The following is a 57,671-nucleotide window of genomic DNA, read 5'->3' as shown; positions in this document are numbered from 1 at the left end:
TCGGAGCCGAACCGCGCCAGGGCCGGGGTGCACATGTCGGTCTGCACGCCGATGGACATCGGAATGCCGCCGCAATGAATGGTGCCGAACTCTTCGGCGGCGACGATCGAATAGCTGTAGTCCAGGCCCATGCCGCCGAATTTTTCCGGCTTGGAAATGCCCAGCAGGCCAAGGTCGCCGGCCTTGCGGAAGATCTCGTGGATCGGAAAGCGCCCGGCCTTTTCCCATTCTTCGACATGAGGATTGATCTCGTGATCGACGAATTGGCGCACGGTGCGGCGCAGTGCTTCGTGTTCCTGGGTGAAGATCATTTTTATTGTTCTCCTCGTGAGCCGGCCTAGAACCGGGCGACACCAAAACTGTTGGCTTGCAGCGGCCGCACCTGGGCCTCGTGACAGATATCCAGCAAATAGCCCAGCAGCGTCCGGGTGTCCCGCGGATCGATCAAACCGTCGTCCCACAGATTGGCACTGCCGTAGAGCGCCGTGGACTGGCTGTCGAGTTTCTGCGCGGTGACCTGTTCCAGCATGTCGAGCATTTTCGGGTCGGGCACCAGGCCGTCCTTGGCCTGTTTGGCCTCGGTGACGATGCGCAGCACCTTGCCGGCCTGGGCGCCGCCCATCACGGCGGTGCGGCTGTTGGGCCAGGCGAAGATGAAGCGCGGGTCCAGGCCACGGCCGCACATCGCATAATTGCCGGCGCCATAGGAGCCGCCGACCACCACAGTGAGTTTCGGCACCCGGGCATTGGCCACCGCCTGGATCATCTTGGCGCCGTGCTTGATCACGCCTTGTTGCTCCGATTCGGTGCCGACCATGAACCCGGTGGTGTTGTGGAAAAACAGCAGCGGCGTCTGGCTCTGATCGCACAGCTGAATGAACTGTGCCGCCTTGCTCGCCCCCTTGGGTGTGATCGGGCCGTTATTGCCGATGAAGCCGCACGGGCGACCGTGGATTTTCAGATGGCCGCAAACGGTCTGCTGGTCGAACTCGGCCTTGAATTCGAGGAAATTCGAGCCGTCGGCGATGCGGGCGATGATTTCGCGCACGTCGTAAGGTTTTTTCGGATCGTCGGGGATCAGCCCTAACAGCTCGTCGATGGGGTAGAGCGGTTCTTCCCATTGCGGTTGCGGGCGCCACGGCAGCTGATCGTTCCATGACAGCAGGCTGACGATCTCGCGCACCTGGCGCACCCCATCGGCATCGTCTTGCGCCAGGTATTCGGCGGTGCCGGCGACTTGCGCGTGCATCTCGGCGCCGCCCAGTTCTTCGTCGGTCGCCACTTCACCCGTGGCCGCTTTCAACAACGGGGGACCTGCGAGAAACAGCTTGGCCTTGCCGCGCACCACCACCACGTAGTCCGACAACCCTGGCTGATAAGCGCCGCCCGCCGTGGCCGAGCCGTGCACCACGGTAATCTGCGGCAGGCCCATGGCCGACATCCGCGCCTGATTGGCAAAGCTGCGCGCACCTTCGACGAAAATTTCCGCCGCATAGTTGAGGTTGGCGCCGCCGCTTTCGGCGAGGGTGATCACCGGCAGTTTGTTCTCCATGGCGATCTGTTGCAGGCGCAGGGACTTTTTCAGGCCGCTGGGGGAAATGGTCCCGCCCTTGATCGCGCTGTTGTTCGCCACGACCAGCGCCCGTACGCCGGACACGTAGCCGATGCCGGCGATCAAGCCGCCACCGGCGGAGCTGCCGTCCTTGTCGTCATGCAGCTTGTAGCCGGCCAGGCTCGCCAGTTCAAGGAACGGCGCACCGGGGTCGAGCAACAGGTTGAGGCGATCACGGGGCAGCAATTGCCCGCGTTTGTCGAACTTGGCCCTGGCTTGAGCCGCCTTGTCCAGCAGGTTCTGTTCGAGCGTTCGGACGTGCTCGATGCCCACCAGCATGGCCGCGCGATGGCGGGTGAATGCTTCGCTCAAGGGATCGATTTGCGACTGAATGACCGGCATGGCTTATTCCTTGTCCTTGAGCACGTCAGGCAAGTACGCACGATGGAAACCGTTGTACGACTCACTGTTCGTTGCCTTGTGAATCGGCCACGCCCGCCCGCCGAGGCTGGCGGCGCCGTCGATGCGCAAGGTGCTGCCGCTGACGAAGGCCGCCGCCGGGCTCAACAGGAAAACGATCGCCGCGCTGACTTCCGATTCGGTGCCGATGCGCTTGAGCGGCACGTGCTCACGCAAGGTCGGGATCACCGCCTTGAAGGCGCCTTCGTAAGTGTCCATGCCACTGGAGGCAATCCAGCCCGGTGCCACGGCGTTGACCCGCACCCCGGCGTAACCCCATTCGAAAGCGGCCGTCTTGGTCAGGTTGTCCATGCCCGAGCGCGCCGCGCCGGAATGCCCCATGCCGGGCATGCCGCCCCACATGTCGGCGAGCATGTTGACGATGGCCCCGCCATGTTTGCTCATGGACTGGTTGAACACTTCCCGGGCCATCAGGAAGCCGCCCACCAGATTGGTGCGCATCACGGTTTCGAACCCCTTCTGGTTGATCGAGGCCAGGGGCGAGGGGTACTGGCCGCCGGCGTTGTTGACCAGGCCGTGGATGGGCCCGTACTTGCGGATCAGTTCGCTGACCAGGTGCGAGACGGCTTCTTCCTCGCGGATATCGCAGGTGCTCCAGTCGGCCTTGCCGCCGTCTTCGGCGATCTCGGCGGCGACCGCTTTCAGTTTGTCGGCCTTGCGCCCGACCAGCAGTACATGGGCGCCGAGGGCCGCCAGTTCGTGGGCGGTGCAGCGGCCGATGCCACTGCCGCCGCCGGTGACGATGATGGTGTGTCCCGCAAACAAGCCGGCTTTGAAAATCGAATCGTAGGCCATGGCGGCAGTCCTCTAGTTGACCTGGTCGGCGATGTGCCGTGGCACCGGAATCTGGATCTCCAGCAGTTGCTGGGCGAAGGCCTTGCCCTGCGGGTCGATGCGCAGGCTGGCGACGCCACCGCCACCGAGGGCGTTCTCCAGGAGAAAGTTCAGGCTGTGGGTGGCGGGCAAATACCAGCGCTCGACGCGTCCGTGGACCGGGTCGAGGACATGGCTCATCCAGTCGACGATCACTTCCGGGGTCAACGCCTCGGCGATCCACGGCAGGTATTCGGGCTTGCGGGCCATGACCCCGATGTTGCTGTGGTTGCCCTTGTCGCCCGAACGGGCCACGGCCAGCTTGACCAGGGCGACGCTGGCATCGACCGGGCCCTGGGGTTTGGGTGGTTCGAACGGCGCGGGCAAGTCGTGGCTGTCGAGCGTGTCCAGGGCGGGCAGGGCACATGGATGGCGCTGGCCCATGAAATCAATGTCCAGCGTGCAGGCGGTCTTGTCGATGAGGAACGAGAACAGCCGGATCAGCGGATAGACCGTCGGCCGGCCGCCGACGATTCCGGTCAGCCCCGGTGCCATGCCGGTGGCGGCCTGGGCGATTTCCCGGGAGAACACGATCAATGCTTGCTTGTCCGGATGGCGTACGGCGAGCTTGATCACCACTTCGCGGCTGTCCTGGCGCTGGCCGTGGGGGCCGTAGGTGGCTTCGCTGCCGAGCAGTTCGATGTTTACCTCGCTGTAGGGCGCCCAGCCGCGCCGGGTGAAGATTTCCGAGGTCTTGTTGATGATCGCCGCGCTGACGCGTCGGGCCTTGTCGACCGCATCGATGCCGGCGATCAGGCAACTGGCGGTGCAGCGGAAACCGTCCGGGTAGGTGGCGCTGACCTTGTACTGAGCGGTCGGCGGCAAGCCTTTGGCGCCGTGCACCTGAACCGCGTTTTTACCCTGCGGCACCAGCTTGACCTGGGTGAAATCGCAGACCACGTCGGGCAGCAGATAGGCGCGCGGATCGCCGATTTCATAGAGCATCTGCTCGCCCACCGTCAGCGGCGTGACCAGGCCACCGGAGCCCTCGGGCTTGCTGACGATGAACTGGCTGTCGGCGCTGACCTCGACGATGGGAAAGCCGATGTGCTCGTAGTCGGGCACGTCGCGCCAATCGGTGAAATTGCCCCCGGTGCACTGGGCGCCACATTCGATGATGTGCCCGGCCAGCGCCGCCTGGGCCAGTTTGTCGTAGTCATGCCACGACCAGCCGAACTCATGCACCAGCGCGGCGCTGACCACGGCGCTGTCGACCACGCGGCCGGTGATCACAATGTCCGCCCCCAGGCGCAGGGCTTCGACGATGCCCGGTGCGCCAAGGTAGGCGTTGGTCGAAACGCACATCGGCGGCAGCGGGGCGCCGCTGAACATTTCATGCAGGCCAAGGGTGCGCAGTTGCTTGAACTGCGGTTGCAGGTCGTCACCCAGCAGCACGGCGATCTTCAAGGCGATCCCGGCCTTGTCGCAGGCTGCTTGCAAGGCGGCGGCGCAGGCCTGTGGGTTGACCCCGCCGGCATTGCTGATGACACGGATCTTTTGTTCGGCGAGCTGCGCGAGCAGGGGGCTCAAGACTTCGACGAAGTCGCTGGCATAACCGGCCTGGGGATCTTTCATGCGCGCGCCGGCCATGATCGACAGGGTGATTTCGGCCAGGTAATCGAACACCAGGTAGTCCAGGCGTCCCCCTTCCACCAGCTGCGCAGCGGCGGTCGAGGTGTCGCCCCAGAAGGCGCTGGCGCAACCGATGCGAATTGTTTTGGGCGCAGTCAATTCCATAACCACCTCCGACAGACGTGTTTCGAGACTACCAAGCAAGCGCTTGGTTTGTAAACGACTGAAATAACTTCTGCCCGAGCGCTTGCTTGGTTGCCATTGCCAGCTTAAATTGCCCGCGCGACCCCGCTGTTTTAGCGGTGATTACGACTGTAGGAGAGAACGGGTGGACGAGCAAAAAGCCCTGAGCGTCATGCGCGAATTGGTCGACAACGGTCAGTTGACCGATCCGGACAGCGCCCGTGGCAAGCTGCTGCAAGTGGCGGCCCACCTGTTTCGCAACAAAGGCTACGAACGCACCACCGTGCGCGATCTGGCCGGTGCCGTGGGCATTCAGTCGGGGAGCATTTTCCATCACTTCAAAAGCAAGGACGAAATCCTGCGCGCCGTGATGGAAGAAACCATCCGCTACAACACCGCGTTGATGCGTGCGGCGATCGCCGAGGCCGACAGCGTGCGCGAGCGGGTGCTGGCGCTGATCCGCTGTGAATTGCAGTCGATCATGGGCGGCAGCGGCGAGGCCATGGCGGTGCTGGTCTACGAATGGCGCTCCCTGTCCGAGGACGGCCAGGAAAAAGTCCTGGCGCTGCGCGACATCTATGAAGACATCTGGCTGCAGGTGCTGGGAGAAGCCAAGCGCGCCGGTTTCATCCGTGGCGATGTGTTCATCACCCGGCGCTTCCTCACCGGGGCGCTGTCCTGGACCACCACCTGGTTTCGCGCCGGTGGCAGCATGAGCCTCGATCAGTTGGCCGATGAGGCGCTGATACTGGTGCTGGAGGAAAAACAATAAGGTTGTGTGGGTCGGCAGGAAACTGGCTAACTGGGCGAAACCGCCTAGCTTGAATGCATTGATGCAGTATTTTGGGGAGTGGGTCGTTTTGATGTCTTTGCCAATTCGGACGGCTTCGCGACTTTCGCTGGCAGCCCTTGCGCTGTTGTGGATGATGCCGTCCCAGGCTGCGCAACTGGTGCGCATCGGCGCTGCTCATTTTCCGCCGTATACGGTGCGTCCGGAAACCGGTGCCGACACGGGCCTGCTGCCGCAACTGGTCGAGGCGCTCAACGCGCTGCAAAAAGACTATCAATTCGTGCTGGTGCCCACCTCCATTCCCCGGCGCTTTGGCGATTTCAAGCAGGGCCGGATCGACATGGCGATCTTCGAAAACCCCGCCTGGGGCTGGAAAGACATCCCCCGCACCGATGTCGACATGGGCCTGGAAGACGCCGAGATCTTCGTCGCGCAACGCCAGCCCGAAGGCCGGCCGGTGCGCGAGCAGGACTATTTTGCCGATCTGACGGGCAAGCGCCTGGCGCTGTTCAGCGGGTACCACTACGAGTTCGCCAACTTCAATGCCGAACCCAAATACCTCGCCACCCACTACAACGCCACGTTGACCTATTCCCATGACAGCAACCTGCTGATGGTCCTGCGGGGTCGCGCCGACATCGCCCTGGTCACGCGGTCGTACTTGAGCGACTACTTTTTGCGCAATCTGAAAGTCGCCGATCAGTTGCTGGTGTCCGAGCGTATCGATCAGATTTATCACCATTACGCGATCCTGCGCCCGGCCTCGCCGATCTCGGGCGAGGCTTTCAGCCAGTTGCTGCAAGGGTTACGGGATAACGGCCAGATGCTGAAGATTTTCGAACCCTACAAGATTGCGGTCGTGCCGGTACCTCGTTAAGCGATTCAATGACTGTGGCAGCGGGCTTGCTCGCGAAGGCGGTGTGTCAGGCAGCAATGATGTCGTGACACACCCTCTTCGCGAGCAAGCCCGCTCCCACAGGGTCATCGGTTTCTCTTAAATTTCACGCACCGGCCCACGTCACATCGTTGAACTGTCGACGATTATCGTGAGCCCGACCCATGTCCAATCTGAATGACCTGACGGCCCTGGCCTTACCCACAGGCCGCCGTCTTGTAGCCGATGAAACCGAACGCCGGCTGAGCCTCAGCCTTGAAGGCCAGCCCCTGATCCAGCTGCGCCTGACCCGCGACCCCGAGCTTTACCTTGAACCGCAACAGGACACGGGTCGCCCTGACAGCCAGGCCATCTGGGCGGCCTGTTATTGGTTGTTCGCCCGCAACCCGGCCTGCCAGCATCTGACCTGGCGACTCGATGAACCCCCGACCGAAGCCCTGCTCGGCGGCCTGCTGATCCCCACGCTAATCACCGGTCACTACCGCTGCGAGCGCACCTTGTTCTGGCAGTTGCCGCAGCCCTGGCTGGGGCAATCGCTGACCCGCGGTTATCCACAGCAAATGGTCATCAGCGGCGGCAAGCGTCACCCGCTGCGGCCGGTCAAGCCGGGTGGCGAAGTCTACCGGCGTTTCGATGCACGTCTCGGGGCGTGGGTGTCCCTGCGCACGCTGGACATCGAAGCCGATCTTGCGCGCTTCAATCGTTGGCAGAACAACCCGCGTGTCGCGAGTTTCTGGCAGGAGGAGGGCAGCCTCGAACAGCATCGCGAGTACCTGGGCAAACTCCAGGCCGATCCCCACACCCTGACCTTGATCGGTTGTTTCGACGATCAGCCGTTCGCCTACTTCGAGGCCTATTGGGCCAAGGAAGATCGCATCGCACCTTTCTATGAGGCGGGTGATTACGACCGTGGCATTCATATGTTGGTGGGGGAAGAACACCATCGGGGCCCGCACAAGGTGGCGAGCTGGTTAGCGGCGTTGACGCACTACCTGTTTCTCGACGATCCGCGCACCCAGCGGGTGGTCGCCGAACCTCGCGCCGACAACGGCAAGATGATCGGCTACATGCAGGGTCAGCGGTTTTACTGCGAAAAGGAATTCGACTTTCCGCACAAGCGTGCGGCGTTGATGGTGTTGGGGCGCGAGCGGTTTTTTGAGCGGTGTGAGTTGGTTTGATGTGAGGCTCAAGACCCATTGCGGTCTTGAGTCAGCTTTCGCGAGCAAGCCCGCTCCCACATCAGTCCTGCGTTCACAGGTCAAGTGTGGGAGCGGGCTTGCTCGCGAAAGGGGCGCCGCAAATGTCAATTCTCAGCGACGGGCAAAGGCATCCGCGCGGCTGCCCGACACCTTGCGGCAGTGCACCAGCGCATCGCGGATCATGAAGTTCACCAGGGTCGGCGAAACGCCGAGTTCCTTGGCGATGTCCTTTTGCGGTACGCCATGCAGGCGGTACATCTCGAAGGCGTAGCGGGTGCGGCTCGGCAGCTCGGTGAGCGCGTCGGCGATGTTTTCCAGGGTCGAGAAATTGATGTGCGAGGTTTCCGGTGAAGCCCCCTGGATCACCACGTTCAGACCTTCCTCCTCAGGCCCGGAATACTTCAGTTCCAAAGCCTGCTTGCGGTAGTGATCGATCGCCAGGTTACGCACGATCTGGAACAGATAGCTGAGCTGAGCCTTGAACGAGGACGTGATTGCCGGCGCCGATTGCAGCCGGAAGAACGCATCCTGCACCACGTCTTCAGCACGCGAGCGGCAGCCGGTGATGCGGGCTGCAATCTTGACCAGAATCAGTCGATTGTCGACGAATGCCTGAAGTAGCGGCGAATCGCACCTGCTTGTGGACACTTGTTCCGTCATGGAAATCACCCTGCTGCCAAATGGTTGGTGGGACGCCAAGAAGACCGGGCCGTCCTACACATCGAGCGACAAATTAGGTTGAATGATAATGATTGTCAATTGAGAAAGAGAACTAATGCTCCTCAAAGGTGCAGAATGAGAACGGCGACACCCTGACTCATCCCGTCCTAATTATTTCAAGACGCTATCCGTTCTCTTTGGTGAATGGCACAGCGCAACCCGCCGCATGACCCTGTAGGAGCGAGCCTGCCCGCGATGGTCGTCAACGATGACGATGGGTGCTTGACACCCCTCGGCGTTCTCCGGTTTTTCGCGAGCACGCTCGCTCCTACAGGGTTCTCGTGACCTACGAAAACCGATTCCATTTGCAAGCCGAATTCAGGCAGGAAACCTCATGACCGACGCGTTCGAACTCCCCAGCACACTGGTCCAAGCCCTTCAGCGCCGCGCGGCCCTGACGCCGGATCGGGTGGCCCTGCGTTTTCTCGCCGAAACTCCGGATCAGGCTGTGGTGCTCAGTTATCGCGAACTGGATCAGCGAGCGCGGACGATTGCCGGGGCGTTGCAGGCCGAGGCCGGTGCTGGCGACCGCGCGGTGCTGTTGTTTCCCAGCGGCCCGGATTACGTCGCGGCATTCTTTGGCTGCCTTTACGCCGGCGTGATCGCGGTGCCGGCTTATCCGCCGGAGTCGACGCGCCGTCATCACCAGGAGCGTCTGTTGTCGATCATCCGTGATGCCGAACCGCGCCTGCTGTTGACCAGCGCCGGTCTGCGCGACGCGCTGCTGCACATCGAAGGGGCGCCGCCGTTGCTGTGTGTCGATACCCTCGACAGCGCGCAGGCCGAGCGTTGGGTCGCGCCGGACTTGCACGGCGATGATATTGCCTTCCTGCAATACACCTCCGGTTCCACCGCGTTACCCAAGGGCGTGCAAGTCAGCCACGGCAATCTGGTGGCCAACGAATTGCTGATCCGTCACGGTTTCGGCATCGACCTGAACCCTGACGACGTGATCGTCAGCTGGTTGCCGCTGTACCACGACATGGGCCTGATCGGTGGCCTGTTGCAACCGGTTTTCAGCGGTGTGCCCTGCGTGTTGATGTCGCCGGCGTACTTCCTCGGGCGTCCGTTGCGCTGGCTGGAAGCGATCAGCGAATACGGTGGCACCATCAGCGGCGGGCCGGATTTTGCCTACCGCCTGTGCAGCGAACGGGTCAGCGAGTCGGCGCTGGCGCGGCTCGACCTGAGCGGCTGGCGCGTGGCGTATTCCGGGTCCGAGCCGATTCGCCTCGATACCCTCGAACGTTTCGCCGGGAAGTTCGCCGCCTGCGGTTTTACCGAAGACAGTTTCATGGCCTCTTATGGCCTGGCCGAAGCCACGCTGTTCGTCACCGGTACACCGCGTGGTCAAGGCATCGGCAACCTGCGCGTCGACGATCAGGCCCTGGCGCAGAACCGGGCGCAAGCGGGCGAGGGCGGCGCGATCATGAGTGGCGGCATCAGCCAGCCCGGTCATGCGGTGCTGATCGTCGACCCGACATCGCTTGGCGAACTGGCAGACAATGCGGTGGGCGAAATCTGGGCCAGCGGCCCGAGCATCGCCCACGGCTACTGGCGCAACCCCGAGGCGAGCGCCAGGACTTTTGTCCGGCACGCCGGCCAGACCTGGCTGCGCACCGGTGACCTGGGCTTCATGCGCGACGGTGAACTGTTCATCACCGGTCGCCTGAAAGACATGCTGATCGTGCGCGGGCACAACCTTTATCCACAGGACATCGAGCAGACGGTCGAGCGCGAAGTGGAGGTGGTGCGCAAAGGCCGTGTCGCCGCTTTCGCGGTGAGCATCGAGGGCGAGGAAGGCATCGGTATCGCCGCGGAAATCAGCCGCAGCGTGCAAAAAATCCTGCCGCCCGAAGCGCTGATCAAAGCCATTCGCCAGGCCGTGGCCGAGGCGTACCAGCAAGCACCGGGCGTGGTGGTGCTGCTCAATCCGGGGGCGTTGCCCAAGACTTCCAGCGGCAAGTTGCAACGCTCGGCGTGCCGCCATCGCCTGGCCGATGGCAGCCTCGACCACTACGCGGTGTTCCCCTCGGCCACCGCTGAAGAAGAAAGCCAAAGCGGATCGGACTCGGACCTGCAAGGCCTGATCGGCCGGATCTGGTGCGAGCAGTTGCAGGTCAAACAGGTCGGCGCCGATGATCACTTCTTCCTGCTCGGCGGCAACTCCATTGCCGCCACTCAGGTGATTGCCCGAGTGCGCGAGGAACTGGGGCTGGAGCTGAACCTGCGCCTGCTGTTCGAAGCGCCGACCCTGGCCGCGTTCGCCACCGCCGTTGCACAGCAGCAACAAGACGGTGGCAGCGCCCAAGGCGCAATCGCGGTCTTGTCGCGCGTCGAGCCGATACCGCAATCCCTGGCGCAAAACCGCCTGTGGATAACCTGGCAACTCGATCCCCAGAGCAGCGCCTACAACATTCCCGGTGCCTTGCGCTTGCGCGGCGAGCTGGACGAAGAGGCCCTGCGCGCCAGTTTCCAGCAATTGATCGAGCGCCACGAATCCCTGCGCACGCGGTTCTTCGAGCGCGACGGCGTGGCGCTGCAACAGGTCGACGGCGCCGGCGAATTCAACCTGCAATTGATCGACCTCAGTGATTTGCCGCTTGCCGAACGCGAGGCCCGCGCACAGCAAATCCGCGAAGACGAAGCGCGCACCCAGTTCGATCTGGAGCACGGTCCGCTGCTGTGGGTGACGTTGGTGCGCCTCGATGACGAGGATCATCAACTGCTGGTGACGATGCACCACATCATCGCCGACGGCTGGTCGCTGAATGTGCTGATCGATGAGTTTTCCCGGCTGTACGCGGCAGCCTCGCAAGGGCAATCCGCCTCGCTCGCGCCCTTGCCCACGCAGTACGCCGACTACGGCAGCTGGCAACGCCAGTGGCTGGCGCAAGGCGAGGGCGAGCGGCAACTGGCGTACTGGAAAGCGCAGTTGGGAGACGAGCATCCGACACTCGAACTGGCGACCGATCACCCGCGTTGCGCCCGGCAAACCCACAGCGCTGCTCGCCACACCGTGCGTCTGGACGCATCCCTGAGCAAAGCCATCCGCCAGGCCGCCCAGGCCCATGAATCGACAAACTTCATGCTGCTGCTCGCGGCATTCCAGACCCTGTTGCATCGCTACAGCGGCCAGCGCGACATCCGTATCGGCGTGCCCAATGCCAACCGCCCGCGCCTGGAGACCCAGGGGCTGATCGGCTTCTTCATCAATACGCAGGTGTTGCGAGCCGAGCTGGATTCGCGCCTGCCTTTCATCGAGTTGCTGGCGCAAACCCGTCAGGCCACGCTGGGGGCGCAAGCGCATCAGGACCTGCCGTTCGAACAACTGCTCGAAGCCTTCCCCCAGGCGCGGGAGCAGGGCCTGTTCCAGGTCATGTTCAACCACCAGCAGCGTGACCCCGGCGCCTTGAAGCGCCTGCCGGGATTGCTGGCCGAAGAGCTGCCCTGGCACAGCCGCGAAGCCAAGTTCGATTTGCAATTGCACAGCGAAGAAGACCGTAACGGTCGACTGACACTGTCCTTCGACTACGCCGATGAGCTGTTCGACGCCGCGACCATCGAGCGCCTGGCCGCGCATTTCAACCACCTGCTCCAGGCCATTTGTGCACAACCGGCCACGGCGCTCGGCGACCTGCCAATGCTGGCCTCGACCGAACACGCGCAGTTGAACGCCTGGAGCGTTGCCCCCTGCGATCCGGCGCAACAGTGGCTGCCGGAGCGGCTCAACGAACAAGCGCGGCGGACCCCGGAGCGCACTGCGCTGCTGTGGGAGGGGGGCAGCCTCGACTTCGCCGAACTGCACACCCGGGCCAACCGCCTGGCGCATTACCTGCGCGACAAAGGCGTCGGCCCGGATGTCTGCGTCGCCATCGCGGCCGAGCGTTCGCCGCAACTGCTGATCGGCCTGCTGGCGATCATCAAGGCCGGTGGCGCCTACGTGCCACTGGACCCGGATTACCCCGCCGAGCGCCTGGCCTACATGCTAAACGACAGTGGCGTCGAGTTGTTGCTGACGCAGACCCCATTGCTCGAGCGCTTGCCAGCCAGCGATGGCGTCAGCGTCATCGCCATGGACGCCCTGCATCTGGAGAGCTGGCCCAGCCATGCGCCAGGTCTGCATCTGCACGGCGACCACCTTGCCTACGTGATCTACACCTCCGGCTCCACGGGCCAGCCCAAAGGCGTCGGCAGCACCCACGCGGCGCTGGCCGAGCGCCTGCAATGGATGCAGGACACCTATCGCCTGAACGACAGCGACGTGCTGATGCAAAAGGCGCCGATCAGTTTCGACGTGTCGGTGTGGGAGTGCTTCTGGCCCTTGATCACCGGCGCACGCCTGTTGATTGCCGGCCCCGGTGAACATCGCGATCCGCATCGCATCGCGCAGCTTGTGCAAGCATACGGCGTGACCACGCTGCACTTCGTTCCACCGCTGCTCTCATTGTTCATCGACGAGCCGTTGAGCGCCGAGTGCACCAGTCTGCGCCGCGTGTTCTGCGGTGGCGAAGCCTTGCCGGCCGAACTGCGCAACCGCGTGCTGGGGCAACTGCCGGCGGTGCAATTGCACAACCGCTATGGTCCGACCGAAACCGCGATCAACGTCACCCACTGGCATTGCAGCCTGGCCGACGGCGAGCGCTCGCCGATTGGCCGTCCGCTGGGCAACGTGATTTGCCGCGTGCTCGACGCTGACTTGAATCCGCTACCGGCCGGCGTGCCGGGTGAGCTGTGCATCAGTGGTCTCGGCCTGGCCCGTGGTTACCTCGGTCGCCCGGCGCTGACCGCCGAACGCTTCGTGGCCGATCCCCTGGGCAAGCAAGGCGCACGCTTGTACCGCACCGGCGACCGTGCGCGCTGGACGGCGGACGGCGTGATCGAATACCTCGGCCGTCTCGATCAACAGGTCAAGCTGCGTGGCTTTCGCGTCGAGCCGGAAGAAATCGAAGCGCGGCTGCTGGCCCAAAACGGCGTCGCCCAGGCAGTGGTGCTGGTGCGCGAAACCTCGGCGGGCGCACAACTGATCGGTTACTACACGGCGACCGAAACCACTGAAACCGAAGACACTCAAATCACGCGCCTGAAGACCGCGTTGGCCGCTGAGTTGCCGGAGTACATGGTCCCGGCGCAACTGCTGCGCCTGGAACAAATGCCCCTCGGCCCGAGCGGCAAACTCGACCGTCGCGCCTTGCCGGAGCCGCAGTGGCGGGTGTGCGAACACGTCGAACCGGTCACCGGGCTGGAACAGCAGATTGCCGCCATCTGGCGCGAAGTGCTGGGCCTGGCACAGGTCGGCCTGCGCGACGATTTCTTCGCCCTCGGCGGTCATTCGCTGCTCGCCACGCAAATCATCTCCCGCACCCGTCAGGCCTGTGACGTCGAATTACCGCTGCGTGCGTTGTTCGAGAACAGTGAGCTGGGCGCGTTTGCCGAGCAGATCCGCCTGATCCAGGCCAGCGGCCGCACCCACCAACAACCGCCGATTCAAACCGTCGACCGCAGCCAGCCGGTGCCGCTGTCCTATTCCCAGCAGCGCATGTGGTTCCTCTGGCAAATGGAACCGGACAGCCCGGCCTACAACGTCGGCGGCATGGCGCGCCTGCGCGGGGTGCTGGATGTCGGGCGTTTCGAGGCGGCGTTGCAGGCGCTGATCCAGCGTCACGAAACCCTGCGCACCACCTTCCCCAGCGTCGACGGCGTGGCCCGTCAACAGGTGCAGGCCGAGACCGGCGTGCGTCTGCAATGGAAAGATTTTTCGACCCTGAGCGCTGACGTTCGCGAACAGCGAGTGCAGCAACTGGCCGACGACGAAGCGCACCGGCCGTTCGACCTGGAAACCGGGCCGCTGCTGCGCGCCTGCCTGGTCAAGACCGCCGGGCAAGAGCACTACTTCGTGCTGACCCTGCACCACATCGTCACTGAAGGATGGGCGATGGACATCTTCGCCCGCGAGCTCAGTGCACTCTACGAAGCCTTCGTCGAAGACCGCGAATCGCCGCTGGCAGCGCTGCCGGTGCAATACCTGGATTACAGCGTCTGGCAGCGCCAGTGGCTGGAGTCCGGCGAGGGCCAGCGCCAGCTCGATTACTGGACCGCACAACTGGGGCGTGAACATCCGCTGCTGGAATTGCCGGGCGACCGTCCGCGTCCAGCGGTGCAAAGCCATCAGGGCGAGTTGTTCCGCTTTGACCTCAGCGACGACCTCGCGGCCCGGGTCCGCGCCTTCAATGCGCAACAGGGGCTGACCCTGTTCATGACCATGACCGCCACCCTGGCGGTGCTGCTTTACCGCTACAGCGGCCAGACCGACCTGCGCATCGGCGCGCCGGTGGCCAACCGCATCCGCCCGGAAAGTGAAGGGCTGATCGGCGCGTTCCTCAACACCCAGGTGCTGCGCTGCCAGCTCGACGGCCAGATGACGGTCGGCGAGCTGTTCGGGCAGGTGCGCCACACGGTGATCGAAGGCCAGTCCCATCAGGACCTGCCGTTCGATCATCTGGTGGAGGCGTTGCAGCCCACCCGCAGCGCCGCCTACAACCCGCTGTTCCAGGTGATGTGCAACGTGCAGCGCTGGGAATTCCAGCAAAGCCGCACACTCGCCGGCATGACGGTCGAGTACCTGGCCAACGATGCCCGCGCGACCAAGTTCGACCTCAACCTGGAAGTCACCGACCTCGACCATCGCCTGGGTTGCTGCCTGACCTACAGCACCGATCTGTTCGACGAGCCGCGCATTGCGCGCATGGCCAGGCACTGGCGCAACTTGCTGGAAGCGTTGATTGCCGATCCGCAACAGCGTCTGAGTGAATTGCCGCTGCTCGATGCGACGGAACAGCAACAATTGCTCGACAGCCTCGGCGTCGAGCCGGGCGAGCATCGTCTCGACCAGTGCATCCATCAGTTGTTCGCCGAGCAGGCGCGGCTGCGCCAGGACGCACCGGCCCTGACCTTCGCCGGGCAGACCCTGAGCTATGCCGAACTCGACAGCCGCGCCAATCGCCTGGCCTGGATGCTGCGCGAGCGGGGTGTCGGGCCGCAGGTTCGCGTCGGCCTCATGCTTGCGCGCTCGCTGGAGATGGTGGTCGGCCTGCTGGCGATCCTCAAGGCAGGCGGCGCCTATGTGCCGCTGGACCCGGAATACCCCCTCGATCGCCTGCACTACATGATCGAGGACAGCGGCATCGGTCTGCTGCTCAGCGATGCGGCGATGTTCAAGGCCCTGGGTGATCTGCCCGCCAGCGTGGGACGCTGGTGCCTCGAAGAAGACGCCGCTGCACTGGCCAATTATCCGGCCACCGAATTGCCGTTCATCAGCCTGCCGCAGCATCAGGCGTATCTGATTTACACATCGGGCTCCACTGGCAAGCCGAAAGGCGTGGTGGTGTCCCACGGTGAAATCGCCATGCACTGCCGCGCCGTGATCGAGCGCTTCGGCATGCGCCCGGATGACTGCGAACTGCATTTTTATTCGATCAACTTCGACGCCGCCACCGAACGGCTGCTGGTGCCGCTGCTCAGCGGTGCGCAGGTGGTGCTGCGAGCCCAGGGCCAGTGGGATGCCGAAGACATCTGCGGCCTGATCCGCCGTCACGCCATCAATATCCTCGGGTTCACCCCGAGCTACGGCAGCCAGTTGGCGCAATGGCTGGCGACGCAACATGAAACCCTGCCGGTGCGCATGATCATCACCGGCGGCGAAGCGCTGACCGGCGAACACTTGCAGCGGATTCGCGCGGCGTTCAAGCCGAGCCTGTTCTTCAATGCCTACGGCCCGACCGAAACCGTGGTCATGCCCTTGGCCAGCCTCGCGCCCGAGGTGCTGGAAGAAGGCGCCGGCAGCGTGCCGATCGGCAGCGTGATCGGCGATCGCGTGGCCTACATTCTCGACGCCGACCTGGCCCTGGTGCCGCAAGGCGCGACCGGCGAGCTGTACGTCGGCGGCGCTGGCCTGGCCCAGGGGTATCACAATCGTGCGGGCCTCACGGCGCAACGGTTTGTCGCCGATCCATTCGCCAGCACGGGCGGGCGCCTGTATCGCACCGGCGACCTTGTGCGCCAGCGCGCCGATGGCCTGGTGGAATACCTGGGGCGCATTGACCATCAAGTGAAAATCCGCGGTTTCCGCATCGAGCTGGGCGAGATCGAAACCCGATTGCTGGAACATGAATCGGTGCGCGAAGCGGTTGTGCTGGCGCTCGATGCGCCGAGCGGCAAGCAACTGGCAGGCTACCTGGTCACGGACGTCGCCGAACAGGATGAAGCACAACACACCGCACTGCGCGAACGCCTCAAGTCGCACCTCAAGGCGCAGTTGCCCGATTACATGGTGCCCGCGCACCTGATCCTGCTGGCCAGCATGCCGCTGACCGCCAACGGCAAACTCGACCGCCGCGCATTGCCGGCACCGGACCCGGAACTCAATCGCCAGCAATACGTGGCGCCGGGCAACGCGCTTGAGCTGACGCTGGCGCAGATCTGGTGCGAAGTGCTGAACGTCGAACAGGTCGGCCTCCACGACAACTTCTTCGAGCTGGGTGGCGACTCGATCCTGTCGATCCAGGTGGTCAGCCGTGCGCGTCAGCAGGGCATCCACTTCAGCCCGCGTGACCTGTTCCAGCACCAGACCGTGCAGACCCTCGCCGCCGTGGCGACCCGCAGCATGCAGGTGACGGCCGAGCAGGGTTTGATCACCGGCGAATCGCGACTGACACCGATCCAGCATTGGTTCTTCGACACCGACATCCCGCGACGCCAGCACTGGAACCAGGCGTTGCTGTTGCAACCGACCGTGGCCCTGGAACCCCATCGTCTGGAGCAGGCGCTGTTGGCGGTGATCGAACAGCATGACGCCTTGCGCCTGCGCTTCAGCAACGTCGCCGGCCAATGGCATGCCTCGCATCAGGCGATGACCGATGCGCCGGTGTTGTGGCAGGTGCGCGTCACGTCCATGGACAAATGCGCGGCCCTGTTCGCCGACGCCCAGCGCAGCCTCGACCTCGAAGAGGGGCCGCTGATGCGGGTGTTGCTGGTCGATGGTCCGCAGGGGCAGCAACGTCTGTTCATCGCCATTCACCACCTGGTGGTGGACGGCGTTTCGTGGCGCGTGCTGCTGGACGATCTGCAAACCCTGTACCGCCAGCTCGATGCCCTGCAGTCGTTGCAGCTGCCGGCGAAAACCAGCGCGTTCAAGGACTGGGCCGCCCGCTTGCAGGCCTATGCCGGCAGCGAATCCCTGCGGGAAGAACTCGGCTGGTGGCAGGCGCAGTTGGCCGGGCCGGATACGCCGTTGTCGTGCGATCGCCCCGAGGGTGGTCGGCAACACCTGCACGCGCAAACCGTCAGCGTGCGCCTCGACAGCGAGCGCACCCGCCAACTGCTGCAACAGGCGCCGAGCGCCTACCGCACCCAGGTCAACGACTTGTTGCTGACCGCGCTGGCCCGTGTGCTGTGTCGTTGGAGTGGTCACACATCGGCACTGATTCAACTGGAAGGCCATGGCCGCGAAGCGCTGTTCGAGGAGATCGACCTGACCCGTACCGTCGGCTGGTTCACCAGCGCTTATCCACTGCGCCTGACGCCGTGCAACATCGAAGAAGCGTCCGGGCAGGGCGCTTCGATCAAGGCAATCAAGGAACAATTGCGCGCCGTGCCGCACAAGGGACTGGGGTACGGGGTGCTGCGCTATCTCGCCGACGAACATTGCCGCCAGGGCATGGCGGAGTTGCCGGTGGCGCCGGTCACCTTCAACTACCTCGGCCAGTTCGACCAGAGCTTCGGCGCCGATGCGATGTTCCATCCGCTGGATGAAGCCATCGGCGCGGCCCACGATCCGCGGGCGCCGTTGCCCAATGAGTTGAGCGTCGACAGTCAGGTCTACGGGGGTGAACTGGTGCTGCGCTGGACCTTCAGCGCCGAGCGCTTTGATCCACACACCATCAACGAATTGGCCGATGCCTACGTGGGCGAACTGCGGAGCCTGATCGAGCATTGCTTGCGCGACGAGGCGGGCGGCCTGACGCCGTCGGACTTCCCGCTGGCGAAACTGAGCCAGGCGCAACTCGATGCGCTACCGGTGGCGGCATCGGTCATCGAGGACGTCTACCCGCTGACCCCGATGCAGGAAGGCATGCTGCTGCACACCTTGCTGGAACCGGGCACCGGCCTGTACTACATGCAGGACCGTTACCGCATCAACAGCGACCTCGATCCGCAGCGCTTCGCCCAGGCCTGGCAGGTGGTGATTGCCCGCCATGAAGCCTTGCGCGCCTCGTTCTGCTGGAACGTCGGCGAAGACATGCTGCAAGTTATCCACAAGCCGGGCAGCACACCGATCGAATACCTCGACTGGCGCGATATCGCCGGGGTCGAACAGGAACCGAAGCTGCAAATCCTGCTCAAGACCGAGCGCGAGGCCGGGTTCGATCTGCTCAACCAGGCCCCGTTCCACCTGCGGTTGATCCGCGTGGGCGATGCGCGCTACTGGTTCATGATGAGCAACCACCACATCCTCATCGATGCCTGGTGCCGTTCGTTGCTGATGAACGATTTCTTCGAGATCTACACGGCGCTCGGCGAGGGCCGGGACGCGCAATTGGCCTTGCCGCCACGTTACCGCGACTACATCGGCTGGCTGCAACGCCAGAGTCTGGCCGAAGCGCGGCAATGGTGGAAAACCAACCTGCAAGGTTTCGAACGGACCACGCCTATCCCGAGCGACCGGCCGTTCCTGCGTGAACACGCCGGCGACAGCGGCGGCATGATCGTCGGCGACTGCTACACACGGCTTGATGCCCGCGACGGTGCGCAACTGCGGGAACTGGCCCAGGCCCATCAACTGACCATCAACACCTTCGCCCAGGCGGCGTGGGCCCTGGTGCTGCGGCGCCTGAGCGGTGATCGCGACGTGCTGTTCGGCGTCACGGTGGCCGGGCGCCCGGTGGACATGCCGCAGATGCAGCGCACCGTCGGCCTGTTCATCAACAGCATCGCGCTGCGGGTGACAATGCCTGAGGACGATCAGCGTTGCAGCGTGCGCCAGTGGCTGAGCGGTTTGCTCGACAGCAACATGCAGCTGCGCGAGTACGAATACCTGCCGCTGGTGAATATCCAGGAGCAGAGCGAGTTGCCCAAAGGCCAGCCGCTGTTCGACAGCCTGTTCGTGTTCGAAAACGCTCCGGTGGAAGTCTCGGTGCTGGACCGTGCGCAGAGCCTCAACGCGACCTCGGATTCGGGCCGCACCCACACCAACTTCCCGCTGACGGCGGTGTGTTATCCGGGCGATGACCTGGGCTTGCACCTGTCCTACGACCAGCGCTACTTCGACGAGTCCACGGTTGAACGCATGTTGGGAGAGTTCAAGCGTCTGCTGTTGGCGCTGGTGCAAGGGTTCCACGGTGACATGGCCGACCTGCCATTGCTCGGGTTCGAAGAGCGCGATTGGCTGATCCACGGCTGCAACCAGAGCGAACACGCGTATCCGCTGGAACAGAGCTACGTCGCGCTGTTTGAAGCCCAGGTTGCCGCTCACCCGCAGCGGATCGCCGCCAGTTGCCTGGATCAGCAGCACAGTTACGCTGAACTGAACCAGCGCAGTAACCGTCTCGGTCATGCCTTGATTGCTGCCGGGGTCGGGCTGGATCAACCGGTGGCGTTGTTGGCCGAGCGCAACCTTGATCTGCTCGGCATGATCATCGGCAGCTTCAAGGCCGGGGCCGGTTATCTGCCGCTGGACCCGGGGCTGCCGGGCCAGCGCCTGAGCCGGATCATCGACCTGAGCCGCACGCCGTTGCTGGTGTGCAGCGAGGCCTGTCGCGAGCAGGCGCTGGCGCTGCTGGATGAGTTTGGTTGCGCTAATCGGCCGAAGTTGCTGGTGTGGGAAGAGGTGCAGGCGAGCGAGGTGTCGGTGACCAATCCGGGCCTCTACAGCCGGCCGGACAACCTGGCCTACGTGATCTACACCTCGGGCTCCACCGGTTTACCCAAAGGGGTGATGGTCGAACAGCGCGGCATGCTTAATAACCAGCTGAGCAAAGTGCCTTACCTGGACCTGAGCGATGCCGACGTGATCGCCCAGACTGCCTCGCAAAGCTTCGATATTTCGGTGTGGCAGTTCCTCGCCGCGCCGCTGTTCGGTGCGCGGGTGGACATCGTGCCCAACACCATTGCCCACGATCCGCAGGGCCTGCTGGCGCACGTTTCGGCCCAGGGCATCAGCGTGCTGGAAAGCGTACCGTCGCTGATCCAGGGCATGCTCGCCCAGGAGCGCATGAGCCTTGACGGCCTGCGCTGGATGCTGCCGACCGGTGAGGCGATGCCGCCGGAACTGGCGCACCAATGGCTGTTGCGCTACCCGGACATCGGGCTGGTGAATGCCTACGGTCCGGCGGAGTGCTCGGATGACGTGGCGTTCTTCCGCGTCGACATGGCCTCGACCCGTGGCAGCTACCTGCCGATCGGTACGCCGACCGACAACAACCGCCTGTACCTGCTCGACGGCGCGCTGGAACTGGTGCCGTTGGGGGCGGTGGGTGAGTTGTGCATTGCCGGCACCGGGGTCGGGCGTGGTTATGTCAGCGATCCGTGGCGTACGGCGCCGGTATTCGTGCCGAATCCGTTTGGCGCGCCGGGTGATCGCCTGTATCGCACCGGTGACCTGGCCCGTCGTCGCAGTGACGGCGTGCTGGAATACGTCGGTCGTATTGATCATCAGGTGAAGATCCGTGGCTACCGCATCGAACTCGGTGAAATCGAAGCGCGGCTGCATGAGCAACCGGAGGTTCGCGACGCGGCGGTGGGGGTGCAGGATGGCGTGAACGGCAAGCACCTGGTGGGTTATCTGGTCGCGGCGGATTCAACGCTCACTCCAGCGGAGCGCCTGGAGCGCATCAAGCAGCGTTTGCGCGTCGAGCTGCCGGAATACATGGTGCCGCTGCACTGGTCGTGGCTCGACCGGATGCCGCTCAATGCCAACGGAAAACTGGATCGCAAGGCGCTGCCGGTGCTGGAAATCGGCCAGCTGCAAAGCCAGGACTATCAGGCGCCGCGCAATGAGCTGGAGGAGACGCTGGCGTCGATCTGGGCCGAGGTGTTGAAAGTCGAAAACGTCGGTATCCGCGATAACTTCTTCGAACTGGGCGGGCATTCGCTACTGGCCACGCAGATCGCCTCGCGGGTGCAGAAAACCCTGCAGCGGGATGTGCCGTTGCGGGCGATGTTCGAGTGCAGCACCGTTGAAGATCTGGCCGGGTACATCGAAGGCCTGGCGGCCAGCGACCTGACCGGGGACAAGGTGGATCGGTTGAATGATCTGATGGCGGAGCTGGAGGGGCTTTGATTCTCTAGTGTCTGTATCGGCCTCTTCGCGGGCAAGCCGGCTGCCACAATGATCCGTGGTGGACACCCGGATCTCTGTGGGAGCGGGCTTGCCCGCGAAGAGGCCCCTACATACGCATACAATCGTGTGATTGACTGCATGCCGTCCTCCGCTCAGCCTTCCGGCTCATTTTCCATTCGGAGCTACCTGATGCCCTTCGTGATTATTGACGGACAACCCCTTCACTACATTGACCAAGGCACCGGCCCGGCCGTCCTGCTGGCTGGCAGTTACCTGTGGGACCAGGCCATGTGGGCGCCGCAGATTGCCGCGTTGTCGCAACAGTACCGGGTGATCGCCCTGGACCTTTGGGGTCATGGAGCATCCGGGCCTTTGCCCACGGTTACCACAACTCTGGATGACCTTGCGCGTCAGGCATTGGTGTTGCTCGATCATCTGGATATCGAGCGCGCGACACTGGTTGGTTTGTCGGTCGGCGGGATGTGGGGCGCGCGCCTGGCCTTGTCTGCACCGCAACGAATCAACGGTCTGGTGATGATGGACACCTACGTCGGGGTCGAGCCAGAGCCGACACGCCAGTATTATTTTTCATTGCTGAAACAGATTGAAGAGGCGGGTGTTATCACACCGCAGTTGCTGGATATTGTGGTACCGATTTTCTTCCGCCCGGGTATCGACCCGCAGTCGGCGCTTTACCGGAACTTCCGTGCTGCGTTGGCGGCTTTGCCTGCGGATCGCCTGCGCGAAAGTATCGTTCCGATGGGGCGGATTACCTTTGGCCGGGAGGATCTGTTGCCGCGGCTGAATGAATTGAACGCTGATACCACGCTGGTCATGTGCGGCGATCAGGACACCCCTCGACCCCCTCACGAAACCCGGGAAATGGCCGAGCTGATCGGTTGCCCGTATCTGCTGGTGCCGGAGGCGGGGCATATTTCCAATCTGGAAAATCCGCAGTTTGTGACCGAGGCGTTGCTGGCCTTTTTGTCCGAGCGCAATCCTGCATAAAAAAAGATCGCAGCCTGCGGCAGCTCCTACAGGGATATGCATTCCAACGTAGAAGCTGCCGCAGGCTGCGATCTTTTGATCTGCGTTACTTGGGCCCGAGAATTTTCGCCAACTTGTCCGGTGACGGCGCGCCCTGCTGCTGTTGCAACTCCCCCTTGTCATCCATGTAGAAAATCGCCGGGGTGGCCTGCAATTCCAGGTCTTCCATCAATTGCATGTTGGCGGCGAGCTTCGCCTGAATCGCCGGCGGTACATCCTTTAACGCCTTGAGCGAGCTGCCCTTGCCGGCGGCTTCGTGGTCCTGCAGGGCCTTTTGCGGATCCTTGGCGGCGAGCAGGGCGGCGGATTTGCCGGGGCTGTCTTCGCGAATGATGCCGACCATGATGTGCCGCAGCTGCACCTTGCCGGCCTTGACCCAGGGCCGCGCCTGTTCCCAGAACATGTTGCAGTACGGGCAGTTGGGGTCGCTGAACAGATACACCACGCGTGGCGCATCCTTGTTGCCGTCACCGATCCAGTTGCTGGCTTCCATCTTGCTCCAGACTTCCTTGGACATCGGCGCATACACCAGTTTTTGCAGCGGCGCGCTGCTCAGGTCGTTGCCCTCGGCGTCGTACAGGTTGCCCAGCAGCACGTGCTTGCCGTCCGGCGTCAGGTACAGCGCCATGCCGCGGTTCTGGTATTGCGCCGCGTAACCGCGCAAGCCATCGGGGGCATCGAACTGGCCGACGATTTTCGCGCCTTTGGCTTCGATTTTCTTGATCGCGGCGGGCAACTCTTCGGCCTGCACCGACGGCAGGTGCAGCAGGGCGGCACCCAGGGTCAGGGTCAGCAGGTGGCGGAGGCGGGGCATGGCAGTTTCCTTGAAGAGGTGGCGGGTGCGGAATCAAAATTTTCCAGGGCGCGGGCCAGGCTGGCTTGCGACAGTTCGCCCAGGTGGCTGCCCAGCAGGCGACCCTCGGGACTGTAGAACAGCGTCGTCGGCAATGCCATTGAACCCACGGCCTGGCCCAGGCGACCACCCCCGTCGAACAGGACGTTGGACAGGCTCAGGCCCTGGGTTTCCAGGAAAGTGGCGACGCTTTGCATGCTTTCGGCCTGATTGACGAACAGGAAGGTCAGGTCCGGACGCTGTTGCTGGGCGTTTTCCAGTACCGGCATTTCCCGGCGGCAGGGTGGGCACCAGGTGGCCCACAGGTTGATCACCAGCGGGCCGCCCTTGTAGTCCGCCAGTTGCACGGTTTCACCGGCGGCGTTGCGCAGGCTGATGTCCGGCAGGCGCGTGCCTTGTTCATAAATCGCCAGGGAGTAGCTCGCCAGCAGCCAGAACGCCAGGCCGCTGGCCACGCCAAAGCCCAAGGGGCGGCGCAGGCCCGGCCGACGCCTGCCTCGGTAGAGCGTGGCGAGCACCAGCGCGATCACCCCCGGCCAGGCGAGGAAACCGCCGTCGCGCAGGTCGATGACCTGCCACGGATCGTTGCGGTAGTGCGTCCAGTAGACGGCGACGAAGCCGATCCGCGCCGCGAGCATGCCGATCAGGAACAGGCTGAACAATGCCGACTCGGGGTTCTCGCCACCGCGCTTGGCCACCCGCCAGCCGATGAACGTCGCCAGTGCCAATGCACTGATCAGCAGCAGATGGTTCAGCGCGATGGCAAAGGTGCCGAGGGTAAAGGTCAGCATTAACGGGCGTCTCGGGTGGTGGTCCAGCGTTGCAGGAAAGTGTCGGCATCGACCTCGCCGGTAATGCGCTGACTGCGACGCTCGTTGCCGTCGGCACCGATCCACAACAGGCTCGGTGGCCCCGGCACTTTATAGCGGCCGAGCAGTTCGCGGCTGGCGGCATTGTCGGCGGTGACATCCAGTCGCAGCAAGCGCACGTCGCTGAGGGCTTCGAGCACCCTGGCTTTGCCGAACACCTGTTTCTCCATGACCTTGCACGACACGCACCAGTCGGCGTAGTAGTCCAGCAGCACCCACTGGCCCTGTGCTTGCGCGGCATCGAGTTCGCGCTGCAGCGCGGTGGGGTCCTTGACGGTGGTGAAGGCGTCATGGCCCGCTGGAACGGCGGCGACGGCCGAGCTGGAAGCGCGGAACACCTGCAACGGCTTGAACAGATCGTCACTGCCGCCCGCCGCACCGATCATCAACAGGCTTCCCCACAGTCCGAGCAGCAACGAGCTGGCACCGAACAGATGGGCAATGCGTCCAAACCCGTCGGATTGCTTCCAGGCGCTGTAGGCGGCGATCAGCAGCAACGCGCCACACAAGCCGACCCACAGGGACTCATCCAGTACCGGGCGCAGCAACAACAAGGCGGTGGCAAGGAACAGGAAGCCGAAGATGCCCTTGACCAGGTTCATCCAGGCGCCGGGCTTGGGCAGAAAACGATTGCCGACGGTCACCAGCAGCAACAGCGGCACGCCGATGCCGATGCCCAGGGCGAACAGAATCAGCCCGCCGTGCAGCGCATTGCCGCTTTGTGCGATGTAGAGAAGGGCGCCCGCCAAGGGCGCGGTCATGCACGGGCCAACCAACAAGCCGGACAAGGCCCCCAGCACACCGGCGCCGATCAGGCTGCCGCCGCGCTGATTACGCGAGACATTTTCCAGCCGGTCACGCACGGCCACCGGCAGTTGCAGCTCGAAGAAACCGAACATGGGCAACGCCAGCAAGACGAAAATCGCCGCGAAGCTGCCCAGCAGCCAAGGGTTCTGCAACAGTGCCTGCAGGTTCGCCCCCAGCAGCGCCGCCAGCACGCCCATCGCCGCATACACCAGGGCCATGCTCACCACATAACTGCCGGCCAGGGCGAAACTGCGCTTGGGCGAGGCGCCGCTGCCGACGATCAGCCCGGCCAGGATCGGCAGCATCGGCAGTGAACACGGGGTGAACGCCAACAGCAGTCCGAGACCGAAGAACACCAGCAGGCTCCAGCCCAGCGCCCGTTGTTGAAGGCTGCTGGCGAGGGCTTGATCCGGTGCTTCATTCGTCGTGGAAACTACGGCATTACCGCCAAGGTCCACGACCTGGGTCTGCGGCGGGTAACACAAGCCGGCATCGGCGCAGCCCTGGTAGCTCACCTTGATCTGGCCGCTCGCGCCTGGCGGTATCTTCAGCTCCAGGCCCTGGCGATACACCTGTTGCTCGCCGAAAAACTCGTCGCTGTGGGCTTCACCCTCCGGCAGCGGTGGATGCTGGCCAGCCGCCAGGCCCTCGAATTTCAGCCGTTTCTGATAGAGGTAGTAACCCTCGGTGATCTGCCAGTAAAGCTGTGTTTCGCCTGTTTCAAGGCGCTCCGAGGTGAAGATGAACGCTTTGTCGACGGGAAGAAAGTCGGGTTTGCTTTCGAACGGATTAGTCCCGGCGTGGGCCAGGCCGGCAATCAGCAGAGCAAAGAATAGAAACAGACGACGCATGGAAAAGCCTTATTTTGTTGCAATTGAGCTGCACAATGGGTGGCGGCGATTAACCGATGATTAACCGTGGCGGCCTTGTGGCAGTGGCCCTTGCGGCATAATGTCGGCTTAATCGGTCATCGGCTTAATCCGTTTTATTTACACGAGGCTCCCCATGCACGTACTGGTTTGCGAAGACGATGAGTTGATTGCCAGCGGCATCGTCGCCGGCCTGACGGCCCAGGGCCTGACCGTGGAGCACGTGGCCACGGCATCGGCGGCCCGGGCGATGCTCAAGGTGGCGGAGTTTGACGTGATGGTGCTCGACCTCGGCCTGCCCGACGAAGACGGCTTGAAGTTACTTCAGCAGTTGCGCAACAACGGCCTGGAACTGCCGGTACTGATCCTCACGGCCCGGGACTCGGTTACCGACCGCGTCGACGGCTTGCAGGCCGGCGCCGACGATTACCTGCTCAAGCCCTTCGACCTGCGCGAATTGGCCGCACGCCTGCACACCCTGCTGCGACGGGTGGCGGGGCGCAGCGTCAACCTGATCGAACATGGCACCCTGACCTACGACCCGAGCAGCCGCGAAACCACGCTCGACGGCCAGCCGGTGGATTTGTCACGCCGCGAACAATCGCTTTTGCAGGCCCTGTTGCATAACCGTGGCCGCGTGCTGTCCACCGAGCAGCTCAAGGACAGCGTGTACGGCTTCAACGACGAACTGGAGAGCAATGCCCTCAACGTGCATATCCATCACCTGCGGCGCAAACTCGGCAATGGCATCGTCGAGACGGTGCGCGGGCTGGGTTATCGCCTGGGCCCGGCCGGTGGTGGAGATCAATCGAAGTGATGAGCCTGCGTTTGCGCCTGAGCCTGACGCTCGGTGCCGCGTTTGCGCTGATTTGGGCGCTGGCGGCGGCCTGGATGCTCAGCGACCTGCGCAATCAAATGATGTTTTCCCTCGACCAGCGCCTGGTGGCCTCGGCGCGAATGGTCGCGGGGTTGATGGAGCAATTACCGCCGTTGCCGAACAAGGGCGAGGGGACGCATTTCAGTGCCGAGCAACTGAACCTGCCTGGCGGCATGGCCTGTCAGGTCAGTTCATTGCGCGGGGAAATCCTCGCGCGCAGCCACAGCGATCCGGGGCAACCCCTGGAAGCCGAGAAAATGGGCTTCCACGATCAGATGATCGATGGCGCGCCGTGGCGCAGCTTCACCCTGGCCCGAGGCGATCTGCGCATCACCACCGCCGACCGGCAGATCGAGCGCGAGGCCTTGAACATGTCCATTCTGCTGGCCGCCTCGGTGCCGGTGGGCGTGGCGTTGCTCGGTTGCCTGTGCCTGCTGTGGCTGGGGATTGGCCAGGGATTGGCGCCGCTCAACCGCATGCGCGACGCCTTGATGCGCCGCAGTCCTGATTCCCTGGAACCCTTGCAGGTCCAGCCATTGCCCAGCGAGCTGCAACCCTTGCTCGACACGCAGAACCAGTTGTTCCAGCGCATTGGCAAGACCATTGAACGCGAACGCCGGCTGACCGGTGACGCCGCGCACGAACTGCGCAGTCCCCTGACCGCGATCAAGACCCACCTGCAAGTCGCGCGCATGACCGAAGGCGCCGCTCGCGATCAATCGCTGGCGCGGGCTGAGGAGGGGGCGGACCGACTGCACCGCACCCTTGAACAATTGCTGTTGCTGGCGCGGGTCGAAGGCAGTCTGTCGTTCGATGACGGCGTGCAATGCAGTGCCGAGCAAGTGGCGAAACTGGCGATTCAGGATACGGCTGGCGGCGATCGGCAACGCATCCGGCTCGAAGTGCCGGCCAGGTTCTCCCATGCCCCGGTGAAAATGCCCGCGGTGCTGTCCATTGCCGCGCTGCGCAACCTGCTGGACAACGCCTTGCGCCATACGCCCGGCGACAGGCCGGTGGAGTTGAGCCTGCAAACCACCGGCAACCGCGTGCAGTTCGTCGTGCGCGACCATGGCCCGGGCATTGCCGAAGACGACTTGCAACATTTGACCCAGCGTTTCTGGCGCAACGGCCAGAGCACCGGCTGCGGCCTTGGCCTGGCAATCGTCCAGGCCATCGTCCAGCGCTGCGGCTGCACCCTGCGTTTCGACAGTCGGCCGGACGGCTTGCGGGTCGAGCTGAGCATGCCGTTGCAGCCGGTCTGACCAACACGGCTTCCCCCTGTAGGAGCTGCCGCAGGCTGCGATCTTTTGATCTTGTTTGAAAAAAGATCAAAAGATCGCAGCCTGCGGCAGCTCCTACAGGGGGATTCAAGTTGAACATCAAATGTAACTCCTCTCCATTGGCCGCCCAGTCATCGCAGGACTATCGTTCCTCGCACTCAACGGATTGAGGTAACAGCGCCATGGATGAATCGATTCGCACCTGCAAGGCAACCCCGGCCGACGCCGGTATCATCAGCCGCATCATCGAACGCTCCATTCGCATCGGTTGCGCTCGCGACCACCGCAACCATCCGCAGACCGTCGCCACCTGGACCCACAACAAGACCATCGACCACATCCAGCCCTGGCTCGTGGACCCGCGGCTGTACCTGAACATCGCCCTGCTGCAGGACAAACCGGTCGGCGTGGCCATGGCCTCGACCAGTGGCAAGGTGGCGTTCTGTTACGTGCAACCGGAATGGTTTCGCCGGGGCGCGGGGCAAGCCCTGATGGGTGATCTTGAAGGCTGGTTGCTCCGCCAGGGCCTGCACCAGGCACGGCTCAACAGCACCCTTACCAGCGAAGCGTTCTACCGGCACCTGGGTTATCAACCATGCGCCCGAGCCTTCATGGTCGCCGGGCTTCAGGCCATCCCCATGCACAAAAGCCTGTCCTCCTCTTCATGGAAAGCTTGTCCCGAGCCTAAATCCTTGAGCCGCTGACGCGTTTCCAGAACAGGAAAACCTTTTCGAGGTCCAGAGATGTCAGTCGCTACCAGCCTTATCGAAGATCAGCCGGCCCGGGTCGCCCCGACCGAGACGCTTTTTCAGTTCAACGAATCGCCGTTGCTGGCGCGTCAAAACCAGCAGGAATCCAATGCCCGCAGTTACCCGCGGCGCATCCCCCTGGCGCTCAAGCGGGCCAAGGGCATTTATGTCGAAGACGTCGAAGGTCGCAGCTTCATCGATTGTCTGGCGGGCGCCGGGACGTTGGCGTTGGGGCATAACCATCCGGTGGTGATCGAAGCCATCCAGCAAGTGCTGACCGACGAGCTGCCGCTGCACACCCTGGACCTGACCACGCCGGTCAAGGATCAGTTCGTTCAGGATCTGTTCGGTCTATTGCCTCCGGCACTGGCAACGCAAGCGAAGATCCAGTTCTGTGGCCCCACCGGCACTGACGCGGTGGAAGCCGCATTGAAACTGGTGCGCACGGCCACCGGTCGCAGCACGGTGCTGTCGTTCCAGGGCGGTTATCACGGCATGAGTCAGGGCGCGCTGAGCCTGATGGGCAGCCTGGGACCGAAAAAGCCCTTGGGCGCCTTGCTCAGCAACGGTGTGCAATTCATGCCGTACCCTTACGATTACCGCTGCCCATTCGGCCTGGGCGGCGCGCAAGGGGTGAAGGCCAACCTCCATTACCTGGAAAACCTGCTCAGCGATCCCGAGTCGGGCGTGCAATTGCCGGCGGCGGTGATCGTGGAGGTGGTGCAGGGCGAGGGCGGGGTGATCCCGGCGGATCTGGACTGGCTGCGCGGCTTGCGGCGGATCACCGAAAAGGCCGGTGTGGCGTTGATTGTCGATGAGATCCAGAGCGGTTTTGCCCGCACCGGCAAGATGTTCGCCTTCGAGCACGCCGGGATCATTCCGGATGTGGTGGTGATGTCCAAGGCCATCGGCGGCAGCCTGCCGCTGGCAGTGGTGGTGTATCGCGACTGGCTCGACACCTGGTTGCCGGGCGCCCATGCCGGGACCTTTCGCGGCAATCAGATGGCCATGGCCGCCGGTTCCGCGGTGATGCGTTACCTGGTCGAAAACAAGGTCTGCGAGCACGCCGCCGCCATGGGCGAGCGCCTGCGCGAGCATTTGCGCATCCTGCAGCGGGACTTCCCGCAACTGGGTGATATTCGCGGTCGCGGGCTGATGCTGGGTGTCGAACTGGTCGATCCGAGCGGCGCAGTGGATGCCCTGGGCCATCCGCCAGCCTTTGCTCGCCTGGCACCGCAGGTGCAGCGCGAATGCCTCAAGCGCGGCCTGATCCTCGAATTGGGAGGCCGTCAGGGCGCAGTGGTGCGCTTCCTGCCGCCGCTGGTGATTACCGCCGCGCAAATCGACCAGGTGGCGGGGATTTTCGGCCGGGCATTGGCCGCAGCCACCGCCAGCCTGTAATTTTTCCGGGTCCTGGAACGTTCCTACTACATACCGGCTGCACGCGGCGTGCAGCCCGCCCAACAGTGATGGAGAGAGACAGCATGACGTCAGTATTCGACCGCGAGGACATCCTTTTTCAAGTCGTGGTCAACCACGAAGAGCAATACTCGATCTGGCCCGACTACAAGGCCGTGCCGGAAGGCTGGCGCACCGTGGGCAAAAGCGGGCTGAAAAAGGAATGCCTGGCTTACATCGAAGAAACCTGGACGGATATGCGTCCGCTGAGTTTGCGGCAGAAGATGGAAGAGCAGGCGGCTGCGGCGCACTGATCGTCGCAACAGAAAGGCCCGCTGAACCGGTGACGGTCAGCGGGCTTTTTCATGCCTGGATCGCGGCGCAGTCCCTGTGGGAGCGGGCTTGCTCGCGAATGGGTTGGATCAGTCAACGTAGAGGTTGAGTGTGATACCGCATTCGCGAGCAAGCCCGCTCCCACAGGGGGATCATCCGGGACACGAAGTCACGCCCCACTCAACCCCTTGATCAGCAAATCCACATTCCCTTCCAGCTCAACCACCGGGTCCTCGGCGTCGGTACTCAACACCACCAGCCGGCTCCCACCCTCGGCAATCGCCGCTTTCACCGCCTCCGACGGCTGGCGATGATGCAACACCACCGCCACGTCATTGTCCTTGAGGGTCGCACTCAGCGCCTTCAAGGCTTCAGGCGTCCAATCGGTGTCCGGTCGCGCATCCAGGCCCGCGAGTTCGAGATTGAGGCTGCCGACCAGATAGCCGAAATGGTCGCTGAGGCTCATCACACTGAGGTTGTCGGTACTGGCCAGGCGTGATTCGCTGCTGGCGCTGAGCTTGAGCAGCCGCTGTTTCAGCGCCGCCAGGTTGGCCTCGATCGCAGGCTTGGCCGCTGGCGCCAGGCGTACCAGGTCCGCCGCCATCACATCGGCCATGCGGCCCATGTTGTTGCTGGCCAGCCAGGGCTGGCTGCTCAAGCCATCGACCTGATTGCCCGGCTGCACGGCGATGCCGGGCAGGGCGCCGTCCACCGGGCGGGCGGCGTCGACCTCGACAATGCGGATATTGCTGCGCCGCGCAATCGGGTATAGCGGGTCATCGGCCCACAACGAACGCAGGCCGATGACCGCATCGGCCCCGGTCGCCAGTTTGGCCAGCGCCGGCGCACCACGTCCGGTGAAGTAAGCGGTCTGGCGGCTGCCGGGCAGGTTGGCCGGGGCCGCGCGTTCGAGGCGGATGTCGGTGCCTTTGAGCAACACCTCGCCCAGACCATAAGTGACCGGCAGCGATGCCAGCACGCGCAGCGGCTTGGCGTTGTCTGCCGCAAAGGATGTATTCACCAGCCCGCACAGGGTGATGGCCAGGGTCAGTTGTCGCAGAGAAAATGACATTTATCCAAGGTTCCCTTTCAGGCTGGGGACGACGCCGCGCGCGACGGCGGCCAGGGCAAAGGCAATACCGGCCACCAGGATGATCGCGGCGCCGGACGGGATCGGCAGGTCGAAGACGATAGGCGCGAGAATCCCGCACAAGGTGCTCACCGTGGCGATCAGCACCGAGCACCAGAAAAAGCCCTTCAGCGACTGGCTGAGCAAACGCGCCGCCGCCGCCGGGATCACCAGCAGGGCACCCACCAGAATCGCGCCGATGACTTTCACGGCGGCGACGGTGATCAGGGTCACCAGAATCACGAACAGGTAATCCAGGGTTTTTACCGCCACGCCGCGCACCGCTGCCAGTTGCGGGTTGAAACTGGCGAGCATGATGCGGTTGTACAGCGGCAAGGCCAGCGCCATGACCAGCGAACCGACGATGGCCAGCACCAGCAGGTCGTTGCCGTTGACCGTCAGCACCGAGCCGAACAACACGTTCTCCAGAATGTGCACGTTGATCTTGCCGGCCAGGATCAGCAGCAGGCTCGCGCCCAGGGCCAGGGACACCGAGAGGAACACGCCGATCAAGGTGTCTGGCGCCAGGCCGGTGCGGTTGCGCAGGTAGTTGAGCAGAATGCCGAACAGCAGGCAGTAACCGAACAGGCTGCCGTAAGGCCCGGTGTAGGGCTCGCCGAGCAGGATGCCGATGGCCACGCCGGTCAACGCCGCATGACCCACCGCTTCGGAGAAAAACGCGAAGCGCTTGACCACCACCAGCGTGCCCAGCCCGCCCAGCACCGGGCCGATCAACAGGCCAGCGAGCAGCGCGTTGACCACAAAGCCATAGGCCAGCGCCTCGGGCAGATAACCCGCCGAGGCCCAGCCCTGGACCATCAAGCGAAAGGCTTCGTAACTCATCAGGCAAGGCTCCGTGGATGGGTCGAAAACAGGGTCAGCAGGCGCTCGGGGGTCAGCGCCTGTTGTGGCGTGGCATCGAACAGCACCCGGCGATTGAGCCCGGTGACGTGATCGGCCAGGCGCCCGACCGCTTCCAGGTCGTGCTCGATCCACAGCACGGTAATGCCCGAGGCACGCCAGTCACCGAGCAGGCGTTCGAACACCTGGATGCCGGCCTCATCGAGGGCCGACATCGGCTCATCCAGCACCAGCAATTGCGGCGCCGGAATCAGCCCCTGCGCCAGCAACACCCGCTGGCGCTCGCCACCGGACAGCGCGCCCATGCGGCGCTTGCGCTTGTCCTGCATGCCGACCCGCTCCAGCGCCTCGCCAATCGCCGCCGCGTAGTGCTTGCTCAAGCCGAGGAATGCCGGGCGTCGCTGGCACATGGCTGCCATGAAATCATCGACCGTCATCGGCAGGCCGCGATCGAATTCCAGCGCCTGCGGCACGTAGCCGATGGTGCCCGGCGTACCCGGCCATTGCAGGCTCAGGCGGCCCTGGTGCGGCATCTGTCCGAGCAGGGTCTTGATCAGCGAGCTCTTGCCGCCGCCGTTGGGGCCGACCAGCGCATGCACGCTGCCGGGGCGGACCTGGAAGGTGACGTTGTCGAGGATCGTGGTGCGTCCCAGGGTCAGGCAGACCTTCGCAAATTCAAGGGTTGGCCCCGAGAACTGTGGGAGCGGGCTTGCTCGCGAATGCGTTGCGTCATTCAACGATGATGGCGACTGACTGGACGCTTTCGCGAGCAAGCCCGCTCCCACAGGCAAATCTGCTTCTCTTGAGGTCATGCCCCCGACTCCTGGATCGCCCGCACCACGGTGTTGAGGTTGCCGGTCATTTCCTTTTCGTATTTATCGGCGGTGTATTCGCCGTAGGAAATGTGCGACAGCGGATACAGCTTGACCCCGGACTCGCGCTGGATGGTGTCGACGTAGGTGGACGGGAAGTCCATCTCCGAGAAGATTACCTTCACGTCCAGTTCACGCAGCTGGTCGATGGTTTTTTTCAGCTGGCTCGGGCTCGGCTCGATGCCGTGGGCCGGTTCGACCACGGCCGTCACTTCCAGGCCGAACTCACGCAGCAGGTAGTCGTAGGCCGCGTGCACCGTGGCCACGCGCAGCTCGGCGTTCGGTGCCTGGGTCAGTTTGGCCAGGGCGTCGGCGCGCATCTTGCGCAGGCGTTTGCCGTAGGCACGGGCGTTCTCGGTGTAGGCCTTGGCATTGGCCGGATCGAGCTTGCCCAGCTCCCGGGCGATGTTGTTGACCTGGGCAATCGAGGCACTGATCGACAGGAAGGTGTGCGGGTTGACCACCTTGCCGGCGCCGCGAGCGGCCACCCCGGTGGCGGCCAGCAGCGGCACGTTTTCGTTGGCCTCGATGACCTTGACGTCCGGGGTTTCGCTGGCGGCGATCATGCGGTCGGCGAAGTCGTCATGACCGACGCCGTTGAGCACGATCACATCCAGCCCGCTGATGCGCTTGATGTCCTCGGCCCGTGGCTCGTAGGCGTGAGGGTTGAAGCCCGCCGGAATCAGCGGCACCACCTCGGCCTTGTCACCGACGATGTTGGCCACGTAGCTGTAATAAGGGTGCAGGGTGATGCCGATGCGCAGGCGCTTGGCCTCGTCGGCACTGGCCAGGGGTGTCAGCAGGCAGGCCAGCAGGCCGACCAGCATAGGGCGCAGAACAGAGCGTAGAGATGAAATGGGCATGGGAAAGCGGTCTTCTCTCGGGTGAAGGCGAGGGTTCAGTGCCGGTGCTGGCGGGTCACGCCGGCATCGAATTGCGCGACGATCTGCTGCCAGCCGGCGCTTTCGAGGGCGACATCGGTGAGATCGGCCGGGGCCTTGAGCGCTTCGGCGCGGTTCAGCCAGATGTCCGGCGCCTCGTCGTCCGCGGTCAGGCGCATCAAGAACGACCCCGCCACGGTGGGCGCCTGGCTCTGTCCGAAATACGCCTTGTCCACCAGCAACTGCCAGGCATGACCACCCCGACTCACCGAGCTGGCGTCCTGGGCGAAGGGCGCGAACCCCTCATCGGCGAGGGATTCAGGCGTCGGCAGGGTGTGATGCTCCTGACGCAACAGATGGATTTCATCCAGCGTCACCCGCAGGTCGGCGTAGATGCCCTGCTCGGCAGCGCTCAGGTCGCGGCGGGCATCCAGTTGATGGCTGGTGAGGTGGGTTACGTCCTGCGGTTCGTGACGCCAGGCAACCACCGAGCCGGCGATCGACAGGATCATCAGGCACAACAGCAACACATTGAGGGTTTCATGGCCGGCACCGGCCGGGCGGACGACTTGTGTGGTTGGATGGCTCATGGCGCTTCGATGTCCGCCTGGTCGATCTCGACGACGTGGCCGGGGCCGGCGTCAAACAGCACATAAAACTCGGCGCCGGGCTTCTTGAAGGTCAGTGTCGAGTCGGCGCCGAGCTTGCCCGGCACGAGGATGGTTTCGTCGTAGCCGATCACATCCAGCGTCACCCCCGGCGCGCCGCTGCCGTCGGAGAAGCCACCGGTGCATTTGATCTGCTCGGCATCGATGGCCTTGCATTCGCACATCGGGTTATGGGCCAGGGCGCTGGCGCTGAAACCGGCGCAGAGCACCAGCAATGCGGCGCTCAGCGGGCGAGTCAGGTTGATCATGGTTTGCCTCCTTGAGTGGACAGCCAGGCGAGGGTGGCGGGGGAGGCCTGGCTCAAAGGAATGGAGGCCTGATGCATGGAGCCATCCCAGCCTTCCATGGTGATCCACAGTTCAGCGTCGGCCTTGGTTTTTTCCGGGACCGGCAACATGGCGCCCATGCGGTACGGCGTGCCGAAGAAAATCACCCCGGCGGCGCGCAGGCTGCGGGGTTTGCCGATGCGCAGGTAAGTGGCCTTGACCTGTTCGCGGCAGCTGTCACACAGCGCCGCGTTGAAGCTTTTCATATAGCCGGCGGGGCCATCGAGCCGCGGTGCTTCGTTGCGCAATTCAGCCAGGCGCACACTCCAGGGGCCGACCCGAACCTCGCCAACCTCCCGTTCGCCCAACCCGGTATCACCCCGAAACAGTGCGGCGTCGGCGAAGTACTTGGGCATGAAGCCCAGCGGCACCAGCAACAGCAGAACATTGATGTGGAAACGCCATTTGTGCCAGAAACGGCTCAGTTTCGAGGGCGTTGCTTGAGTGGCGACCTGGCTCATTGGCTGACCTCCGACGCTTCAACTCGCGGTGCTGTCTGGCCTCGGGGCGCTTTTTGGCTGCGCTTGAACGCGTTGGCCGTGGCCAGGGCGGTGCGCTTGGTCCAGATCAACAGGCCACTGAGGACCATCATGCTCAGCAGCAGGCCGAAGAAGAACCAGATCAACTTGATCCAGAGCCCGCCGAAATCACCGGTGTGCAGCGGGCGCATGGATTCGGTCACGAACTCCAGGCCCGAGCGGTCCGACAACAGGCGCGTGGCGGCGATTTCGCCGGTGTAGGGGTTGATGTCGGCGGTCTGGTACATCAACGGATACCAGCTGCGCCCCCCGACCGACAGGTAGCTGTAGGCGTTGGCGGGCAGGCTGACAAAGCTTTCGTCGAGGCCGGAAATGCGTTCCTTGGCCCGTTGGATCGCGGCGTCCAGGCTGATCATCGGTGCCGGCGAGCCGTCGGCGGTGAGCGGTACGCTTTCCCGGGGGACCACGGCAGCCACCGGGGCGGTGGAGATGGAAATCTGGTTATCGAACATGAACGCTTCGATCAGGAACCAGGTGCTGGTCACGGAAATCACCGCAATGAACCAGATCGACCAGATGCCGCTCAGCCGGTGGAAATCGCCCCAGAAAATCCGCGCGCCGTGACGGATGCGCAGGGTCGGGCGCAAGAAGCCTTTCCAGAAACGCTTGTACACCACCAGCCCGGTCACTAGCGATGCCAGCAGCGGCAGGCTGAGGAACGACACCAGGTACCAGCCCCAGCTGTAGCCATTGGTGAACGGTACCAGCCACCAGCCATGCAGGGCGCGGGTGAATGCCTGGAAATTGAACTGCGGCGCCGGGCCCTGGATCTCGCCGGTGTACGGGTTGACGTACACCACCACCGAACGACCGTCGGGGTAGCTGACATTCACATCGAGGGCAAAGTGCGACTCGTCGGGACGATTGATGCCCTCGACCAGTGTGTCGGGTTCTGCCTTTTTGATCGCGGCGACGATCTGGTCGTAGTTGAGGCGTGGTGCATCGTCCGAGGGCTGGCTGGCGCGCATTTGCGGGTTGGCCAGCCAGACGATTTCCTGGCTGACCACTGCCAGCGTGCCGGTTACGCAGACGATCAGGACGAAAAACCAGATCGGCAGCGCCAGCCAGCTATGGACCAGAAACCAGAGTTTGGAGCGGGATTTCTTCGACATGATCAAGGGTCTTTTCGATGGGAAGGCCTCTGCTACGGGCTTCGCAGCGTTGAGGTCAATGAATGTCCGGTCGTGGCTTTTGCCGACGCGACAGGACTGCATCTATATAGGACGGATGAGCATCGGAAATCCCGAAGCGGGATATGAAAGAAAATGTTTCGTGTTCCGTGAAAGCGGATTTTTGCCAAGGCATGGCGAGCCCCCACGGGCTACTGATAGCCGGCGGAGGAAGCGGATTCAACCGGTGACGGGGAACTTCAGCGCAGGAAATCCAGCACTTCGGCGAGCAGCAGCCCGGGGGCTTCTTCGGCGATGTAATGGCCGGCGGGCAATGCCTTGCCACGCACGTCGGTGGCCACCTGCTGCCATTCCTTGAGCGGCTCGAAGCAGCGCCCGACCGTGCCTTCGGCGCCCCACAGCACCAGCAATGGCAGATTCAGTTGATGACCGGCGTCGATGTCGGCGCGGTCATGCTCCAGATCGAGGCTGGCGCTGGCGCGGTAATCCTCGCAGATGCCCCGGGCGGCGCCCGGCAGTTTCAGGCAGCGCAGGTATTCAGCAAAGGCCTCGGGGGTAAAGGGTTTGAGCCCGGCGCTGCGGCTGCCCATCACGCTGCGCAGGTAGGCTTCGGGGTCGGCTTCAATCAGGGTTTCCGGCAAGGGCGCCGGGCGGATCAGGAAGAACCAGTGCCAGTACGCGCGGGCAAAGGCTTCGTTGGTCTGCGCGTACATCGACAGGGTGGGCGCGATGTCGAGCAGCACCATGCGCTGCACGGCCTCCGGATGGTCCAGCGCCAGGCGATGGGCAACCCGGGCGCCCCGGTCATGGGCCAGCACCGAGAAACGCTCGAAACCGAGGGACTGCATCAGTTCGACGTTATCCCTGGCCATTTCGCGCTTGGCATAGTGGCTGTGCCGGTCATCGGCGGGTGGCTTGCTGCTGTCGCCATAACCGCGCAGGTCCGCGGCGACCACGGTGAAGTGTTCGGCCAGTTGTTCGGCAACCTTGTGCCAGATGACATGGGTCTGCGGGTGACCGTGCAGCAACAGCAGGCCCGGGCCGCTGCCGCCGATACGGCAGGCGATGTCCACACCGTTGACGTGGCGCTGGTCTTTCAGGAATCCGGCAAACATGGAGGTCTCCTTGTTGTGGGTGTGTGCATCCTGAAAGGGGTGGGCGGTGAGGGCAAGCCACAGGGTGTGGTGTGATTGTTCACGAACTGTGTTCAAGGAGGCAGGTGGTGCCTTTTCAGGCCCCTTCGCGAGCAAGCCCGCTCCCACATTGGAACTCGTACGCCTGTGGGAGCGGGCTTGCTCGCGAAGAGGCCCTGACATTCACTCAAGATCTCAACCCTGCTGAAACATCTCCCTGGCCCGCTGCTCGATCTGCTCCTGGGTCAGGTCTTCCTTGCGCGTGGCCAAAAACCACAAATGGCCATAGGGGTCTTTCAGTGTCCCGGAACGGTCGCCATAAAACTGATCCTTGACCTGCGACACCACGATGCCGCCTGCGGCAATCGCCTGTTGATAAGACCTGTCGACATCGGTCACATACAAATGCAGGCCCACCGACGGCGATTGGTCCGGATTGCTCAACGGCCCTTGATCGCAGGGGGTGCCGAGCATGATCGGGCAGTCGCCGATGCGCAGTTCGGCGTGGCCGATACCGCCATCGGGCATGGACAGGCGCATGACTTCGATGGCACCGAAGGCTTTTTTGTAGAACTCGATGGCTTCGGCGGCTTTGGCAATGCCCAGGTACGGGGTGATGCTGTGGTAACCCTCTGGAATAGGTTTGACGCTCATGATCGGTCTCCCTGATTTTGTTGTGAGTTGAAGATCGCCCTCCAGCCGAATGATTGTAGGAGCTGCCGGAGGCTGCGATCTTTAGATTTTGATCTTCAACATTTGGCAAGTTCACAAAAGATCGCAGCCTGCGGCAGCTCCTACAGGGGGGATCAGCCAGTGTTCAGCCATCAACAGTGAAGCAACAGATTGCTCGGCTTTCTCATCCAGAACCCGGCATTTTCCGCCCGATTCACCCGAAAACAGGGGCTCGGGCCGTCAGGCACAGAAGCTGCAAGACCAGCGATAAACACGCTATCGAGAGTCCTGTATGTCCCAGTCTGCCGTCTATCCGATCAACCCACCGGCCGCCCATCGCATCGCCGACGAAGCCGAAGCCCTGCGTGTCGCGGAGCACGTGGCCGCCGTCCTGCTGGAACAGGACGCCGAGCGCGACCGCACCCGCCAGGTACCCGCAGAGATCGTCGACCTGTATTCCAACAGCGGTCTGTGGGGCATCACCGTGCCGAAGGCATTCGGCGGCGCGCAGGTGTCCTATGCGGTGCTGGCGCAGGTCATCGCGATCATCTCGGCGGCGGATCCGTCCCTGGGGCAGATCCCGCAAAACCACTACTGCCTGCTGGAAGACATCCGCCTGCAAGGCACGCCGCAACAGCAAGCGCATTTCTTCGCGCTGGCGCTGCAAGGCCACCGGTTTGCCAATGCCTTGTCGGAAACCGGTGGCAAAAACGTGCAGGACATTCAGGCGACCCTCCGTCCATACGGCGACGGTTACGTGATCAACGGACGCAAGGGTTATTGCACCGGTTCGCTCTACGCCCACTGGCTGGCGGTGCTGGCGCTGGATGAAGAACAAAAAGGCCAACTGGCTTTTGTCGAGCGCGGTACACAAGGCCTGGTGGTGGTCGACGACTGGGACAGCATCGGGCAGCGCACCACCTCCAGCGGCACCGTGCTGGCCGAAGACCTGCACGTCCCGGCCTTCAACCTGTTCCCGACGTATCGCTCCTATGAAAATCCGACCCTGGCCGGCCCGTTCGCCCAGTTGACCACTGCCGCCATCGACGCCGGCATCGCCCGCGCGGCGCTGCGCGACACCGTTGCATTCGTCCGGCAATTCGCAAGGCCATGGATCGACGCGGGTGTGGACAACGCCAGCGAAGACCCGCTGACCATCATTCAGGTCGGTGGCCTGGAGATTCGCCTGGAAGCGGCCGAAGCCCTGCTCGAACGGGCCGGCCTCGCCCTGGATGCGGCGCGTCCGGCACCCGATGAAGACAACGTGGCCCGCGCGTCCCTGGCCGTGGCCAAGGCCAAGGTGCTGACCACTGAAATTGCCATCGAAGCGACCAACAAACTGTTCGAACTCGGCGGCACCCGCTCGACCCTGAAGAAGCACAACTTCGACCGTCACTGGCGCAACGCCCGGGTGCATACCCTGCACGACCCGGTGCGCTGGAAGTACCACGTGGTCGGCAACTGGCTGCTCAACGGCGTGAAACCGCCGCGCCACGACTGGTCGTGATCATGGCTGAATGGTTCAAGAACATTTACTGGGCCGACATCGGCCAGGCCTGCCTCGACACCCTGAGCATGCTCGGCGCGGCCCTCGGTTTCACCGTGCTGCTGGGGTTGCCGCTGGGGGTGTTGTTGTTCCTCACCGGCAAGCGCCAGTTGCATGAAGCGGTCGGGGTCTATCGGGTGTTGTCGGTGATCGTCAACATGCTGCGTTCGCTGCCGTTCATCATTTTGCTGATCGTGCTGATTCCCCTGACCACCGTGCTGGTCGGCACTTCGCTGGGCGTGCCGGGAACCATTCCGCCGCTGGTGGTGGGCTGCACGCCGTTCTTCGCGCGGCTGGTGGAAACCGCCTTGCGCGAAGTCGATCGCGGCGTCGTGGAGGCGACCCAGGCCATGGGTGCCAACACCTGGCAAATCATCCGCTACACCTTGCTGCCCGAAGCCCGGGGGGGACTGTTGGCGGCGGTCACGGTGACCGCGATCGTGCTGGTCGATTACACGGCGATGGCCGGGGTGATCGGTGGCGGCGGCCTGGGGGATCTGGCGATCCGCTACGGCTATCAACGATTCCAGACCGACGTGATGGTGGTCACGGTGGTGCTGTTGCTGGTCCTGGTCCAGGCCCTGCAAATGAGCGGTGACCGACTGGTGGCGCGTTACAGCCATCGATAACGATTCGATTCAATCATCCAAAAAAACACGGCCCCACGTCCGCCCCACGACGGCCACTTGAAATCTGCCTAGGAGCACAGCATGAAAAAGACCCTGGCCGTTCTGGCTGCCTTGATTTCGTTGAGCGTTCACGCCAACGAAAAACTCACCGTGGGCGCCACCCCGGTGCCGCACGCGGAAATCCTCGAATTCGTCAAACCGGCCCTGGCCAAGGAAGGCGTGGACCTGGACATCAAGGTCTTCACCGATTTCATCCAGCCCAACCAGCAGTTGGCCTTGAAGAACCTCGACGCCAACTATTACCAGTACCGGCCATTCCTCGATGACTACAACAAGACCCGCCACACCGACCTGGTGCCGGTGGTCGGCGTGCACATCGAGCCGTTTGGCGCTTATTCGACCAAAATCAAGAACATCTCCGAACTCAAGGACGGCGCCACCGTTTCGATCCCCAACGACCCGGTGAACACCGGTCGCGCGCTGGTGCTGCTGCACGAAGCCGGGCTGATCAAGCTCAAGGATCCGAGCAACACCCTGGCGACCCAACGGGACATCGCCGAAAACCCGAAACACTTGAAAATCCGCGAACTGGAAGGCGCGTTGCTGGCGCGCTCGGTGAGCCAGGTGGACCTGGCGTTCGTCTTTGCCAACTACGCGCTGGAAGCCGGGATCGACACCAACAGTGCGTTGATCGTCGAGAAAGGCAAGAGCCTGTACATCGAGTTCCTCGTCGCCCGGCCGGACAACATCAACGACCCTGGCCTGCAGAAGCTGGCCAAGGCGCTGAATTCCGATGATGTGCGCCAGTTCATCCTGACGCGCTACAAAGGGCAGATTGCGCCGGGGTTCTAAATCTTCGCCGACTGACATACCGCTTTCGCGAGCAAGCCCGCTCCCACAGTTGCCCGCACAAACGCGGTCAACTGTGGGAGCGGGCTTGCTCGCGAAGGGCTCAACTGAATTTCGGATCAGATCCCGACGCCAGCAGCTGCGCCCCCGGCCCCTGGTCCCCCAGCACATCGCCAAAATTGCGCAACGGACACGCCTCCATCGACAAACACCCGCAGCCAATGCAGCCATTGAGTTTGTCGCGCAACAGCGTCAGCTGATGGATCCGCTCGTCCAGGTCCCGGCTCCACTGCGCCGACAACAGCTGCCAGTCCGCCGCCGTCGGTGCGCGGTTGTCCGGCAGGGCTTTGAGCGCCTCGCCAATTTCCGCCAGAGGAATGCCCAGCCGCTGGGCCACCTTGATCAACGCCACCCGCCGCAACACTTCCCGTGGATAACGCCGCTGGTTGCCCTGATTGCGATTGCTTCTGATCAACCCTTTGGACTCATAGAAGTGCAGCGCCGTGACCGCCACGCCGCTGCGTGCCGCCAATTGGCCGACGGTGAGTTCCTTATGCAGGTTTTCCGAAGTGATCATCTGAAAATTGCCCCTTGACCTCTAGTTAAGTCGAGGTTTTAACCTGCACGCCTTCGGATCGCAAGATCCGTCTTACAGGTAGTGGGGACTATTCATGCAAGCGCCAGAGAAAAATCGCAGCTTCACCCAGTTGATCGAATTCGAGATCGAACCCCATCAGCAGCCGGCACTGGTCTCGGCACTGTCGCAGCAGACCGAGCGCCTGGCCCAGCATTACAGTGGCTTTCTGAGTGCCAGCATCCAGGCCAGCGATGACGGTCGGCGGGTGCTCAATTACCTGCAATGGCAAACCCGGGAGGCCGGGGAAGCCGCGTTTCACAGTTTTGAAAGCGGCGAACAGGATTTCTGGCAACTGATCCGCGCCCATCAGGCGAAAACCGTGACCTTTGGCTCCTACCAGGTGCTGCACAGCCTGGAGCGCAGCCATGATCACGCGTTGCACTGCAATCTGGTGGCTTAAATCGACAACTGCATCAAGCGTTCGCCCTGGACGTTTTCCGTGGGCCGGCGCTTGTTCACCGCCAGTTCGCCGATCTTGATCAGGCGCGTGCGGGTCACATTGCGGCTCAGGCCCAGCAGGGCAGCGGTGTGCACCTGGTTGTAGTGGCTGAAGCGATAAGCCGCCCGCAGCAAGGCGTCTTCGACTTTCTCGTGCAATGCACCGGCCTGTTCCTCGAAGAGCTTCTGGAAGGCGCGATTCAATAGCGCTTCGGCGGAGTCGTCGACCTGAGAATGGTGATCGTCCGGACGCTCGATGCGCATGTTCGACAGGCGCAAGTCGTCGCGCTCGATTACGCCGTTGCGGCAGATCAACAGCGTGTGGTGAATGACGTTTTCCAGTTCGCGGATGTTGCCCGGCCAGCTGTAGCTGCGCAGTTTCAGTTCGGCTTCTTTGCTGATGGTGATGCTGCCATAGCCCAGACGCTGGCTGTAGGCATCGATGAAATGACGGGTCAGCGGCAGGATGTCACCGGGGCGCTCGCGCAGCGGGCTCAGTTCCAGGCTGACCACGTCGAGCCGGTAGTACAGGTCTTCGCGGAAATGCCCGGCGTTGATGGCCTTTTCCAGTTGTACGTTGGTCGCCGCCAGCACCCGCACGTTGATGGGAATGCTCTTGCGCGAACCCAGGCGCACCACTTCGCGCTCTTGCAGCACCCGCAGCAACTTGACTTGGATCGCCATCGGCAGATCGCCGATTTCATCGAGGAACAGCGTGCCGCCATCGGCCTCTTCGAACCAGCCGGCCTTGGCGCTCAATGCTCCGGTAAACGCGCCTTTCTCATGACCGAACAGCTCGGCCTCGACCAGGGATTCGGAAAACGCGCCGCAGTTCACCGCCACGAACGGCCGGTTGCGCCGGGCGCTGAGGTTGTGGATATGGCGCGCCACCAGCTCTTTGCCGGTGCCGGTTTCGCCAATGATCAGCACGCTGGCTTCACTCGGCGCGACCTGTTGCAAATGCGCAAGCAGGGCCTGGGATTTGGGGTCTTCGAACACCTGGGCCGTGGCACGGATCGACGTGGCCAGCGCGGGCGAGGGCGGTAAGGTCAGCAGTTGCATGGGGCACGCTCCCTGTAGGGCAGGCTATGAATAGAAAGTCGGAATCGGCAGGGCCTGGTTCAGCGCCCAGTCACCCAGCTCCTGGAGTTTGTAATCCACCGGGTCATGCAGGGTCTGGGTGCGCAGGTTGCGCCAGTGGCGGTCCAGGCGCAGCGAAGCGTGGGTCGAGCGCGCGCCGGTCACTTCGAACAGGCGGCTGCACAGCTCCAGGCCATTGCGGGTCGCGGCGACCTTGGCCGTGGCGATGGCGGTGGCCAGGTGGCCGCGCTCCTCGGCGCTGAGGTCAGGGCCCTTTGCCCAGGCCTTGTCGAGCAATTCGGCGGCACGTTCCACCAGCAAGCGGACGCCTTCCAGGGCCACCCAGAAATCACCGTAGTGGCCAAGCACATAAGGGTCCTGATGCACTTCCCGAGCGGTGGATTTGTGCCACGGCCGGGTCTCGGTCAGCGTGTATTGCCGTGCTTCCTCGAAGGCGCCTTCGGCGATGCCGAGGAACATGTGGGTGAACGTGAGCTGGGCGATCAGCGGGCGCAGGCAGGCGAGCGGCGTGCTCAACGGACCCGGGTCCAGCAGCAGTTCCGATTCTTCGACGCGTACCCGTTCGAACGTGGCGCTGCCGCTGTCGGTCTGGCGCTGGCCCATGTTGTTCCAGTCGTTGTGCAAGGTGATGCCGCTGCGGCCGGTCGGAATCGCGGCGATCAACAGTTTTCCGCCCGCGCTTTCATCCACTGCCGAGGCAATCAGCATTTCCGAATCGCTGGCGCCGGAGCAGAAACTCTTCTTGCCGGAAAACTCACGCCAGCCACCGAGGTTCTTCACCACGGTGCGGGTGTCCAGCGGGTTGAGGGCATTGCCCCAGAACCAGTTCTTGCGCGCGGTCTGTTCGAACCAGGGCTGCCATTGCTCGGGCCGGGCGAACAGGCGCACGGTGGCGAGCATCAGGTGATGGAAGCCGAACACGTGGGCAATCGAACTGTCGACCTTGGCGAATTCGCGCACGACGGTCAGGGTGTCGCTCCAGTTCGCGCCGAGGCCGCCGAACTTGGTGGGAATGCTTAACGCCAGCAGACCGCTGTGGCGCAGGGCGTCACGTTCGGCCTTGGGCGTGCCGCCACGCTCGTCGCGTTCGACGGCGGTCAAGGCAAACCCGGCGGCCAGCTGGCGGGCGGTTTGCAACGGGGAGATCAGGGCGCTGTGCGGCTTGGCAGTCACGCGGGTTTCCTTCTTGTTGTGGACCCTGTAGGCGCTGCCGAAGGCTGCGATCTTTTGATTGAAAGAATCAGGATCAAAAGATCGCAGCCTTCAGCAGCTCCTACAGGACAGGGCGACATCAGGCTTTGGTCTGAGCCGGGAGCACATCATTAGCAATCATTTCGCCAAACGGCCCGGTGAGGTTGGTGGTGCCACGGCCGGCAAGACTGGCGTACGGCTCGGGCAGCAGCGGGAACACCAGTTCGGCAAAGCGATACGCCTCTTCGAGATGCGGATATCCGGAAAAGATAAAACTCTCGATCCCAAGGTCTGCGTACTCCTTGATCCGCGCCGCCACTTGCTGCGGGTCGCCGACCAGTGCGGTCCCGGCACCGCCACGCACCAGGCCGACGCCGGCCCACAGGTTGGGCGCGATCTCCAGGTTGTCGCGACGCCCGTCATGCAGGGCGGCCATGCGCCGCTGCCCTTCGGAATCGAAGCGCGAGAAGGATTTCTGCGCGGCGGCGATGGTGTCGTCGCTGATGTGTTCGATCAGTTTGTCCGCGGCTCTCCACGCTTCTTCGGCGGTCTCGCGAACGATCACGTGCAGGCGAATCCCGAACTTCACCGTGCGCCCGTGACGCGCGGCGCGCTCGCGAACATCGGCCAGTTTTTGCGCCACGGCGGCCGGTGGTTCACCCCAGGTCAGGTAGACATCCACTTGCTCGGCGGCCAGGTCATGGGCGGCATCGGATGAACCGCCGAAGTACAGCGGCGGATAGGGTTTCTGCACCGGTGGATACAGCGCCTTGGCGTTCTGCACCCGCAGGTGCTTGCCTTCGAAATCCACGGATTCGCCCTGCAACACCCGGCGCCAGATCTTCAGGAACTCGTCGGTGACTTCGTAGCGTTCGCTGTGATCGAGGAAGCTGCCGTCGCCGCGGTTTTCATCGGGATCGCCGCCGGTCACGACGTTGATCAGCAAGCGGCCGTTGGACAGTCGGTCCAGGGTGGCCGCCATGCGCGCCGAGACGGTGGGCGAAATGATCCCGGGACGGATCGCCACCAGATAGCGCAAGCGTTCGGTCAACGGCACCAGCGCCGAAGCGATGACCCACGAATCCTCGCAGGAACGCCCGGTGGGAATCAGTACGCCGTGATACCCCAGGCTGTCGGCCGCCTGGGCCACTTGTTTCAGATAGTTGAGGGTGACCGGGCGTGCGCCCTGCGTGGTGCCCAGGTAATGACCGTCGCCGTGGGTGGGCAGGAACCAGAAAACATCCATGAAGAAGTCCTTAAGCGATTTTCAGCAGATTGTTTTGGTATGCACCGAACAACGGCGCGGCGCGTTCTGCAGCCAGTTGAATGCGGGCCTTGAGCAGTTCACTGGTTATTTGATAATTGGAAAAATCGGCTTCGGTGGCGTACACGCCAATTGGCAACGTCAGCGCCTGGAAGAAACTGAACAGCGGTCGCAGCTGATGATCGAGCACCAGCGCATGACGCTCGCTGCCACCGGTGGCGGCCAGCAGCACCGGGGTATTGATCAGTGCGTTCAGATCGATCAGGTCGAACAGGTGCTTGAGCAGGCCAGGATAGGAACCGCGAAAAACCGGCGCGGCGACAATCAACAGGTCGGCTCTTTCAATCGCTTGCAGTTCGGCTTCGATCTCTGCACTGACTTCCTGGCGGGACAACGCGGCGCCCAATGGTCGGGCGATGTCAGCCAGTTCGATCAGCTTGCTCTCGATCGGCAGTTGTTCACCCAGTTGTGCCAACAGCGCCTGGGTGAGCACCAGGGTGCGGGACGGACGCCAGGTGCCGCCGGAAACGGCAACGACTTTCAATGGACGCGACATGATCAGTTCCTTTTTAAACAGTTGCTGGAGGAGCAGTGAGTCATCACTGGGCTTATCCCCCTTGAGCAAGAGCTGTACCAATCCCTCAAGCCCTTGTATTTCGGGGCTTGCAGCGCGCCGACCGGCTCGCGATGTTGATGTTTCAGGGCTTATTGTTGAATGGCTGTTGCGTGGCAAACAGTTGCGTGAGCAACAGTTCGTCAGCGAATGGAGTTGTTATAGAGCTTTCTTTTTATTCCGTAAAAGAAGTTAAATTAATATTTATAGATTTTTGTGGAATATGAGGGGGTGATTGGAAAGCCGATTAGGAAAACTCGATAGCGACTATCGAGAGCGTTGATTTCTGCCCGCGTGAAGGCGCGAGTAGCCTGTGTTCATTGCCCCGAACCCAGATGCCAGGACGCTCGACATGAAAACCCTGATCACTACTTTCCTGCTGTTGACCCTTTCCGTTCTGGCCGGCTGTGCCAGCCATGTTTCCCCGGAGTTGCGGCCCTACACCGCTGAAGAAACCCGGGAGCTGGCGCTGGAGGCATTGAATCGCCGCGGTTTGTCCTTTGACGAATACCACGCGAAAAAAGCCGAATTGCTCGGCGAGCCGCAGAAGGCCTTCGGCTTCGACAAGCAGGGTGAGATGAACGCCGAGCGAGCTGTACAGCTGCACGGTCGTCCAAGCTGAGCCGAAACTGTACTGCTCGAACTTTCACCCAACTGTCCATGGGTTTGCGCCGGGGTGTGCGATAGGGTCAATACCTGACCGACCCTGATGGACTGCCACTCATGACACTCTCCCTCGATCTGCTGCTGGGCTTTGCCCTGTTTGCCCTCGTCACCTCGATCACGCCCGGCCCGAACAACACGATGCTGCTGGCATCCGGCGTGAACTTCGGGTTCAGCCGGACCATCCCCCATATGCTTGGCATTACCTGCGGCTTCTTCGTGCTGGTGGTGGCGGTCGGCTTTGGCCTGGGCGCGGTGTTCCAGACTTACCCGGTGCTCTATACCGTGCTGCGCTACGTCGGCGCGGCGTACTTGCTGTACCTGGCGTGGAAAATCGCCCATTCCGGGCCGGTATCGGACAGTGAGAAGGGCGAGGGCAAACCGATCAGCTATCTGGGGGCTGCCGCGTTCCAGTGGGTCAATCCCAAGGCGTGGATCATGGCCATCGGCGCCATCAGCACTTACACGCCGATGCAGGGCTACTTCACCAATGTCATCGTGATTGCGGCGGTGTTCGCGATCATCAACCTGCCGAGCGTCGGCGTCTGGGCCGCGTGTGGCACGCTGTTGCGCAACGTGCTGAAAGACCGCCGCTGGTTGCGTCTGTTCAACTGGGGCATGGCCGCGCTGCTGGTCGCGTCGCTGTATCCGATACTGCTCGAAAGCTTTAGCTGACGCATTGCTTCAACCGGTTGCCCGATGCCTGTTAAGCTCGCTTTTCAGGAGCGTTCCTACGCACTTTTAATGAAGTTGGACTTCTTTAACGGCATCCGATCAGGTATTGGTAACGTTCTGAAAACATCAGGCGCGGCTCACGAGGCTGCGCCTTGCCGTTTGCAGTCACGAGCCTCCTGATCCCGGAACACGCTCTGCGAGTCTTTTATGAATAAACGTCCGTTGTATTTCGACTACGCCGCCACCACGCCGGTGGATGAGCGGGTCATCAAGGTGATGGTTGAGTGTCTGGGTTTTAGCGGTAATTTCGGCAACCCGGCCTCCAGCTCCCACACCTTCGGCCAACAGGCCCGGCAGTCGGTCGAGCAGGCCCGGCGCCAGGTCGCCGAACTGGTGGGTGCCACGCCCGAACAGATTGTCTGGACCTCTGGCGCCACCGAATCCAACAACCTCGCCCTCAAGGGCGTTGCCCAGGCGCGCGGCGTTGCCGGCGGCCACTTCATCACCAGCCAGATCGAACACAAGGCCATCCTCGACACGGCAAGGCAGTTGCAGGATGCCGGCGTCGCGGTGACGTACCTGGTGCCGGACGCCGATGGGCTGATCACCCCGCAAGCGGTCAGTGACGCCATGCGCGAGGACACCTTCCTGGTGTCGCTGATGCTGGTCAACAACGAGTTGGGCACGGTCAACGACATCCCGGCCATCGGCCAGGCGGTACGAAATCGCGGTGCGCTGTTCCACGTCGATGCGGCCCAGGGCGCGGGTAAAGTGGCGATCGACCTGGCCGGGTGGCCGGTCGACCTGATGTCGTTTTCGGCGCACAAGCTCTATGGCCCCAAGGGCATCGGCGCGTTGTATGTCGGCCCGCGGGCGCAACAGCGGCTGCTGGCGCAGATCCACGGCGGCGGGCACGAGGGCGGTTTGCGTTCCGGCACCCTGGCGACTCATCAGATCGTCGCCATGGGCGAGGCGTTTGCGCTGGCGGCGGCTTCGTTCGATGAAGAAAAAGCCGTGATCGTGGGGCTGCGTGAGCGCCTGCTCGATCATCTGCTTAACATCCCGGGCGTGCGCCTCAATGGCAGCGCGAGCCAGCGCATCCCGCATACCCTGAGCCTGACTTTCAGTGAAGGTGAGTTCAATTCGACGGCATTGCTCGCCTCGATTGCGTTTTCCGCGACCTCGGCCTGCAATTCCGCGAGCAATGCGCCATCCCACGTGCTGCTGGCGCTGGGGCATGACGCCCGTTCGGCGAGTCGCACCATTCGCTTGAGCCTTGGGCGTTTCACCACCGAGCAGGACGTCGATGAAGCGGCACACCTGATTAAAGCCGCCTGCGCCAGTGCTCCGGCATTCTGGCAATAGGGCACAAAGCGCCGACACCGATCGGCACTACACAACAATGATGAGTGGTTAGCAGGAGTTACGATGAGTACGCAGTCTTCGATCAATGGATCGGTGCCCCAGCGCCTGGCGCAAACCCGCGAGCTGATGAGCCGGGAGGGCATTCACGCGCTTCTGGTGCCGTCGGCCGACCCGCACCTGTCCGAATACCTGCCGGGCTACTGGCAAGGGCGTCAGTGGTTGTCCGGTTTCCACGGTTCGGTCGGCACCCTGATCGTGACCCCGGATTTTGCCGGTGTCTGGGCCGATAGCCGTTATTGGGAGCAGGCGACCAAGGAACTCAAGGGCAGCGGCATCGAGCTGGTCAAGCTGCAGCCGGGGCAACCGAGTCCTCTGGACTGGCTCGCCGAGCAAACCCCTGAAGGCGGCGTAGTCGCGGTCGATGGCGCGGTGATGGCCGTGGCCTCGGCGCGCACGTTGGGCAGCAAGCTCGAAGAGCGCGGCGCCCGCCTGCGCACCGACATCGATCTGCTGAACGAAGTCTGGAGTGATCGCCCGATTCTGCCGAACGAGCCGATCTATCAGCACTTGCCACCGCAAGCCACCGTCAGCCGCGGCGAAAAACTCGCCACGCTGCGCGAAACCTTGCAGGCGAAGGGTGCCGACTGGCATTTCATCGCCACCCTCGATGACATCGCCTGGCTGTTCAACCTGCGTGGCTGCGACGTCTCGTTCAACCCGGTGTTCGTATCGTTCGCCCTGATCAGCCAGCAGCAGGCAACCCTGTTCGTCGCGCTGAGCAAGGTCGATGCGCAGCTGCGTGCGGTCCTTGAGCAGGACGGCGTGACCCTGCGTGACTACAGTGAAGTGGCGGCCGCCCTGGGTGAAGTGCCGAACGGCGCGAGCCTGCTGGTCGATCCGGCACGCGTGACCGCCGGCCTGCTGGGCAACCTGAACAGCGGCGTGCAGCTGATCGAGGGTCTGAACCCGACCACCCTGGCCAAGTCGCAGAAAAGCCTGGCCGATGCCGGGCACATCCGTCAGGCCATGGAGCAGGACGGCGCGGCACTGTGTGAGTTTTTCACCTGGCTCGACTCGGCACTGGGCCGTGAGCGCATCACCGAACTGACCATCGACGAAAAACTCACCGCCGCGCGCGAGCGTCGTCCGGGTTACGTGTCCTTGAGCTTCAACACCATCGCGGCGTTCAACGCCAACGGCGCCATGCCCCACTACCACGCCACCGAAGAAGAGCATGCGGTGATCGAGGGTGACGGCCTGTTGCTGATCGACTCCGGTGGCCAGTACCTGGGCGGCACGACCGACATCACACGGATGGTGCCGGTCGGAACGCCGACGGCCGAGCAGAAGCGCGATTGCACCCGCGTGCTCAAAGGCGTGATTGCCTTGTCCCGCGCGCAATTCCCCAAGGGCATTCTGTCGCCGTTGCTCGACGCCATCGCCCGCGCGCCGATCTGGGCCGAAAGCGTCGACTACGGTCACGGCACCGGTCACGGCGTCGGCTACTTCCTCAATGTTCACGAAGGTCCGCAAGTCATCGCCTATCAAGCCGCGCCCGCACCGCAAACCGCGATGCAGCCGGGCATGATCACGTCCATCGAACCGGGCACTTATCGTCCGGGGCGTTGGGGTGTGCGTATCGAAAACCTGGCGATGAACCGTGAAGCAGGCAGCAGCGAGTTCGGCGAGTTCCTGAAATTCGAAACCCTGACCCTGTGCCCGATCGACACCCGTTGCCTGGAGCCGTCGCTGCTCAGCCAAGAGGAAAAGCAGTGGTTCAACGCTTATCACGCCGAAGTGCGCGAGCGTTTGAGTCCGTTGCTCGACGGTGCGGCCCTCGAGTGGTTGAACACCCGCACCGCGGCTATTTGACCGGCAGGAGTTCTGGCGCTGATTTCAGCGCCAGGCTCATGTAGTCGACAAAGGCGTTGACCCTGGCGGACTGGCGACGGTTCGCCGGGAACACGGCATGAATCGGCAGCGATTGTGCGGTGTACTCCGGCAAAATCGCGATCACTCTCCCGGCTTTCAGGTCTTCGCTGAACAGCCACACTGGCGACAGTGCAATCCCCAATCCACCCAGCACCATCTCGCGAATCGCTTCGGAGTTGTTGCTTTGCGCATTGCCCTTTATCCGTACTGCGTAGCGCTGGGCATCCTTCTCGTACACCCATAGATTCTGGCTGGTCAGCAGATTGAACAGCAGGCAGTTGTGCGCGCCGAGTTCTTCGGGCGTTTGTGGCTGGCCGTGTTGTGCAAGGTATTGCGGCGCCGCGACGGTGATCCGGTGGGTCGTGCCGACAGGGCGGGCGATCAGGCCGCTGTCGTTCAACGCGCCGATCCTGAACGTGACATCCAGGCCTTCGCTGACCAGGTCCTGATTCTGATCGTTCAGTTGCAGGTCAACCTGCACGCCGGGATGGCACAAGAGGAATGCCGGCAGGCGCGGGGCAATCTGCAAGCGCCCGAAGCTGACGGAGGAGCCGATCCTCAGGGGGCCGGCGATGGTTTCCCGGCCGGACTGGAAGCTGTGCTCGGCGGCGTCCACCGCAGCGAGGATTTGCCGGCACTCGCTGTAATACCGCTGACCTTCATCCGTCAGGGATAACTTGCGGGTGCTACGAGCGATCAGCCTTCCCCCCAGCTCGGATTCGAGCGCCCGCAGCACTTTACTGATGGTCGGCTGGCTGGTCTGCAATTCCCGGGCGACGGCGGAAAAACTGCCGCGCTCCACCACCCGGACAAAAATGGCCATTGCATTGAGTTTATCCACGGGCGTTTCTCATTCATGCCAAATGGGCATGTTCACTATAGCGACACGGTGTCTTATCGGCATGAGTGAGTGGGTGGAAGATCAGTCCTGCAAACTCATCTGACTGGAATTCGAGAAATGACTGATTCACGGCTTATGCGCGCACTGATTGTTGATTCGGCTAATGCACCGTTACGCCTGGCGTCCATTGAACGACCGATGCCCGGGTCGGGGCAGGTGTTGGTGAGGATCGCGGCCAGCGGGGTGAACCCGCTGGACGGGAAAATTCGCTCGGGCCAGGCCGCCCATGCGCGACAGGCATTGCCGGCGGTGTTGGGTATGGACTTGGCGGGGACCGTGGAAGTGTTGGGGGAGGGCGTGAATGACTGGTTACCGGGCGATGAGGTCTATGCCATGGCCACCGGGATTGGCGGGGTACAGGGTTCGTTGGCTGAGTACGCGGTGGTCGATGCGCGGTTGCTGGCGCCTAAGCCCGGCAATCTGAGCATGCGTGAAGCGGCAGGGTTGCCGTTGGTGCTGATAACGGCGTGGGAGGGGTTGGTCGACCGGGCGCGGGTGCAGCCGGGGCAAACAGTGTTGATACATGGCGCGGCGGGCGGTGTCGGTCATGTCGCGGTACAAATTGCCCGTGCGTTCGGTGCGCAGGTGTTTGCCACTGGCTCCGCGCGGCAGCAGGGAATCATCGAAGCATTGGGCGCAACCTTTATCGATTACCGAAAATCTGCGGTCGAGGCCTATGTGGCTGAGCACACGGGCGGGGAGGGCTTCGATATTGTCTACGACACGGTGGGTGGCGAAACCCTGGATGCCTCCTTCAAGGCGGTGCGCAGCTATCACGGTCACGTGGTGAGTTGCCTGGGTTGGGGTCAGCACAGTCTTGCGCCGCTTTCGTTTCGAGGCGCGACTTATTCGGGTGTATTCACCCTGCTGCCATTGCTGACGGGGCAGGGGCGCGAGCATCACGGGGATATATTGCGCGAGACGGCTAGCCTGATCGAGGCGGGCAAGCTCAAACCGATCCTCGATCCGCGCCGCTTCAACCTGCAAACAGCCGAGGCCGCCCATGCGCTGCTCCAGTCGGGAGCGGCACAAGGGCGGTTGGTCATCGAGATTTAACTCAGGGCTTCAAGGACGAAGTCCAGTCGGTCCTGGCCGAAGAACAGTTGGTCGCCGACAAACATGCTCGGAGCGCCGAATACACCCCGTTGCACGGCTTTCTCGGTGTTGTCCTTGAGCGTGGCCTTCACGTCCTCGTCGGCCGTCAGGGCTAGCACCTGCTCAGGATCAAAACCGTTCTGGGTCAGGACCGTGGCGACGGTGGCCGGCTCGTCGAGGCTGCGGCCGTCAACCCACAGCGCTTTGAACAGGCAATCGATGAACGCGGCAAAGCGTTCTGGATGGCGCAGCTGCATACCGGTGACGGCGCGCATCAGCATCAGGGTGTTGATCGGGAAGTGCGGATTGAATTTCAGCGGCACGCCATAGCGCCTGGCATATCGGTCGAGGTCCTGAAACATGTAGCGACCCTTGGCCGGAATGGTCGCCGGCGAGGCGTTGCCGGTGGCTTTGAACACGCCGCCGAGCAGGATTGGGATGTAGATCAACTGGCTGTCGGTTTGCTCACAGAGTTTGGGCAGCTGGGTGTACGCCAGGTAGGTGGCGGGACTGCCCAGATCAAAAAAGAATTCCACGGTTTTGCTCATGGTCGATGCGCTCTGCTTATTGTTGTAGGGGAAGGTTTACCAGCGTTCGCTCCAGGGACGCAGGTCCAGTTCGAAAGTCCAGGCATCGCGGGGCTGGCTGTGCAGGTACCAGTAATTCTCGGCAATGTGTTCAGGGTTGAGAATGCCGTCCTGGTCCTTGGTCGCGTATTTTTCAGGGAAGTTGTCGCGAATGAAATCGGTATCGATCGCGCCGTCGACGATGACGTGGGCGACGTGAATGTTCATCGGCCCGAGTTCACGGGCCATGCTTTGTGCCAGCGCCCGGATCCCGTGCTTGGCGCCGGCGAACGCGGCAAAACCGGCGGCACCGCGCATGCCGGCGGTGGCACCGGTGAACAGGACGGTCCCCCGTTGTCGCTTGGCCATGCGCCTGGCCACTTCACGGGCATTGAGAAACCCTGAGAAGCAGGCCATTTCCCAAATCTTGAAATACTTGCGGGCGGTTTCTTCCAGAATGCTGCACGGCACGTTGGCACCGATGTTGAACACGAACGCTTCGATAGGGCCGATCTCGTTTTCGATTTGCTCGACCAGTGCCACCACGTCTTCTTCCTTGCGCGCATCGCAGGCGAAACCATGGGCCTCACCGCCAGTGGCCTTGATGGTATCCACCAGCGGCTGGAGCTTGTCCGCGCTGCGGCGGGTGACGCAGGCGACAAATCCTTCCTGTGCAAAACGCTTGGCAATAGCGCCACCCGTAGCGTCACCCGCGCCGACAACCAGTACGACCTTCTTGTTATTCATGGGTAGATCCCTTTGGTAAACGATCGTTAACTAAACGAACGTTATGCTACGATTCGAGCAACGTCAAGGCGATCAACTCTGAGGGAAGGACAATGCGTTACTCGGCCAATCACAAGCTGGAAACCCGGGACAAGTTGCTGCAAAGCAGCGCGGTGTCTGCCAAGAAGTCCGGTTTCTCCACGGTGGGTGTCGATGGCTTGATGAAAGCGATCGGCTTGAGCGGGGGGGCGTTCTACAGTCATTTTTCGTCGAAAGACGAACTGTTCGCTTCAATCGTCGAGCATGAGTTGCGCCAGAGTCTGGAGCGCCTGGGCGCCGATCAGGATCGCGACAAGCTTGAGCGCTGCTTGAAGCACTACCTCAGCATGTCCCATGTCGAGCATCCGGAAACCGGCTGCGCGTTACCCGCATTGGGTGCCGAGATTGCCCGTTCCGATGTGCGGGTTCGACAGCAGGCCGAGCACTGGATTTGTCAGCTTCAGGAGAGTTGGGCGCAGCTACTGGGGAGCGACAGCCTGGCCTGGGCCATTCTGTCGCAATGTATCGGCGCGCTGGTGGTTGCGCGCATGCTCGCCACTGCGGACCTTCAGCGTACAGTGCTGAAATCCAGTCACGATGAAATCGGTCGTCAGATCGCAGGCCAGAGGCACTGACAAGGGTCTGTCGATTTACTTGCAGATGACGATCATGCTGCGGCTGGTATAGCCCGCAGGGTTGAGGCCAAATGGATAATCACCCGGCTCCTCCACGGCATCCCCGGATTTGGCGATGACCTTGTATCCCTTGGGCGCGCACGAATTGGCCGCACTGGCGTAGCACTTGTCCCAAGAAGATGACAGCCCTGAACAGTTGATGTGCAGCCCTTTCTTGCCGTGTTTGGTCTGGGTTTTCGATGTCGCCGCACAGCCCGCAATTGCAAGTACGGCGATCAGTATCAAAATTCGTTTCATTGCTGTCCTTAGTGCATTTCCGGATCTGACGCCCGGTCTGGCAGTATTCGCTTTCGCATGAAGCGTTCTGATGTCCCTGTCCTGAAAAATCCATGCCTGACACTGGGTTGCGGAACTAAACATGGCCTAAACGAGCGGTAAATACCAGTGCCTCGTCAAATCTCGCGCTAATCCGCCGCAATGGCGGGCTTGGCGGCGCTGCCCATGGTCATGGTCGCGCCGACGGAAGCCAGAATGATGCACAAGATAGCCATCCACTGTGACAGGGAGAGGTATTCATGAAGGAACAGCAAACCTGAAAGAGCACCGAAGGCCGGTTCAATGCTCATTAATGTACCGAACGTCCTGGCAGGCATGCGCGTGAGGGCGACCATCTCCAGGGTATAGGGGAGGGCAGTGGACAGGATGGCAACACCGATGGCTATCGGGATCAGTGACGGCGTCAGCAGCGCAGCACCCGCATGAACAATGCCGATGGGGGCTACGAACAGCGCCGCAATCATCACACCCAGCGCAGCAGTCTGCACGCCATTGTCCGCGCCAGCCTTCTGACCGAAAAGGATATACAGCGCCCAGCAGACGCCAGCGCCCAAAGCGTAACCGGCGCCCAGCAGATCGATGCTTGCGCTCGTCGCCCCTGTGGGTATCAGCAGGAGCAGGCCGACTGCCGCAAGGGCGATCCACAGAAAGTCGATTGCCCGTCGTGAAGCGTAAATGGCCACCGCCAGGGGGCCGGTGAACTCCAGTGCCACCGCGATACCCAGGGGGACCGTGTGCAAGGACATATAGAAGAGGAAGTTCATGCCACCCAGCGCCATGCCGTAGACGATGACGGTGCGCAGGGATTTGGATGTGAGTTTCGCTCGCCATGGGCGCAGTAGGAGCAGCATGATCACGCTGGCAAAGACCAGACGCAGGGTGGTGGTCCCCTGAGCGCCGATGACCGGGAACATGCTCTTGGCAAGGGAGGCGCCGGACTGGATCGATGCCATGGCTATTAATAGCAGGCCGACCGAAAACAGGGTCGAGGCAAGGCTGCGAGGCTGATCATTCATTGAGAGGCATCGTCCGAAGTAAGGAGCTTGGGTGTTGTGCTTGATATTGGGCAATATACTGCGCAATCGAGGCGAGCGCGTCTATATATCAGGGCGAATTTGTTGTCGTTGATAGATAATCCAAATCAATGCTTGACGGCAGATTTCAGATGTCTATAATTCGCCCCACTTCCGGCGCAGTCCAAACGGAAAACTCCTTGGTAAACAATGAGTTACGAAGGTTTCGACAGCAAGTTGCTTCAGGTCACCGAAGCCGAAAGGGAGTTGAAAAAGAGGTGTTGACAGCAGCGTGTAACGCTGTAGAATTCGCCTCCCGCTGACGAGAGATCGAAAGCGCAAGTGGTTGAAGTTACAAAGGAAACTTTGAAAACTTCTGAAAATAACCACTTGACAGCAAATGAGGCTGCTGTAGAATGCGCGCCTCGGTTGAGACGAACATCTTAACCAACCGCTCTTTAACAACTGAATCAAGCAATTCGTGTGGGTGCTTGTGGTATCAGACTGCTAGTCAACAGATTATCAGCATCACAAGTTACTCCGCGAGAAATCAAAGATGTAACCAAC

Annotated in this window: 48 protein-coding genes (1 of these 48 running past the window's edge); 20 read left to right on the top strand and 28 right to left on the bottom strand. The window is 62.6% G+C overall.

Features of this window, described 5'->3' with window-relative positions:
• The 4 genes in view from atuD to F8N66_RS23910 are tightly spaced (at most 26 nt apart) and all read right to left on the bottom strand, a layout consistent with a single transcriptional unit that may run on beyond the window.
• Positions 1-311 carry the beginning of a citronellyl-CoA dehydrogenase gene (atuD, locus tag F8N66_RS23925; RefSeq protein ID WP_150772524.1) on the bottom strand. 847 nt of this gene lie to the left of the window's left edge, so 311 of the gene's 1,158 nt are visible here — the first part of the coding sequence; its start codon is at positions 309-311; its stop codon lies beyond the left edge, outside the window.
• A gap of 26 nt (positions 312-337) precedes the next feature.
• The gene (gene atuC / locus F8N66_RS23920; RefSeq protein WP_150772523.1) at positions 338-1,954 is read right to left on the bottom strand and encodes a geranyl-CoA carboxylase subunit beta; all 1,617 of its coding nucleotides are present in this window, start codon (positions 1,952-1,954) and stop codon (positions 338-340) included.
• A gap of 3 nt (positions 1,955-1,957) precedes the next feature.
• The gene (locus F8N66_RS23915; RefSeq protein WP_150772522.1) at positions 1,958-2,827 is read right to left on the bottom strand and encodes an SDR family oxidoreductase; all 870 of its coding nucleotides are present in this window, start codon (positions 2,825-2,827) and stop codon (positions 1,958-1,960) included.
• A 12-nt stretch (positions 2,828-2,839) separates the two neighbouring features.
• A complete protein-coding gene (locus F8N66_RS23910) occupies positions 2,840-4,642 on the bottom strand; it encodes an acyclic terpene utilization AtuA family protein (RefSeq protein ID WP_150772521.1) in 1,803 nt (600 codons plus the stop codon).
• Positions 4,643-4,805: 163 nt separating this feature from the next.
• On the opposite strand from F8N66_RS23910, the gene F8N66_RS23905 reads away from it, so the two are divergent.
• The 3 genes from F8N66_RS23905 (at position 4,806) to F8N66_RS23895 (ending at position 7,523) form a co-directional block, all read left to right on the top strand.
• Positions 4,806-5,432 carry a TetR/AcrR family transcriptional regulator gene (locus F8N66_RS23905; RefSeq protein ID WP_150772520.1) on the top strand — a complete coding sequence of 209 codons (627 nt, stop codon included), beginning with the start codon at positions 4,806-4,808 and terminating at the stop codon, positions 5,430-5,432.
• A 91-nt stretch (positions 5,433-5,523) separates the two neighbouring features.
• Complete coding sequence (locus F8N66_RS23900; RefSeq protein WP_150772519.1) at positions 5,524-6,327, top strand: substrate-binding periplasmic protein; 804 nt, start codon at positions 5,524-5,526, stop codon at positions 6,325-6,327.
• Between the two features lie 182 nt (positions 6,328-6,509).
• Positions 6,510-7,523 (top strand): GNAT family N-acetyltransferase, encoded by a 1,014-nt coding sequence (locus F8N66_RS23895; protein ID WP_150772518.1) that lies wholly within the window; start codon positions 6,510-6,512, stop codon positions 7,521-7,523.
• A gap of 132 nt (positions 7,524-7,655) precedes the next feature.
• On the opposite strand, the gene F8N66_RS23890 is transcribed toward F8N66_RS23895, so the two are convergent.
• Positions 7,656-8,204 carry an RNA polymerase factor sigma-70 gene (locus F8N66_RS23890; protein WP_150772517.1) on the bottom strand — a complete coding sequence of 183 codons (549 nt, stop codon included), beginning with the start codon at positions 8,202-8,204 and terminating at the stop codon, positions 7,656-7,658.
• Between the two features lie 394 nt (positions 8,205-8,598).
• On the opposite strand from F8N66_RS23890, the gene F8N66_RS23885 reads away from it, so the two are divergent.
• Together F8N66_RS23885 and F8N66_RS23880 are read left to right on the top strand one after the other, a co-directional pair.
• Positions 8,599-21,597 (top strand): non-ribosomal peptide synthetase, encoded by a 12,999-nt coding sequence (locus tag F8N66_RS23885; RefSeq protein WP_150772516.1) that lies wholly within the window; start codon positions 8,599-8,601, stop codon positions 21,595-21,597.
• A 189-nt stretch (positions 21,598-21,786) separates the two neighbouring features.
• Positions 21,787-22,605 carry an alpha/beta fold hydrolase gene (locus tag F8N66_RS23880; RefSeq protein WP_150772515.1) on the top strand — a complete coding sequence of 273 codons (819 nt, stop codon included), beginning with the start codon at positions 21,787-21,789 and terminating at the stop codon, positions 22,603-22,605.
• Between the two features lie 85 nt (positions 22,606-22,690).
• On the opposite strand, the gene dsbG is transcribed toward F8N66_RS23880, so the two are convergent.
• The 3 genes from dsbG to dsbD are packed head-to-tail and all read right to left on the bottom strand — an operon-like array spanning position 22,691 to position 26,024.
• Positions 22,691-23,458 carry a thiol:disulfide interchange protein DsbG gene (gene dsbG / locus F8N66_RS23875; protein WP_150772514.1) on the bottom strand — a complete coding sequence of 256 codons (768 nt, stop codon included), beginning with the start codon at positions 23,456-23,458 and terminating at the stop codon, positions 22,691-22,693.
• Positions 23,434-24,288, bottom strand: a complete 855-nt coding sequence (locus tag F8N66_RS23870; RefSeq protein ID WP_150772513.1) for a TlpA disulfide reductase family protein — start codon at positions 24,286-24,288, stop codon at positions 23,434-23,436. Before F8N66_RS23870 ends, dsbG begins: the two co-directional genes overlap by 25 nt.
• A complete protein-coding gene (dsbD, locus tag F8N66_RS23865) occupies positions 24,288-26,024 on the bottom strand; it encodes a protein-disulfide reductase DsbD (RefSeq protein WP_150772512.1) in 1,737 nt (578 codons plus the stop codon). The genes F8N66_RS23870 and dsbD overlap by 1 nt, the downstream gene beginning before the upstream one ends.
• 154 nt (positions 26,025-26,178) lie before the next feature.
• Here dsbD and F8N66_RS23860 point away from each other — a divergent pair, with 154 nt between their 5' ends.
• From F8N66_RS23860 to F8N66_RS23840, 5 genes are all read left to right on the top strand, one after another.
• Entirely contained in the window at positions 26,179-26,859 is a 681-nt protein-coding gene (locus F8N66_RS23860; RefSeq protein WP_150772511.1) for a response regulator, read from the top strand.
• Complete coding sequence (locus F8N66_RS23855; RefSeq protein ID WP_150772510.1) at positions 26,856-28,181, top strand: ATP-binding protein; 1,326 nt, start codon at positions 26,856-26,858, stop codon at positions 28,179-28,181. Before F8N66_RS23860 ends, F8N66_RS23855 begins: the two co-directional genes overlap by 4 nt.
• 200 nt (positions 28,182-28,381) lie before the next feature.
• Entirely contained in the window at positions 28,382-28,903 is a 522-nt protein-coding gene (locus F8N66_RS23850; RefSeq protein ID WP_150772509.1) for a GNAT family N-acetyltransferase, read from the top strand.
• Positions 28,904-28,942: 39 nt separating this feature from the next.
• A complete protein-coding gene (locus F8N66_RS23845) occupies positions 28,943-30,349 on the top strand; it encodes an aspartate aminotransferase family protein (RefSeq protein ID WP_150772508.1) in 1,407 nt (468 codons plus the stop codon).
• An 83-nt stretch (positions 30,350-30,432) separates the two neighbouring features.
• Positions 30,433-30,660 carry an MbtH family protein gene (locus F8N66_RS23840; RefSeq protein ID WP_150772507.1) on the top strand — a complete coding sequence of 76 codons (228 nt, stop codon included), beginning with the start codon at positions 30,433-30,435 and terminating at the stop codon, positions 30,658-30,660.
• Between the two features lie 188 nt (positions 30,661-30,848).
• Here F8N66_RS23840 and F8N66_RS23830 read toward each other — a convergent pair whose 3' ends face one another.
• The 10 genes from F8N66_RS23830 to F8N66_RS23785 all read right to left on the bottom strand — a co-directional run bounded on the left by F8N66_RS23830 (position 30,849) and on the right by F8N66_RS23785 (position 38,872).
• Entirely contained in the window at positions 30,849-31,751 is a 903-nt protein-coding gene (locus F8N66_RS23830) for a metal ABC transporter substrate-binding protein (RefSeq protein WP_150772506.1), read from the bottom strand.
• Positions 31,752-32,651: a metal ABC transporter permease gene (locus F8N66_RS23825; protein WP_150772505.1), complete on the bottom strand. Its 900-nt coding sequence runs from the start codon at positions 32,649-32,651 to the stop codon at positions 31,752-31,754.
• Complete coding sequence (locus F8N66_RS23820) at positions 32,651-33,481, bottom strand: metal ABC transporter ATP-binding protein (RefSeq protein WP_150772504.1); 831 nt, start codon at positions 33,479-33,481, stop codon at positions 32,651-32,653. The genes F8N66_RS23825 and F8N66_RS23820 overlap by 1 nt, the downstream gene beginning before the upstream one ends.
• Positions 33,478-34,404, bottom strand: a complete 927-nt coding sequence (locus F8N66_RS23815) for a metal ABC transporter substrate-binding protein (protein ID WP_150772503.1) — start codon at positions 34,402-34,404, stop codon at positions 33,478-33,480. The genes F8N66_RS23820 and F8N66_RS23815 overlap by 4 nt, the downstream gene beginning before the upstream one ends.
• A 35-nt stretch (positions 34,405-34,439) precedes the next feature.
• Entirely contained in the window at positions 34,440-35,012 is a 573-nt protein-coding gene (locus F8N66_RS23810) for a DUF6162 family protein (protein WP_150772502.1), read from the bottom strand.
• A complete protein-coding gene (locus F8N66_RS23805) occupies positions 35,009-35,338 on the bottom strand; it encodes a hypothetical protein (RefSeq protein ID WP_150772501.1) in 330 nt (109 codons plus the stop codon). The genes F8N66_RS23810 and F8N66_RS23805 overlap by 4 nt, the downstream gene beginning before the upstream one ends.
• Positions 35,335-35,877 (bottom strand): thiamine pyrophosphate-binding protein, encoded by a 543-nt coding sequence (locus F8N66_RS23800; protein WP_150772500.1) that lies wholly within the window; start codon positions 35,875-35,877, stop codon positions 35,335-35,337. Before F8N66_RS23800 ends, F8N66_RS23805 begins: the two co-directional genes overlap by 4 nt.
• Complete coding sequence (locus F8N66_RS23795; RefSeq protein ID WP_150772499.1) at positions 35,874-37,067, bottom strand: PepSY-associated TM helix domain-containing protein; 1,194 nt, start codon at positions 37,065-37,067, stop codon at positions 35,874-35,876. Before F8N66_RS23795 ends, F8N66_RS23800 begins: the two co-directional genes overlap by 4 nt.
• A 257-nt stretch (positions 37,068-37,324) precedes the next feature.
• On the bottom strand, positions 37,325-38,200 hold the full coding sequence (locus F8N66_RS23790) for an alpha/beta fold hydrolase (protein WP_150772498.1): 876 nt from the start codon (positions 38,198-38,200) through the stop codon (positions 37,325-37,327).
• A 213-nt stretch (positions 38,201-38,413) separates the two neighbouring features.
• Positions 38,414-38,872 carry a VOC family protein gene (locus tag F8N66_RS23785; protein ID WP_150772497.1) on the bottom strand — a complete coding sequence of 153 codons (459 nt, stop codon included), beginning with the start codon at positions 38,870-38,872 and terminating at the stop codon, positions 38,414-38,416.
• Positions 38,873-39,182: 310 nt separating this feature from the next.
• Between F8N66_RS23785 and F8N66_RS23780 the strand changes: the two genes are divergently transcribed.
• The 3 genes from F8N66_RS23780 to F8N66_RS23770 all read left to right on the top strand — a co-directional run bounded on the left by F8N66_RS23780 (position 39,183) and on the right by F8N66_RS23770 (position 41,917).
• Positions 39,183-40,397: an SfnB family sulfur acquisition oxidoreductase gene (locus F8N66_RS23780; RefSeq protein WP_150772496.1), complete on the top strand. Its 1,215-nt coding sequence runs from the start codon at positions 39,183-39,185 to the stop codon at positions 40,395-40,397.
• 2 nt (positions 40,398-40,399) lie between these two features.
• The gene (locus tag F8N66_RS23775) at positions 40,400-41,065 is read left to right on the top strand and encodes a methionine ABC transporter permease (protein ID WP_150772495.1); all 666 of its coding nucleotides are present in this window, start codon (positions 40,400-40,402) and stop codon (positions 41,063-41,065) included.
• Between the two features lie 81 nt (positions 41,066-41,146).
• The gene (locus F8N66_RS23770; protein WP_150772494.1) at positions 41,147-41,917 is read left to right on the top strand and encodes a MetQ/NlpA family ABC transporter substrate-binding protein; all 771 of its coding nucleotides are present in this window, start codon (positions 41,147-41,149) and stop codon (positions 41,915-41,917) included.
• Between the two features lie 100 nt (positions 41,918-42,017).
• Here the strand turns inward: F8N66_RS23770 and soxR are convergent, their stop codons facing one another.
• Positions 42,018-42,491 carry a redox-sensitive transcriptional activator SoxR gene (soxR, locus tag F8N66_RS23765; RefSeq protein WP_150772493.1) on the bottom strand — a complete coding sequence of 158 codons (474 nt, stop codon included), beginning with the start codon at positions 42,489-42,491 and terminating at the stop codon, positions 42,018-42,020.
• 94 nt (positions 42,492-42,585) lie between these two features.
• Between soxR and F8N66_RS23760 the strand changes: the two genes are divergently transcribed.
• Positions 42,586-42,951: an antibiotic biosynthesis monooxygenase gene (locus F8N66_RS23760; protein WP_150772492.1), complete on the top strand. Its 366-nt coding sequence runs from the start codon at positions 42,586-42,588 to the stop codon at positions 42,949-42,951.
• Here F8N66_RS23760 and F8N66_RS23755 read toward each other — a convergent pair.
• The 4 genes from F8N66_RS23755 to msuE form a co-directional block, all read right to left on the bottom strand.
• Positions 42,948-44,051: a sigma-54 interaction domain-containing protein gene (locus F8N66_RS23755; RefSeq protein WP_150772491.1), complete on the bottom strand. Its 1,104-nt coding sequence runs from the start codon at positions 44,049-44,051 to the stop codon at positions 42,948-42,950. The two genes, F8N66_RS23760 and F8N66_RS23755, sit on opposite strands and share 4 nt — an antisense overlap.
• A 24-nt stretch (positions 44,052-44,075) precedes the next feature.
• Positions 44,076-45,263 carry an acyl-CoA dehydrogenase family protein gene (locus F8N66_RS23750; RefSeq protein ID WP_150772490.1) on the bottom strand — a complete coding sequence of 396 codons (1,188 nt, stop codon included), beginning with the start codon at positions 45,261-45,263 and terminating at the stop codon, positions 44,076-44,078.
• 118 nt (positions 45,264-45,381) lie between these two features.
• Positions 45,382-46,527 carry an FMNH2-dependent alkanesulfonate monooxygenase gene (gene ssuD, locus F8N66_RS23745; protein WP_150772489.1) on the bottom strand — a complete coding sequence of 382 codons (1,146 nt, stop codon included), beginning with the start codon at positions 46,525-46,527 and terminating at the stop codon, positions 45,382-45,384.
• Between the two features lie 10 nt (positions 46,528-46,537).
• The gene (msuE, locus tag F8N66_RS23740; protein ID WP_150772488.1) at positions 46,538-47,101 is read right to left on the bottom strand and encodes an FMN reductase; all 564 of its coding nucleotides are present in this window, start codon (positions 47,099-47,101) and stop codon (positions 46,538-46,540) included.
• A 409-nt stretch (positions 47,102-47,510) separates the two neighbouring features.
• Here msuE and F8N66_RS23735 point away from each other — a divergent pair, with 409 nt between their 5' ends.
• The 4 genes from F8N66_RS23735 to F8N66_RS23720 all read left to right on the top strand — a co-directional run bounded on the left by F8N66_RS23735 (position 47,511) and on the right by F8N66_RS23720 (position 51,733).
• Positions 47,511-47,780, top strand: coding sequence for a hypothetical protein (locus F8N66_RS23735; protein ID WP_150772487.1), 270 nt, complete (start codon positions 47,511-47,513; stop codon positions 47,778-47,780).
• 101 nt (positions 47,781-47,881) lie between these two features.
• Positions 47,882-48,496, top strand: a complete 615-nt coding sequence (locus F8N66_RS23730) for a LysE family translocator (RefSeq protein ID WP_150772486.1) — start codon at positions 47,882-47,884, stop codon at positions 48,494-48,496.
• Between the two features lie 207 nt (positions 48,497-48,703).
• Positions 48,704-49,861 (top strand): aminotransferase class V-fold PLP-dependent enzyme, encoded by a 1,158-nt coding sequence (locus tag F8N66_RS23725; RefSeq protein ID WP_150772485.1) that lies wholly within the window; start codon positions 48,704-48,706, stop codon positions 49,859-49,861.
• Positions 49,862-49,924: 63 nt separating this feature from the next.
• On the top strand, positions 49,925-51,733 hold the full coding sequence (locus F8N66_RS23720) for an aminopeptidase P family protein (RefSeq protein WP_150772484.1): 1,809 nt from the start codon (positions 49,925-49,927) through the stop codon (positions 51,731-51,733).
• On the opposite strand, the gene F8N66_RS23715 is transcribed toward F8N66_RS23720, so the two are convergent.
• The gene (locus F8N66_RS23715) at positions 51,726-52,634 is read right to left on the bottom strand and encodes a LysR family transcriptional regulator (protein ID WP_150772483.1); all 909 of its coding nucleotides are present in this window, start codon (positions 52,632-52,634) and stop codon (positions 51,726-51,728) included. The genes F8N66_RS23720 and F8N66_RS23715 overlap by 8 nt on opposite strands.
• A 117-nt stretch (positions 52,635-52,751) precedes the next feature.
• Here F8N66_RS23715 and F8N66_RS23710 point away from each other — a divergent pair, with 117 nt between their 5' ends.
• On the top strand, positions 52,752-53,750 hold the full coding sequence (locus F8N66_RS23710) for a zinc-dependent alcohol dehydrogenase family protein (protein ID WP_150772482.1): 999 nt from the start codon (positions 52,752-52,754) through the stop codon (positions 53,748-53,750).
• On the opposite strand, the gene F8N66_RS23705 is transcribed toward F8N66_RS23710, so the two are convergent.
• Positions 53,747-54,337: a 2-hydroxychromene-2-carboxylate isomerase gene (locus F8N66_RS23705; RefSeq protein ID WP_150772481.1), complete on the bottom strand. Its 591-nt coding sequence runs from the start codon at positions 54,335-54,337 to the stop codon at positions 53,747-53,749. The two genes, F8N66_RS23710 and F8N66_RS23705, sit on opposite strands and share 4 nt — an antisense overlap.
• Before the next feature lie 36 nt (positions 54,338-54,373).
• Positions 54,374-55,102 (bottom strand): SDR family oxidoreductase, encoded by a 729-nt coding sequence (locus F8N66_RS23700; protein WP_150772480.1) that lies wholly within the window; start codon positions 55,100-55,102, stop codon positions 54,374-54,376.
• Between the two features lie 92 nt (positions 55,103-55,194).
• Between F8N66_RS23700 and F8N66_RS23695 the strand changes: the two genes are divergently transcribed.
• A complete protein-coding gene (locus F8N66_RS23695) occupies positions 55,195-55,755 on the top strand; it encodes a TetR/AcrR family transcriptional regulator (protein WP_150772479.1) in 561 nt (186 codons plus the stop codon).
• Positions 55,756-55,770: 15 nt separating this feature from the next.
• Here F8N66_RS23695 and F8N66_RS23690 read toward each other — a convergent pair whose 3' ends face one another.
• Together F8N66_RS23690 and rhtA are read right to left on the bottom strand one after the other, a co-directional pair.
• Positions 55,771-56,052, bottom strand: a complete 282-nt coding sequence (locus F8N66_RS23690; protein ID WP_150772478.1) for a hypothetical protein — start codon at positions 56,050-56,052, stop codon at positions 55,771-55,773.
• Between the two features lie 167 nt (positions 56,053-56,219).
• Entirely contained in the window at positions 56,220-57,107 is an 888-nt protein-coding gene (gene rhtA / locus F8N66_RS23685; protein WP_150772477.1) for a threonine/homoserine exporter RhtA, read from the bottom strand.
• Positions 57,108-57,671: the final 564 nt, after the last annotated feature.

Source organism: Pseudomonas fluorescens (genome assembly GCF_902498195.1).
Taxonomy (GTDB): Bacteria; Pseudomonadota; Gammaproteobacteria; order Pseudomonadales; family Pseudomonadaceae; genus Aquipseudomonas; species Aquipseudomonas fluorescens_BU.
This window is presented reverse-complemented; position numbering and strand designations above follow the sequence as displayed.

Bases quoted from the DNA above. Each gene is read 5' to 3' on its own strand.
- F8N66_RS23775 (WP_150772495.1), top strand. From the start codon at position 40,400: ATGGCTGAATGGTTCAAGAACATTTACTGGGCCGACATCGGCCAGGCC.
- F8N66_RS23815 (WP_150772503.1), bottom strand. From the start codon at position 34,404: ATGCCCATTTCATCTCTACGCTCTGTTCTGCGCCCTATGCTGGTCGGC.
- F8N66_RS23810 (WP_150772502.1), bottom strand. From the start codon at position 35,012: ATGAGCCATCCAACCACACAAGTCGTCCGCCCGGCCGGTGCCGGCCAT.
- F8N66_RS23890 (WP_150772517.1), bottom strand. From the start codon at position 8,204: ATGACGGAACAAGTGTCCACAAGCAGGTGCGATTCGCCGCTACTTCAG.
- F8N66_RS23700 (WP_150772480.1), bottom strand. From the start codon at position 55,102: ATGAATAACAAGAAGGTCGTACTGGTTGTCGGCGCGGGTGACGCTACG.
- F8N66_RS23900 (WP_150772519.1), top strand. From the start codon at position 5,524: ATGTCTTTGCCAATTCGGACGGCTTCGCGACTTTCGCTGGCAGCCCTT.
- F8N66_RS23710 (WP_150772482.1), top strand. From the start codon at position 52,752: ATGACTGATTCACGGCTTATGCGCGCACTGATTGTTGATTCGGCTAAT.
- F8N66_RS23795 (WP_150772499.1), bottom strand. From the start codon at position 37,067: ATGTCGAAGAAATCCCGCTCCAAACTCTGGTTTCTGGTCCATAGCTGG.
- F8N66_RS23915 (WP_150772522.1), bottom strand. From the start codon at position 2,827: ATGGCCTACGATTCGATTTTCAAAGCCGGCTTGTTTGCGGGACACACC.
- F8N66_RS23705 (WP_150772481.1), bottom strand. From the start codon at position 54,337: ATGAGCAAAACCGTGGAATTCTTTTTTGATCTGGGCAGTCCCGCCACC.
- dsbD (WP_150772512.1), bottom strand. From the start codon at position 26,024: ATGCGTCGTCTGTTTCTATTCTTTGCTCTGCTGATTGCCGGCCTGGCC.
- F8N66_RS23755 (WP_150772491.1), bottom strand. From the start codon at position 44,051: ATGCAACTGCTGACCTTACCGCCCTCGCCCGCGCTGGCCACGTCGATC.
- F8N66_RS23805 (WP_150772501.1), bottom strand. From the start codon at position 35,338: ATGATCAACCTGACTCGCCCGCTGAGCGCCGCATTGCTGGTGCTCTGC.
- rhtA (WP_150772477.1), bottom strand. From the start codon at position 57,107: ATGAATGATCAGCCTCGCAGCCTTGCCTCGACCCTGTTTTCGGTCGGC.
- F8N66_RS23730 (WP_150772486.1), top strand. From the start codon at position 47,882: ATGACACTCTCCCTCGATCTGCTGCTGGGCTTTGCCCTGTTTGCCCTC.
- F8N66_RS23690 (WP_150772478.1), bottom strand. From the start codon at position 56,052: ATGAAACGAATTTTGATACTGATCGCCGTACTTGCAATTGCGGGCTGT.
- F8N66_RS23845 (WP_150772508.1), top strand. From the start codon at position 28,943: ATGTCAGTCGCTACCAGCCTTATCGAAGATCAGCCGGCCCGGGTCGCC.
- F8N66_RS23790 (WP_150772498.1), bottom strand. From the start codon at position 38,200: ATGTTTGCCGGATTCCTGAAAGACCAGCGCCACGTCAACGGTGTGGAC.
- F8N66_RS23830 (WP_150772506.1), bottom strand. From the start codon at position 31,751: ATGTCATTTTCTCTGCGACAACTGACCCTGGCCATCACCCTGTGCGGG.
- F8N66_RS23820 (WP_150772504.1), bottom strand. From the start codon at position 33,481: ATGACCTCAAGAGAAGCAGATTTGCCTGTGGGAGCGGGCTTGCTCGCG.
- F8N66_RS23735 (WP_150772487.1), top strand. From the start codon at position 47,511: ATGAAAACCCTGATCACTACTTTCCTGCTGTTGACCCTTTCCGTTCTG.
- ssuD (WP_150772489.1), bottom strand. From the start codon at position 46,527: ATGGATGTTTTCTGGTTCCTGCCCACCCACGGCGACGGTCATTACCTG.
- F8N66_RS23785 (WP_150772497.1), bottom strand. From the start codon at position 38,872: ATGAGCGTCAAACCTATTCCAGAGGGTTACCACAGCATCACCCCGTAC.
- F8N66_RS23885 (WP_150772516.1), top strand. From the start codon at position 8,599: ATGACCGACGCGTTCGAACTCCCCAGCACACTGGTCCAAGCCCTTCAG.
- F8N66_RS23880 (WP_150772515.1), top strand. From the start codon at position 21,787: ATGCCCTTCGTGATTATTGACGGACAACCCCTTCACTACATTGACCAA.
- F8N66_RS23825 (WP_150772505.1), bottom strand. From the start codon at position 32,651: ATGAGTTACGAAGCCTTTCGCTTGATGGTCCAGGGCTGGGCCTCGGCG.
- F8N66_RS23840 (WP_150772507.1), top strand. From the start codon at position 30,433: ATGACGTCAGTATTCGACCGCGAGGACATCCTTTTTCAAGTCGTGGTC.
- F8N66_RS23895 (WP_150772518.1), top strand. From the start codon at position 6,510: ATGTCCAATCTGAATGACCTGACGGCCCTGGCCTTACCCACAGGCCGC.
- F8N66_RS23720 (WP_150772484.1), top strand. From the start codon at position 49,925: ATGAGTACGCAGTCTTCGATCAATGGATCGGTGCCCCAGCGCCTGGCG.
- atuC (WP_150772523.1), bottom strand. From the start codon at position 1,954: ATGCCGGTCATTCAGTCGCAAATCGATCCCTTGAGCGAAGCATTCACC.
- soxR (WP_150772493.1), bottom strand. From the start codon at position 42,491: ATGATCACTTCGGAAAACCTGCATAAGGAACTCACCGTCGGCCAATTG.
- F8N66_RS23695 (WP_150772479.1), top strand. From the start codon at position 55,195: ATGCGTTACTCGGCCAATCACAAGCTGGAAACCCGGGACAAGTTGCTG.
- F8N66_RS23910 (WP_150772521.1), bottom strand. From the start codon at position 4,642: ATGGAATTGACTGCGCCCAAAACAATTCGCATCGGTTGCGCCAGCGCC.
- dsbG (WP_150772514.1), bottom strand. From the start codon at position 23,458: ATGCCCCGCCTCCGCCACCTGCTGACCCTGACCCTGGGTGCCGCCCTG.
- F8N66_RS23870 (WP_150772513.1), bottom strand. From the start codon at position 24,288: ATGCTGACCTTTACCCTCGGCACCTTTGCCATCGCGCTGAACCATCTG.
- F8N66_RS23770 (WP_150772494.1), top strand. From the start codon at position 41,147: ATGAAAAAGACCCTGGCCGTTCTGGCTGCCTTGATTTCGTTGAGCGTT.
- F8N66_RS23780 (WP_150772496.1), top strand. From the start codon at position 39,183: ATGTCCCAGTCTGCCGTCTATCCGATCAACCCACCGGCCGCCCATCGC.
- F8N66_RS23860 (WP_150772511.1), top strand. From the start codon at position 26,179: ATGCACGTACTGGTTTGCGAAGACGATGAGTTGATTGCCAGCGGCATC.
- msuE (WP_150772488.1), bottom strand. From the start codon at position 47,101: ATGTCGCGTCCATTGAAAGTCGTTGCCGTTTCCGGCGGCACCTGGCGT.
- F8N66_RS23800 (WP_150772500.1), bottom strand. From the start codon at position 35,877: ATGAGCCAGGTCGCCACTCAAGCAACGCCCTCGAAACTGAGCCGTTTC.
- F8N66_RS23725 (WP_150772485.1), top strand. From the start codon at position 48,704: ATGAATAAACGTCCGTTGTATTTCGACTACGCCGCCACCACGCCGGTG.
- F8N66_RS23850 (WP_150772509.1), top strand. From the start codon at position 28,382: ATGGATGAATCGATTCGCACCTGCAAGGCAACCCCGGCCGACGCCGGT.
- F8N66_RS23760 (WP_150772492.1), top strand. From the start codon at position 42,586: ATGCAAGCGCCAGAGAAAAATCGCAGCTTCACCCAGTTGATCGAATTC.